This window comes from Xanthomonas sp. NCPPB 2250, assembly GCF_056725265.1.
Window position 1 is genome coordinate 983,872 of sequence record NZ_CM161520.1, and the last position, 55,851, is coordinate 1,039,722.

The following is a 55,851-nucleotide window of genomic DNA, read 5'->3' on the forward strand; positions in this document are numbered from 1 at the left end:
TGGGACCTGGCGCGGATCCTCGGCAGCCTGTTCGCGCCCTGTCCCGAGCGGGTGCTGTGCTACCTGCGCGAGACCGCGCAGCCGCTGGCGCCCGGCGACACCCGCAGCGACCGCAGCCACGAGTACGCGCTGATCTTCCAGCACCGCCGCCAGCCCATCGACCTGCCGGGTACGGCGCAGTTGCTGGAGGCGCTGCGCGCCGACGGTTTCGTCTTTGCGCTGTACGGCAGCTATCCGCGTTGGCTGGCGGATCCGGCGGCGGCACCGCGCCTGCCCGGCGACGCCGATCTGTTGCTGCCGCGCGATCTGGACGGGCTGCTGCGGCTGCTCGACTGGCTGCGCGCGCGTGGCTTCCTGCTGAGCCTGTGGGGCGAACCGCTGACGGTGCCGCCGACGCTGGAAGTGCTCGACGCCCATCATTACCTGCGTGCCGAACGCCGCGACCGCCACGGCGGCTTGCTGCGCGTGGACCTGGCGCTGGAACCCGCCGTCGCCTGACGCGGTGGCGGCGCAGACCGCCCATCTCGCTAACCGCGGGATGAGCGGCCGCGGTGGCGTCAAGGCCGCGCCGACGCGCTTGCGGCTATCCTTTGCCGCGGTTCCCTCTCTCCGGTCAACGGCCTATGTCCGCTCCCTCCAAGGTTCTCGCCATTCCCGCGCTCGCGCTGATCGCGATCGGCCTGAGCGGCTGCTTCGCCCGCAAGCAGGACGGCCTGGTGAAAGAGACCTTCAATTCCGACAACACCTATTCGCGCAACTACCCGGTGCAGCCGGCGCAGGCCTGCGAATCGGCGCGCCGGGCGCTGCTGAGCCAGGGCTACGTGGTCTCCAAGGCCACCGCCGATGCGGTGGAAGGCACCAAGAACTTCCAGCCCAGCGACGAGTTGCACGAGCAACTGGAACTGCGCGTGTCCTGCGTGGCGCACGGGCAGGACGAATCCTGGGTGTTCGTCAGTGCCTTGCAGGACCGCTATGCGCTGAAGAAGAGCCCGACCTCGGCCAGTGTCGGCGTCGGCGTGCTCGGCTCGGTGTCGCTGCCGATCGGCAGCAGCGACGATTCGATGGTGCGGGTGGCCAGCAGCACGGTGCAGGACGGCGACTTCTACAAGCGCTTCTTCCAGCTGATGAGCGAGTACCTGCCCAAGAACAAGCCGGCACCGGAGCCGCCTGCGCATCCGCCCGCGGCGGTGACGGCGCCGGCGCCGGCAGCGCCCGCACCTGTCCCTGCAGCGTCGACGGTGCCGACGCCGCCGCCCGCCGCAGCGCCCACGCCGCCGCCGGCACCCGCGGCCGCGGCCGCCACTGCGGCGCAGCCGCCCGTCGCGACCGCGCCGCCGAGCGGCGAGCCCGGCGGCGCCGACTGATTCAGGCGTTGCTACGCAAGCTGAATGCGGCCGATTTCGCTTCACGAACCATTCGCGAATCCGGTGAGAAGGTGGCGCCCGTCGAGAGCGCGGTGCTTGTGCATCGGCTCCGCCACCCAGGAGCAATCAGCATGAACACTCTCAAGTCCGCCTTGTGTCTTTCCGTCCTCGCCATCGCCACGGCCGCCGCGCCGCTGGCCGAGGCGCAGCGTCACTACGGTCCCGAGGACGCCGGCCGCCGCTTCAGCGACGGCACCCGCGTGCACTGCAAGAAGGTCGCGGTGCGCAAGAACAGCACCGATCCCGACCGCATCGGCGGCACCCTGGCGGGTGCGGCGATCGGCGGCCTGCTCGGCAACCAGATCGGCAAGGGCGATGGCCGCAAGCTGGCCACCGTCGGTGGCGCGGTTGCTGGCGGTGCGACCGGCCGCTACATCCAGGGCCAGCGTCAGCAGGCCAATGGCAACCGCGTGGTCGAGACCGTCTGCAAGCGGTATTGAGTCGCGCGACCGCATCGTGTCGGTCGGCGCCTGACGCCGACCCGGCAACCTGATGCAGCACGCCCCGGCGGAGGCCTCCGCCGGGGCGTTTTTTTAGGTGCTGGTTGCGACGTTGCGTGATTCGGCGCCGCGGCGGCTCAATCGGCGAGCAGATCGCGCAGCGCCGCGTCCAGTTCCGGATAACGAAACACATAACCCTCGCGTTGCGCACGTGCCGGCAGCACGCGTTGGCTGCCCAGCAACAGCTCGGCCATCTCGCCGAAGCCAAGGCGCAGCGCCGCCGCCGGCATCGGCAGCAGCGCCGGACGATGCAGGGTCGCGGCCAGTTGCTGCGCGAACGTCGCATTGGTCGCCGGCGCCGGCGCGGTGGCGTCGTAGGCGCCTTCGCCGCCCTGCTGCAGCAGCCACATCAGCAACCCGACCTGATCGTCGCGGTGGATCCAGCTCATCCACTGGCGGCCATCGCCCATGCGCCCGCCCATGCCGAAGCGGAACGGCAGCAGCATCCGCGCCAGCGCGCCGCCGTCGCGGCCCAGTACCACGCCGGTCCGGACCAGACTGGTGCGCACGCCCAGTGCCTGCGCGCGCAGCGCTTCCGCCTCCCAGTCGCGGCAGAGCTGGGCGGCAAAGTCGTCGCCCGGCGTGCTGTCCTCGTCCAGCACCTCGTCGCCGCGGTCGCCGTAGTAGCCGGTTGCCGAGCCGGAGATCAGGCAGCCCGGGCGCTGCGCGGCGTCGAGTCCGCTCATCCAGTCGATCAGGGCGCGGGTGGTGCCGATGCGCGAGGTGCGGAAGCGGCGCTTGCGGGTGGCGCTCCAACGGCCCTCGGTCAACGGTTCGCCGGCGAGATTGATCACCGCATCGGCCGGTGCGGCGCGCTGCAGATCGTCCAGCACCTGCACCGCCGGCAACAGGCGCGCCGCGCGTGCGGGGTCGCGGGTCAGCACGCTGACCCTGTGGCCGGCGTCGAGCAGGGCCGGGCACAGCGCGCGGCCGATGAATCCGGTGCCTCCGGTAACGAGCACGTGCATGCAGGGGATCGCTTGCGCCAAGGGAGCCGCAGTGTAGGTGCGCCGGGCATGGCGGAAGAGTGAACGCCGGGGGCGTAGGTGCCGCGGCGGCTGGCTTCGCGACGCCTGCACGGGGTGCAGGGCAGGCTGCGCAGGCGCCGCCTGCCGCGCGGCCACTGGAAACTGCTGCTCGCGATGCCCGCTCCATGATCCGACCACCCAGCTTCGCTCGCACGCCGCGTCTGCGCCGCGGTGTCGGCCTGTTGCTGGCCGCGCTGCTCGCCAGTGCCGCGGCGACGGCCGCACCGGCGCCGTCCGACCAGGCCAGCGCGGCCTGCCTGGCCGCACTGCTGGAGCGGCTCGGCTGGCGCATCGGCACAACCACCGCGGCGCAGCCGCAGATCGCCGCCGGCGCACCCTGCGAGCGCGGTTCGCTGGCCGAGGCGCAGGCGCACGGGGATCTGCGGGCGGCCTTGCCCGCGGCCTGGAACGACGCGCAACGGCGGCAGGCCTTGCGTGCCTTGCTGGACGCGCCGGCCACGCAATGCGGCTACTTCCTGCGACTGGGGGCGGCCACCACGCGCGCGGTCGCACGCCTGCAGGACAATCCCGGCTACCGTTTCTCGGCGCTGCAACTGGGCTGGATCGGCTTCGGCCTGCGCGGCGCGCAGGCGCAGGGCTGGGAGCGCTTCCGCAGCTTCGGCCGCGGCTATCGCCCGGCAGGCGGCAATGCGCAGGCGATCGAGGCGTTCTACAGCGGGCACGTGCGTTCGGAATGCGGCGTCGGCCGGCAGATCGCGCAATTGGCGACACAGCGCGAACTGTATGGCGACGCCGCGTTCGATCGTGCGTTCAGCGCCGACGAGTTGTCGATCGGCACCTTCCTCACCCTGCACGACACCGACAGCATCCTGCTCGGCGCCCACGCCGGCGATTTCTTCGCCGACGGCAAGGCGGCCAAGACCGCGCAGCGCGGCCGCGCCGCCTTCCTCGGTGCGCCCGGCTACATCGTGCACGTGTTCGAGCGCCGCTACCTGGACGACATCAACAACCAGGCCGAGAACTTCGTGGTCGCCGCGGTCAGCGCCGAGGCTGCCGCTGCGCTGCGCGCGCACGGCGGCTTCGCCTACTACGACGCCCAGAACCGGCGCATCTGGGAGCTGGCGCGGGCGTTGCGCGGCCCGGGCCGCGAACGCTTCGAGCGATTGCTGTACGCGCGCGACCCGGCGCTGCGCGCACGCCTGGATCCGACGCAGCAGGCGGTGCTCGCGCAACTCGACGCCTTGCTCGACGATCCGTTCTACCGTGGCTTCGTGGTCTACGTGCATCCCAAGGGCGTCAAGCCGATCGGCTATCACGTGGTGCGGCTGCTGGATCGCAATCCGCGCACGCCGTTCGCGATCGAGCTGACCCTGCATAACCTGCACACCACGCTGTACCGGCGCTGGCGCGACCTGCAGCTGCGCGACTGTGCGCAAACGCCGCCGCCGGCACCTGCCGCCGCATCGGCGCCTTAGCTGCGCGTCACGTCGGCAGCGCCGCTTCGTGAGACCCTAACCCTCCTTTTTTCGAACCGGGAACGACGCATGGAACTGGGACTTGTAGGCTTGGGCCGGATGGGCGCCAACATGGCCGAGCGGCTGGTGCGCGGCGGGCATCGCGTGGTCGGTTTCGACCTGGGCGAGGCCGCGCGCAGCGCGGCGCAGCAGCGCGGGGTTGAAGCGGTCGACAGCATGGCCGCGCTGATCGCGGCGCTGCCGGCACCGCGCGCGGTGTGGCTGATGGTGCCGGCCGGCAAGGTCGTCGACGACACCCTGGCCGCGTTGCTGCCGTTGCTCGGCAAGGGAGACGTGGTGATCGACGGCGGCAATTCCTACTACAAGGATTCGATGCGCCGCGCCGGCGAACTCGCTGCGCACGGCATCGCCTATGTCGACTGCGGCACCAGCGGCGGCGTGTGGGGCCTGCGCGAGGGCTACAGCCTGATGATCGGCGGCGATACCGCCGCGGTGCAGCGCCTGCACGACGTGTTCGCGACCCTGGCACCGGCCGCCGATGCCGGCTGGGGACACGTCGGCCCCAGCGGCGCCGGCCACTTCACCAAGATGGTCCACAACGGCATCGAGTACGGAATGATGCAGGCCTATGCCGAGGGCTTCGCGCTGATGGGGCGCAAGCAGGAATTCGCACTGGATCTGCATCAGGTGGCCGAGGTCTGGCGCCAGGGCAGCGTGGTGCGTTCGTGGCTGCTGGACCTGTGCGCGGATGCATTGGGCGACAATCCGACCCTGGCCGGGATCGCGCCGTTCGTCCAGGACTCCGGCGAGGGCCGCTGGACCGTGGCCGAGGCGATCGACCTGGACGTGCCGGCGCCGGTGATCACCCTCTCGCTGCTGGAACGGCTGCGCTCGCGCGACGACGATTCGTTCGCCGACAAGTTGCTGGCAGCGATGCGCAACCAGTTCGGCGGCCATGCGATCAAGCACGAGGGCGGCGACGCGCCCGCGCCGGGCGGTACGCGTCCGGCCTGAGGCCCGGCGCTCAGTCCAGCGTGACGCTGCAGCCGGAGGCGGCGCTGCGCACGCCTGCCTCCAGCAGCCGCATCACCGCCAGCGCCTGCGCCGCATCCACCGGCGCAGGCGCGCGCCCCGCGATCGCCTCGCGAAAGGCCGCATAGCAGTCGCGGTAATCGCCACGCGGCGCGGGCAGGGTCTGGACGGCGTGCGTGCCGTCGGCGCCGACCAGGCGCAACTGGCCGGGCAGGGGATCCTCGCCCCAGCCGGGCGCGCCCGGCGCGACGCCTGCGCGCAATTGCGCTTCCTGCGTATCCAGCCCGTGCTTGAGGTAGCTGCCGCCGCTGCCGTGGACCGCAAAGCGCAGGCCGTTGGCGGCCACCAGCGACCCGGCATGCAGCACCACGCGCAACCGCGGATAGCGCAGCACCGCATGCACGTAATCCACGGTCTGCGCGCCCGGGCGTTGCAGCGCCAGGTCGGCCTGCAGCGCCTGCGGCGGCCCGAACAGGTGCAGGGCCTGATCGAGCAGATGCGGCCCCAGGTCGAACCACAGCCCCGAGCCGGGGAGTGCGTGCTCGCGCCAGCGGTCGCCGACCTGTGGACGGTGGCGGTCGAAGTGCGAATGGAACTCGGCGATCTCGCCCAGCGTGCCCGCCTCCAGCAAGGCGCGCACGCCGAGGAAGTCGCCGTCCCAGCGCCGGTTCTGGAACACGCTGACGATGCGGCCGACGCGCTGGGCCTGGGCCAGCACCTGCTGCGCTTCGGCCACGTCGAGGGTGAACGGCTTGTCCACCAGCACGTGCTTGCCCTGCGCCAGCGCGGCCAGCGCCAGCGGTGCGTGGGTCTGGTTGGGCGTGGCGATCACCACCGCATCGATCTGCGGATCGGCGAAGGCCTGTGCCGCCTCGGCGACCACATGCGCCTGCGGCCAGGCCGCGTTCACGGCCTCGGCCTGGCGCGAAACCACGGTGTGCAGGTGCAGGCCGGGCGTCTGTGCGATCAGCGGCGCATGGAAGGTGCGGCCGACGTAGCCGAAGCCGAGCAGGGCGAGATTGAAGTCGGACATGGGCGCAGGGGGAAGCGGCGGGACGCCAGTATCGCGCGGCCTACGTGGGCGGATTGCGCATTCACGCTGCGGCGATTCTTCGGTCACGCCGCCTGTACGACGGCCTGGCGGAGACTGCGCGCACATTCAGCGGAGGAAGACACGATGAAGACGAACAATGCACGCACCCTGCTTGGCGCCACCCTGGTGGCCGGTTTCGCGTTCGGCGCGGGCCAGGCGTTCGCAGCCGGCCAGGCCACCAGCGCCAAGGACCACGGCACCATGGGCCAGCAGGACACGATGCAGCACGACACCACGGCCCATGACGCGAGCCGCCACGACTCCAAGGAGCCGGTCACCGACACCTGGATCACCACCAAGGTGAAGGCCGATCTGCTGGCCACCAAGAACGTGTCGGGCACCGAGATCAAGGTCGATACCGTCAACGGCACGGTCAAGCTGTCCGGCGCGGTCGCCACCAAGGCCGAGAAGGACAAGGCCGTGGCGGTCGCCAAGAAGATCGACGGGGTCAAGAAGGTGGATGCGGCCGACCTGAAGGTCAGCGCCGCCGCCAAGAAGTAAGCATTGCGATCCGCGGCCGCGGGTGGGGATGCGACGAGGCGCCCCACCCGCGACAGCCGGCCTGCGACGCACCCTGCGGGGTGCGTTTTTTTTGGGGGCGGCAAATTCGCGACGGCCATCGCATTTCGCGTCGCATTGACACCCGCTCAGACATCATTCCTTCATGTTCGTCAACGGATCACGCGCGATGTTGGAAACCCAACCCCACCCGGCTGCGGGGCACGCAGCCGCGGCTGCCGAAGCGCTGGGCGCCGCGTTGTCCGGCCATGGCGCGCAGCCGTCGCTGCTGCTGCCGGCGGTGCGCCGGCTGGAAGCGCAGTTGAGCATGCTGTTGACCACGTTTCACGACGACACCGGATTCTGGCCGGCGTTCTCCGCGCTGATGCAGGAACTGGATCAGGGCCTGAGCCAATCCGAGCGCCGGCGCCTGCGCAGCCATGCCGATTTCCTGCTGGTCCGCGCCGGCATGCCGGCCTGGACCCTGATCGGCGCCTCTGCCGGTTCCATTCCGCCCCAGGCGCGCCGGCCCTGAGCGCGGCGCACGCGTGGCGCTCCCGCGGGCGTCCGCAGGCCGCCCGTTTCGCCGTGCGTGCGGCCTGGGATAGAGTCCGTGCGGGTGCCGCGATCGGGGTATCGCGCTTCCGCTGAATAATTCATCTGCTGCCGGGGAAGATGGGCGACAATGCGCGCCCGCGATGGCCGCAGCCGTTCCTTCTTCTAACGCACCAGCTATGCAGACCATCGCCAAACACGATGCTTGGGACCGCTGGCGGCTGCCGTTGCTGGCGCTGGCCGTCGTCCTGATCGTCATCCTGCCCTCGCTGCTGCTGCGGCAGATGAATGCCAGCACCCTGCGTGCGGCCGACTGGGTCGGCCACAGCCAGGAAGTGACCGCCACCTTGAACGCGATGGAAGCGGACATGCGCGACATGGAGTCGGCGGCGATGGCGATGTCGCATGGCGCGCAGTCGCCGATCCTGACCGCGCGCTTCAAGGATGCGCGCGCGTCGTTGCAGCCGACCATCGCCCATCTGGCCGAGCTGACCCGCGACAATCCCGACCAGCAGATCCGCATCGGCCGCCTGCAGAGCACGCTGGAACGGCGTGCCCTGCTGGCCGAGCGCATCGCCCAGGCGCGCGATCCGGAGCGGATCCGCGCGCTGATTCAGGACATGACCGCCGACAATCCGGTGCGTGGCCTGATCGCCGAGCTGCAGCGGCGCGAGGACGAACTGCTGAGCGAGCGGACCGCCGACGCCGAGCAGCGCCGCATGCTCGCCTCGATGATGAGCTGGACCTCGCTGGTGGTGCAGCTGTTGTTGCTGGGCCTGGTGATCTGGCTGCTGCAACGGCAGATCGGCCGGCGCCTGGACGCCGAGCGCCACATGCTGCGCGCCAACGGCCGCGCCGCGGCGGTGCTGCAGACCGTGCGCGAGCCGATCGTGCTGCTCGACAACGGGCAGCGGATGCTGATGCACAACACCGCCTTCGCCGAACTGTACGGCATGGACCTGGCGGATCCGCCGAAGCTGCTCGCCGACGTCGGCGACGGCGTCTGGCAGGATCCGGTGATCGTGCAGCGATTGGCCGACGTGCTGCTGCGCGGACGCGAATTGTGGGATTTCGAGCACGAACAACTTGGCGCGGACGGCGTACCAAGGACCATGCTGCTGAATGCGCGGCGCATGCCGCTGCCGGACAGCGAGGACGAAGTGGTCTTGATGACGGTCAGCGACATCACCCTGCAGAAAACCGCGCAACAGCGCATCCAGGAGCTGAACCGGCAGCTGGAGGGCAAGGTCGAGCAGGTGTCCGAAGTCAATCGCGAACTGGAAGCGTTCAGTTACTCGGTCTCGCACGACCTGCGCGCGCCGCTGCGCCATGTGGCCGGCTTCGCCGACAAGCTGGCCCGCCATCTGGGCGAGGGCGCCGACGAGAAGAGCCGCCACTACCTGGAGGTGATCGGCACCTCGGCGCGGCGCATGGCCTCGCTGATCGACGACCTGCTGGTGTACTCGCGCCTGGGCCGCAGTGCGCTGCGCCTGCAGGCGGTGGACATGCAGTCGCTGGTGGCGGAGACGCGCTCGGTGCTCGATGCCAACTACCAGTCCGACCACGGCGACAGCGGGCATCGCATCGAGTGGAGCATCGCGCCGTTGCCGATCCTGGTCGCCGACGAGAACATGATGCGGCAGCTGTGGCTGAACCTGCTCGGCAACGCGGTCAAGTACAGCGCCAAGCGCGAGATCGCGCAGATCGAGGTCGGCTACCAGGTGCAGCCGGACGGCAGCCACCACTTCAGCGTGCGCGACAATGGCGCCGGCTTCGACATGACCTATGCGGCCAAGCTGTTCGGCGTGTTCCAGCGCCTGCACAAGGCCAGCGAATATTCCGGCACCGGCATCGGCCTGGCCAGCGTGCGCCGCGTGCTGACCCGCCATGGCGGCCATATCTGGGCCGAATCCGCCCCCGACCAGGGCGCCACCTTCCATTTCGTCTTGCCCCCGGCGCCTGAAGCGCCCACTACCGAGTTCATCGCATGACCGCCATCCGCACCATCCTGCTTGCCGAAGACAGCCCCGCCGATGCCGAAATGGCGGTGGATGCGTTGCGCGACGCGCGTCTGGCCAATCCCATCGTGCACGTCGAGGACGGCGTGGAAGCGATGGACTACCTGCTGCGCCGCGGCGCCTATGCCGACCGCGAGGAAGGCCTGCCGGCGGTGCTGCTGCTGGACATCAAGATGCCGCGCATGGACGGCCTGGAAGTGCTCAAGCTGGTGCGCAGCGACGAATCGCTCAAGCGCCTGCCGGTGGTGATCCTGTCGTCCTCGCGCGAGGAGAGCGACCTGGCCCGCAGCTGGGACCTGGGCGTGAACGCCTACGTGGTCAAGCCGGTGGACGTGGACCAGTTCTTCACCGCGGTGAAGACGCTGGGTACCTTCTGGGCGCTGATCAACCAGGCGCCGGACAAAGAGTAAGCGCGCATGCCCACCACCGGCCCCAGGCTTGGCCCGATCCGGATCCTCATGGTCGAGGATTCGCCGGAGGATGCCGAGCTGCTGTCCGACCAGTTGCTGGACGCCGGCCTGGAGGCGACGTTCCGCCGCGTGGAAAACGAGCCGACGCTGCGCGAGGCGCTGCGCGAGTTCGCGCCGGACATCGTGCTGTCGGACCTGAGCATGCCCGGTTTCTCCGGGCACGAAGCGCTGCGGGTGGTGCGCGAGGACGGCAATGCGGTGCCCTTCATCTTCGTCTCCGGCACCATCGGCGAGGAGACGGCGGTGGAGGCGCTGCGCGACGGCGCCAACGACTACATCATCAAGCACAACCCGACCCGCCTGCCGTCGGCGGTGGCGCGCGCGATCCGCGAGGCCCGTACCGAGCGCGAGCGGCAGCGGGTGGAACGCGAACTGATGCGCGCGCAGCGGCTGGAGAGCCTGGCTCTGCTCGCCGCCGGGCTCAGTCACGACCTGCGCAACATCCTGCAGCCGCTGCTGATCGTGCCGGAACTGATCGTCGGGCGCAGCGACGATCCGCAACTGCGGCACCTGGCCGACGTCATCGCCGAGTGCGGTCGGCGCGGCCACGAAATGGCCGAGTCGATGCTGTCGTTCGTGCGCGGCTCGCGCACGCCCAGCGAGCCGGTGCGCATCGCCGAGCTGTTCCAGGCGGTGCAGATGCTGCTCAAGAGCAGCCTGCCGGAACGGGTGACGCTGCAGGTGGACGTGGCCGATGCGGCGCTGTCGATCGAGGCCAACTACACCGAGCTGCAGCAGTGCCTGCTCAACCTCGGCCTCAATGCGATCCAGGCGATGCCCGACGGCGGCCAGCTGAGCTTCTCGGCGGCGCCGGCGATCGGTGCCGACGGCAGCGAGCAGGTGCGCATCCTGGTCCGCGACAGCGGCATGGGCATGGACGCGGAAACCCAGGCGCGGCTGTTCAGTCCCTTCTTCACAACCAAGCCGGACGGCACCGGCCTGGGTCTGATCTCGTGCAAGCGCATCGTCGAGAGCTACGGTGGCCGGATCGGCGTGGACAGCACGCCGGGCCAGGGCACCTGCTTCGAATTGCTGATCCCGCTGCGCGCGCCGGTGCCGTCGTTCGAGCCGGAGCCGTCGCTGCCGATGGGCAAGGGCCAGCGCGTGCTCCTCGTCGACGGCGAGGCCACGCGGCTGTCGCTGCTCGGCAATGCGCTGTCCAGCCAGGGCTACCGTCCGCAGTTGGCGTCCGATGGCGCCGCCGCGCTGCGCGACGTCGAAGAGCACGGCCTGCCGGACCTGGTGATCGTCGACAGCGACATCATCCTGCTGTCGGCGGTACGCCTGCTGCTGGCGCTGCAGGACCTGGGCTATCAGGGCCCGGCGATCGTGCTCGAGGACACCGGCACCAACCTGGAGCGCGACCACTTCCCCGCCGACATCGCCGTGCACGTCCTGCGCAAGCCGCTGGAAATGCAGCGCGTGTTCCGCGCGGTGGCGCATGCCCTTGAGAGTGGCTGAGGCGCTGGGATTCGGGAGTCGGGATTGGGGATTCGTTGTGAAGCGGGGATTGGGGAGTCGGGAGTCGGGATTCGCTTAGGGCAACAGCGACAGCTGCGGCCCCTTCGCGCGCGAAGCGCAGCGACGCTCTAAGCGCGTTGTATCAGCCACCCAGAAACCCGCTTTTGCGAATCCCCAATCCCGATTCCCCAATCCCAGCCCCTCACTGCTGCGCCGACTGGTCTTCCGGGTCGCGGCGGGCGGGGGAGCGGCGGGGGGGCAGGGGCGGCAGGGCGTCGCGCGATTCGGTGTCGTGGTCGGCGGACAGGGCCGGTTCCCAGGGGAAGCGCGGCAGGGTGCGCACGGCGTTCTCCAGCTTGCGCGACCAGGTGTCGTGGATCTCGGCGTACAGCGGGGTGTCCGCTTCCAGGCGCATGCGCTCGGTCACCCGCAGGTCGTTGCGGCGGATCAGCGCCACGTCGATCGGCATGCCCACCGACAGGTTGGAACGGATGGTCGAGTCCAGCGACACCAGTGCGGTGCGCGCGGCGTCTTCCAGTTGCATCTCCGAGCGGATGATGCGGTCCAGGATCGGCTTGCCGTACTTGGATTCGCCGATCTGCAGGTACGGCGTTTCCGGCGAGGTGGCGATGGCGTTGCCGAGCGGATAGATCATGTACAGCCCGGGCCGTTCGCCGGCGATCTGCCCGCCCAGGATCAGCGTCGACTGCACGTTGATGCCGCTGTGCTGCGATTGCTCGGACAGCTTGACCTGGCTGGAGGCCAGCACTTCGCCGACGTACTCGGCGACCTCGAACAGGTGCCGGAAGGTGCGCAGGCTGCGCGGCGCGTCCGGATCGTCGGCGTCGCGCTGCAGGCGCGAAAGGGTCAGCTGCGTGGTCGCCAGGTTGCCGGCCGACATCAGCGCGAACACCGCCTGGCCCGGATACTCGAACACGTGCAGCTTGCGGTGGACGCGGACGTCGTCCAGCGAGGCGTTGGTGCGGGTGTCAGCGGCGAAGACCAGGCCTTCGTCCACTTCGATGCCGACGCAATATGTCATGGCGCTGCCGAAAACCGGGTACGTCCCGATTCTATGGGGGCGGCTCGGGCTTGGCTAGCCGTTGACGCTCGCGGTCGCGGCATGCGCGAATAGCGCATGACCACCGTGCTTCTGAGCCTGGGCAGCAACCTGCGCCCGCATTACCATCTGGCCGCGGCGATCGCGGCGTTGCGCCGGCAGTTCGGTGCGGTCGCGGTGTCGCCGACCTATCGCACCGCGGCGGTCGGTTTCGACGGGCCGGCCTTCCTGAACAATGCGGTGGCGCTGCAGACCGACTGGGAGCTGGCGCCGCTGGACGACTGGCTGCATGCGCTGGAGGACGCGCATGGCCGCGACCGCAGCGGCCCGCGGTTCAGCGACCGCACCCTGGACATCGACGTGGTGTTCTACGGCGACCGCATCGTCGAAGGCCCCGGCCACCTGCGCATCCCGCGCCCCGAGCTGCGCCACGCCTTCGTGCTCAAGCCACTGGCCGACATCGCCGCCGACTTCGTCGACCCGGTCAGCGGCCAGCGCCTGGGCGCGCTGTGGCAGGCGCATGCGGAGCATGGCAAGGCGTTCGAGGTGGTCGAGCTGGATGAGTAGCGGGGATTGGGGAGTCGGGATTCGGGATTCGCTGTGAAGCAGGGATTCGGGATGCAGGGATTGGGGATTCGCTTCAGGCAGCAGCAACAGCGATAGCGCATCGGGTATCCGCTTTTGCGAATCCCCAATCCCGAATCCCCAATCCCCGCCTCACATCAGCCCGCGCCCGCCATCCAGCCGCAAGGTCTGCCCGGTGACGAAGCTGGCGTCGTCGAGCAGCCAGCGCACGGCCTCGGCGATTTCCTCGACCTGGCCGGTCCGCGCCAGCGGGGTGCGTGCCAGCAGCGCCTGTTGCGCGGCCGGGTCCTTGCCGGCGTCCGGCCACAGGATCGCGCCGGGGGCGATGGCGTTGACGCGGACTTGTGGCGCCAGTTCCAGCGCCAGCGAGCGGGTCAGCATCGCCAGGGCGGCCTTGGCCGCGCTGTACAGCGGATGCGCGCGCAGCGGCTGTTCGGCGTGCAGGTCGGTGAGGTTGACGATCGCGCCGCCGTGCTGGCGCAACTGCGCGGCGGCGGCCTGCGCCAGGAACAGCGGCGCGCGTGCGTTGACCGCGAACAGGTCGTCCCATTGCGCCGGCGTGGCCTCGTGCAGCGGCGTGGGATAGAAGTTGGAGGCGTTGTTGACCAGCGCATCGAGCCGGCCGAAGCGCGCCACGCACTGCGCCACCAGGTCGGGTAGCTGCGCGGTGTCGCGCAGATCGGCCTGCAGGGTCAGCGTGCTGCCGGCGCGCATGGCGTCCAGTTCCTGCGCCAGCGCGTGCAGCTCGGCCTGCGAGGTGTGCGCATGCAGGGCGACGGCGTAGCCGGCCGCGTGCAGGCGCCGGGCGATGCCGGCGCCGATGCGCCGCGCGCTGCCGGTGATCAGGGCGACTTTGGTCTGGGTCATGTACGGATTCCATGCTCGGCTATGCTGTGCATTGTCCACGCAATCCGGCACCGCATGCCCACCGACCTTCCTTTGCCCGATGCCACCGCGCTGGCCCACAGCGAGCGCCTGGCCGCGCATCTGCGCGCCGAGATCGCCGCCGCCGGCGGGGCCATTCCGTTCTCGCGCTTCATGGAGCTGGCGCTGTACGCGCCCGGCCTGGGCTACTACAGCGCCGGCAGCAGCAAGTTCGGCGAGGAGGGTGATTTCGTCACCGCGCCGGAACTGGGTCCGCTGTTCGCCGCCACCGTGTCCAATGCGTTGGCGCCGGTACTGCAGCAACTGGGGCCGCAGGCGCGCATGCTGGAAGTGGGCGGTGGCAGCGGCGCGTTCGCCGAGGTCATGCTCAAGCGCCTGCTGGCGCTGGATGCGCTGCCCGAGCGCTATGCGATTCTGGAGCCCAGCGCCGACCTGCGCGAACGCCAGCGCGAGCGCCTGGCGCGCACGTTGATCCCGCCGGTGTTTGAGTTGGTGGAGTGGCTGGACCGGCCGTTCGACGACGACTGGAACGGCGTGCTGTTCGCCAACGAGGTGATCGACGCCCTGCCGACGCCGCGCTTCGCGCTGCGCGACGGCGAGGTGTTCGAAGAGACGGTGACGCTGGATGGCGAGGGCCGCTTCCGCCGCGGCGAACAGCCGGCCGATCCGCTGCTGGCGGCCGCGGTGCGGCACATCGAGCGCTACCTGCAGGCGCCCTTCGCCGATGGCTACCGTTCCGAATTGCTGCCGCAGTTGCCGTACTGGATCCAGGCGGTGGCCGGCGGCCTGCGCAGCGGCGCGATGCTGTTCGTGGACTACGGCTATCCGCGCCGCGAGTTCTATCTGCCCGAGCGCGACGACGGCACCTTGCGCGCGTTCTACCGGCATCGCACGCATGCCGATCCGTACCGCTGGCCGGGCCTGCAGGACCTGACCGCGTCGGTGGACTTCACCGCGCTGGCCGAGGCCGGCACCGGGGCGGGCTTCGACCTGGCCGGTTACTGCAACCAGGCCAGTTTCCTGCTCGGCAACGGCCTGGACGCGCTGCTGGCCGAGGCCGAGGCGCGCAGCGACGCAGCCGCGCAACTGCGCCTGCGTCAGCAGGTGAAGCAGCTGACCCTGCCCAGCGAGATGGGCGAGCGCTTCCAGGTGATGGGCTTCGAGCGCGACGTGTCGCTGGCGCCGGCATTCCTGTCCGGCGACCTGACCTGGCGGCTGTGATGGCGGCAGTGCGCGCGTTCCGCTGGCCCTGGCTGTGGCTGGGGCTGTGGTGGCTGGGCATCGTGGTGCTGATCTACGTGTGCATGATGCCGCACCCGCCGCAGTTGTCCGACCTGCCCGACAGCGACAAGGCCGAGCATTTCATCGCCTACCTGCTGCTGGCCGCCGCGGCGGTGCAGGTCTATGCCGGTCCACGCGCCTGGACCTGGGCCGCGCTGGGCCTGCTGGCGCTGGGCGTGGGCATCGAATTCGCGCAGGGCGCCTGGACCACCACGCGTTCGGCCGATCCGCTGGATGCGCTGGCCGATGCCCTGGGCGTGGCTGCCGGCATGGCCACTGCGGCCACGCCGTGGCGCGATCTGCTGTGGCGGCTGGAGCGCGGCAGCCGCCGTTGAGCGACGTCACCGCGCGGTCTACGGCGTCGGCCAAGTTGTGGAATTCCCGGCCGCGCGCAAGGCGCGGCACGCGCACCGCGTCCTAGAGTGCCGGCGCCGGGCAGGTGCCCGGTCGCCGCGCGGCGACTCCGCGCGCCTGTGCAGGAGAACACGCATGCAAGCACGCTACTCCCCCCGTGCCGCGCGCGGCGCCGGCCTGTTGGTCGCGCTGTGCCTGGTGGCCAGTGCCGCCGCACCCGCCAATGCCGCCTGGAACGATGTCTGCAGCGGTACCGCCACCTACACCAGCTCCGGCTATTCCGGCGGCGCCCTGCTGCTGGATCCCATCGACCCCACCGCGACGATCACCGCGCTGAATCCGACGCAGCTCAATTACGGCGGAATCCAGGCGGCGCTGGCCGGTGCCTACCTGCAGGTGCAGGGACCGCGCGGCACGGTCACCGTGTACGTCACCGACCTGTATCCGGAAGGCGCCGACTGCGGGCTGGACCTGTCGCCCAATGCCTTCGCCGCGATCGGCGACACCAGCGCTGGGCGCATCCCGATCCGTTGGCAGGTGGTGGCCGCGCCGGTCACCGGCAACGTGGTGTACCGGATCAAGGAGGGCAGCTCGCAATACTGGGCGGCGATCCAGGTGCGCAACCACCGCTATCCGGTGGTGAAGTTCGAATACAAGAAGAACGGCGACTGGGTGAGCCTGCCGAAGACCGCGTACAACCATTTCGTCGGCGAGCAGATGGGCGCGCAGTTGCTGGAGATCCGCCTCACCGACATCCGCGGCCAGGTGGTCACCGATACGCTCGGCGCGTTGCCCAGCCAGGGCGACAAGGGCGTGTACTTCGCCGACGGGCACGTGCAGTTCCCGCGCTGAGGCGCGTTCGCGCATGTGCCGGCGGTCGCGCGCCGGCGCATGCGCTATCGGTGTACGCGCGCCTGCGCCACGGAGATGGCCCCGCAGCGCAGGCGCGGTGGTGCGCTCAGAACTTGAAGTGCAGCGTCGCCATGTAGCGACGGCCGTTGTGGTAGCGCCCGACCGGGTGGTCCTTGTCGCCCAGGTACTGCAGGTATTCCTCGTCCAGCAGGTTCTGTGCGTCCAGTTGCAGCGACCACTGCGCGGTGAACGCATAGCCCACGCTCGCGCCCAGGTCGGTGTAGGCGTCGACGCTGGCCGGCGCGGCGCCGGCGACGTAGCCGCCGGCCAGGTAGCTATCGCGCCAGTTCAGGCTGATCCGCGCGTTCCACGGTCCCTTCTCGTAGTAGGGGCTGAAGGCGACGCTGTTGCGCGACTGGTAGGGCAGCGGGTTGCCGCTGTTGTTCTCGCCGCTGGCATAGGTGTAGTTGGCGGAGAGGCCGAAGCCGCTGTCGCCGAACGGCTGCTGGTAGGCCAGGGTGAAACCCTTGACCTTGCCGTCGCCGGCGTTGCGCGGTCGCTGGATGCTGTAGTCGCAATAGCCGTCGGCGGTGCAGCCGTTGCTGCCGAGCATCTGCGCCCAGGTCTGCGGCGAGGTGTCGCGGATCGCGTTGTACTGGCGCTCGATGGTGGCTGAGGTGTCGATGTAGTTGTCGATCTTCTTGTAGAAGATGGACCACGCCACCACCGCCTGCGGCGCGAAGTAGTACTCGGCCGAGAGATTGAAGTTCCACGATTCGTAGGGCGAGAGCGCGGCGTTGCCGCCGCTGCCGGTCAGCGTGGTGTCGTTGAGGAAGGTGTTGTTGACCATCTGGTTGTACGGCGCCCAGGCGATCACCTTGCCGGCGCCGAAGCGGAACACCCAGTCGTTCTCGGTGTCGTAGGCCAGGTTCAGCGACGGCAGCAGGAAATGCTCGGTCTGCGTGCGGGTCTGCCACTTGCTGTCCAGGTCCTGCAGGGTCGGCGTGCCGCTGTAGACGAAGCCGCTGCCTTCGGTCTTGGAGCGCACGTAGCGCAGGCCCAGGTTGCCGCGCAGGCCGGCGTTGGAGAAGTTCAGCTGCACGTAGCCGGCGTTGTTGGTCTGCTGCAGCGCCCAGGTGTTGTTGAGGTAGCTGGACGGGTCCGGATTGGCGTAGTCGACCGGGCTGTTGCGGATCCAGTCGATCACGTTGCCGCGCCCGGCCTGCACGTGCTGGCCGTGGTCGGGGTAGAACCCGCGGATGTCGGTCAGGCCGATGGTGCCGATGTCGGCCAGCGTGGCCGGGGTGACGCCGCCGTACACGTTGAGCGCGAAGTCCTCGTCGTGCTTGCCCTGGCGCACGCCGACCAGCAACTGGTTGAACACGCCGTCGAACTGCAGGTCCAGATCGAGCTGGCCGTAGCGGTCCTTGCTCTGGGTGGAGAACACGCCGTTGTTGCCGATCCAGCCACCGGCCGAGCCCCAGTTGGCCGGATTACGCGCGGCCGCCGGATCGTCGAAGCGGATGCCGCGGTCCAGGTCCCAGCGGAAGCCGCCGTTGTAGAACGGCTCGATGAAGTACTGCGCCAGGTGGTCGTTGTCGGACTTGCTCTGGCCGACCTGGCCGCGCAGGGTCCAGCGTTCGCCGCGGTAGGCGCCGCGCAGGTCCAGGCCCTTGGTGGTCACCTGCGATTGGCGCACGTTGTTGTCGTAGATCACCGTGCCGCCGCCCGCATTGGCGTTGGCGCTGGAATGGCCGCTGTTGACCACGCCGTTGCGCACGTCGCCCAGCGCGTCGACCGCGGCCACGGTGCCCGGGTTCCAGGTGAGGAAGCTGTACATCGACTGGTTGTAGTTGTCGAAGTCTTCCTTGATGTACAGGCCGCTGAGGTTGAACTCCAGCGCGTCGCTGGGCTTGAGCTGCAGATTCACCACTGCGCTGTCGCGCTTGCGGTCCTGCTGGAACCACGCGGCATTGATCGAGTTGGGCACGTCGGCATCGGCGGGTACGCCGGTGGCGTTGGCGAAGGTGCCGGCCTTGGCGTAGCCGAACACCTCCAGACCCTGGCGGTCCACGCGTTCCTCGTAGTGCTGCGCGGACACCGCGACGCCGAAGGTCTCCTGCGGATTCTTCCAGCTGTACAGCAGCGACGCGTTGGGCTTGCCCTCGCTGGCTTGCTGGCTGTAGCTGTAGCCGACCGAGCCGGCGATCTCGTTGGCCTTCAGGTCCAGCGGCTGGCGGCTGTGCATCAGCACGGTGCCACCGAGGCTGCCTTCGGTCAGCCGCGCCTCGGTGGATTTGACGATCTCCGCGCGGCCCAGGATCTGTGGCGACAGCAGCGTGTAGTCGAAGCCGCGGTTGGGCTGCTCACCGTACAGCCAGATCGCCTGCGCCACCGGGTGGCCGTCCAGGAACGACAGGTTGAGGCTGGGATCGGTGCCGTCGATGCTGACCCGCTCGCCCTGGCCGAAGCGACGGTCGATGGTGACGCCGGGGATCTGCGCGAACGCTTCGGCGACGTTGGTGCTGGGGAACTTGCCGATGTCCTCGGCGGTGATCGCCTCGGACACGGTGACGTTGTTGCGCTTGGTGTCCAGCGACTTCTCCAGGCTGGCGCGGATGCCGACCACCTGGACCGCGTCCAGATCGGTGGCGGCGGAATCGGCCTGCTGCGCCTGCGCGGCGAAGGCGAGAACGCTGGCGGCGATGGCGGCCGACAGGACGGACGGGCGGTGACGCATGATGTCTCTCCTCATCATTCATGGATGGGCACCGTCGGTGTGGCCGACGGTGCGGGACGGAGTTGCGTGCTGCCTGGCGGCGCGGACCGATGCCGATTCCCCTGGAACCGCGGACGCCGTGTTTGTGCCGAATTCGTTGCGAAGCGTGCAGAACCTTTACGATCCGGTGACAACGATGTCAACGCGATGCTGCGGCAGGGCGGCCCGGTGGCGGGGCAAAACCGACCCGTGGTGTCTGGGATTGCGCTACGGCCTGTCGGGTCGCGTACCGGCCTTCACGTCGATGACTTGGGCCGATTTCCCGGGATTTACCGCGATCCGTGTTGTCGCAGGGGGCGGTGGTTCAGACCTCTGCCAGGCATCGCCGCGATTGGTCTTGTGGCTTGTAGACAAATTCGCACCCGCCGGTGACAACGATGCGGTTTGCGGCGCTGCACCCAAGCTCGCCGAAGAGCAGGTGCAGGCACATGATCCATCGGCGTCGGCCATGACAGCCGCCTGGACATGGGCGCCAGCGCTGGCGGGAATTGGCCGCTCGCCGTGCGCAGGGCGGGCCCGAGGCCAGGGGGGATGGGTGACTCGCCGCCGCGAACTGCAGGAGGACGCGCCACTGCGCTCTTGCCGTGGTCGGGTCGCGCTGTCGATCAGGGCCTGCGCCGCGTGCTGTGGGGCAACGTGCACGACCCTCTGATTGGTACTATATTGGACATAATGAATCCGTGCGGACTGGAGAGCGCGCCATGACCAAGCCCAAGCCGCAGGCCGATCCGCGCCTGCATGCGCTGGCCGTGGACCCGGACGCGCCGACGCCGCTGTATCTGCAACTGGCCAGCAAGCTGGTGGAGGCGATCAAGGGCGGGCAGTGGAAGCCGGGCGAGGCGCTGCCGGCCGAACGGCAGCTGTGCGAATACCTGCAGGTGTCGCGGGTGACGCTGCGTCAGGCCGTGGATGCGCTGGTCGAACAAGGTCTGGTGTCGCGCCGGCAGGGCGCCGGCACCTTCGTCACCTCGCACATCCAGCATCAGCTCAGCGGCCTGGCCAGCTTCAGCGAAACCCTGCGCATGAAGGGCCTGGAGCCGGGCACGCGCTGGCTGGAGCGGCGCACGCGCCCGGCGCATGGCGAGGAGATCCTGCGCCTGGGCCTGTCCCCGGACACGGTGGTCGCGGCGCTGACCCGCCTGCGCAGCGCCGACGGCCGGGTGATGGCCTACGAAAAGGCGGTGCTGCCGCAGCACGTGGTGCCCGATCCGCACGCCATCGCCGATTCGCTCTACAGCTACCTGGACGAGCGCGGCACCCCGGTGGTGCGGGCGCTGCAGTACTTCCGCGCCATCAACCTGCCGGCGCGGTTGGCCGGCCATCTCGGCATGAAGGAAGGCGAGGCGATCCTGCACGTGGTGCGGGTCGGCTACACCCGCGACGGCAGCGCGATCGAACTGACCGACACCTATTGCCACAACGACTACTACGACTTCGTCGCCGAACTGCGACGCTGACCGCCGATCCCCGCGCCCTCCCGGAGCACGCCGCCCATGACCACCGCACGGCCCGCCAGTCCCTACGCCTCCATCGCCATCGTCGGCCTGTTGTTCTTCATCATGGGCTTCTTTACCTGGATCAACGGGCCGTTGATCCTGTTCGCCAAGGTCGCCTTCAATGTCAGCGACACGTTCGCGTTTCTCATCCCGAGCGCGTTCTACATTTCCTACTTCTGCCTGGCATTGCCTTCTTCGTTCATCCTGAAGCTGACCGGGATGAAAAAGGGCCTGGCGCTGAGCCTGCTAATCATGGCGATCGGCGCCGCGATCTTCGGACAGTTCACCAATGCCCGTTCCTACGTGGGCGCGGTAAGCGGCATCTTCATCATCGGCGGCGGCCTGGCCTTGCTGCAGACCGCGGTCAATCCGTACATCAGCATTCTCGGGCCGATCGACGGCGCGGCGCGCCGTATCGCGCTGATGGGCATCTGCAACAAGGTGGCGGGCGCGCTGGCCACCTATGGACTGGCGAAAGTGGTCCTGCACGGCATGGAGGATTTTTCGACGCAGATCGAACAGGTGCTGCCGGCGCAGAAGGAACTGCTGTTGCAGGAGTTCGCTGGCCGCATCCACGGCCCTTACATGGCGATCGCCGGTATCCTGGCCGTGCTTTCCGTCGCCATCCTGTTCTCGCCCTTGCCCGAGATCAGCCCCGAGACGGCGAACGCGTCGGCCTCCGACGAGCGCAGCCGCGACAGCATCTTCGCGTTTCCGCACGTGTGGCTGGGCGCGTTGTGCATCTTCGTGTACGTCGGCGCCGAGGTGATGGCCGGCGATGCGATCGGCATCTACGGCAACAGCCTCGGTCTCTCGCTCGACTACGCGAAATATTTCACCATCGGCACGCTGGCCTGCATGTTGGCCGGCTACCTGCTCGGCCTGGTGCTGATCCCGAAGTACATCTCCCAGGAAAAGTACCTGTCCATTTCGGCCTGCCTCGGCATCGTGTTTTCGCTGTGCGCGATGGTGACCGGCGGCTATGTCTCGGTGGCGTTCGTGGCGGCGCTCGGATTCGCCAACGCCATCATGTGGCCGGCCATCTTCCCGCTGGCCATCAAGGGGCTGGGCAAGTTCACCGAAAAGGGCGCAGCGCTGTTGATCATGGGCATCGTCGGCGGCGCCGCGGTGCCGCAGCTGTTCGCCCATCTGAAGGAGTCCTTCGATTTCCAGGTGGTCTTCGCCGGCCTGATGATCGCCTGCTACCTGTACATCCTGTTCTTCGCGCTGCGCGGTCACCGCGTCGGCCAGGGCGCGCGGTGAGCTGACGCGCTTTTCTCCAACTCGGCAAACCTATCCAATGCGCAGACCCACCATCAAAGACGTCGCCGAACGGGCGCGGGTGTCGCTGAAGACCGTGTCGCGGGTCATCAACAACGAACCCTCGGTGATGCAGGCCACGCGCTCGCGCGTGCTGCACGCCATCGCCGAACTCGACTACGAGCCGGATCCGTCGGCGCGCAACCTGCGCAGCGGCACCCCGTTCGTGATCGGGCTGGTGTACGACAACCCCAACCCGTACCACATCATCGGCGTGCAGAACGGCGTGCTCGCCGCCTGCCGCGAGACCGGCTTCGGCTTGCAGATCCACCCCTGCGATTCCACCGCGCCGATGCTCGCCGAGGAACTGGCCGAGTGGACCCAGCGCTCGCGCCTGGCCGGGCTGGTGCTGACCGCGCCGATGTCCGAGCGCGCCGACCTGGTCGCGGCGCTGGCCGCGCGCGGCATCAAGACCGTGCGCATCATCGCCGCCACCGAGGATCCGCAGGACGGCCCTTGCGTCTACGTCGACGACCGCGACGCCGCCTACGAGATCACCGAACACCTGATCCAGCTCGGCCACCAGCGCATCGGCTTCCTGTGGGGCGGCACCTCGCACCGCTCCAGCGGCGAGCGCTATGCCGGCTACGAGGCGGCGCTGAAGGACTACGGCATCACCCTGGACAAGCACCTGGTGATCCCCGGCGACTACACCTTCGACGACGGCTTCCGCGGCGCCCGCCGGCTGCTGGCCCTGCGCGAACCACCGACCGCGATCTTCGGCTCCAACGACGAGATCGCCGCCGGCGTGCTGGCCGCGGCCAAGTCGGCGGGCATGAACGTGCCCTACGACCTGTCCATCGCCGGCTTCGAGGACAGCCCGTTCTCGCGCCAGTCGTGGCCGCCGCTGACCACGGCCAAGCAGGCCACCGAGGACATCGCCCGCCACGCCGCGCGGCTGCTGATCAGCCAGCTGCGCAGCGATGCCTACGAAGACCATCCGGCGCCGGTGCACAACCAGGGCTTCGTGCCGCAACTGGTGGTGCGCGGCTCGACCGCGCCCATGCAGCCGCATTCCCGCCGTTCCTCCTCCCCAGACCCCACGTGATCCTGCCCATGGCGCTGCCCTCCGAAACCGAAACCCTGATGTTCCGCGAAGCCGCGGAAGCCGCCGCGGTCGTCGCCGCGCAGTTCGAACGCAACCACGCCACCGTGGCCGCACTGGCCGCGTCGCTGCGCGCCGACCCGCCGCCGTTCGTGGTGACCTGTGCGCGCGGCAGCTCCGACCACGCCGCCACCTACGCCAAGTACCTGTTCGAGACCCAGCTCGGCGTGGTCACCGCCTCGGCCTCGCCGTCGGTGGGCTCGGTCTACGAGGCGCCGCTGCAGTTGCGCGGGGCGCTGTACCTGGTGATCTCGCAGTCGGGCAAGAGCCCGGACCTGCTGCGCAATGCGCAGGCCGCCAAGGACGCCGGTGCGCGCGTGGTGGCCCTGGTCAACGTCGAGGATTCGCCGCTGGCGCAGCTGGCCGACACGGTGATCCCGCTCGGCGCGGGCCCGGAGAAGAGCGTGGCCGCGACCAAGAGCTACCTGGCGTCGCTGGCGGCGATCCTGCAGCTCGGCGCGCACTGGAAGAACGACCCGGCGCTGCTGGGCGCGCTGCAGACCCTGCCGCAGGCGCTGCACGCGGCCTGGCAGGCCGACTGGCGCTCGCTCACCGACGGCCTGGTCGAGGCCCACAACCTGTTCGTGCTCGACCGTGGCCTGGGCCTGGCGGCGGCGCAGGAAGCGGCGCTGAAGTTCAAGGAGACCTGCGGCCTGCATGCCGAGGCCTACAGCTCGGCGGAAGTGAAGCACGGGCCGATGGCCCTGGTCGGCCCGGGTTTCCCGGTGCTGGCGTTCGACCAGCCGGACGAAGCCGGCGAGGGCACCCGGCGCCTGGCCGAGGAGTTCCGCGGCCGCGGCGCACAGGTGTGGCTGGCCAGCGCCGGCGGCGACCTGCCGCTGGTCGCCGCGCCGCACCCGGCGTGCGCGCCGCTGCTGGCGATCCAGAGCTTCTACCGCGCGATCAACGCCCTGGCCCTGCGCCGCGGCTACAACCCGGACCTGCCGCCGCATCTGAACAAAGTGACGGAGACCGTCTGATGACCACGGTGGCGCTGCGCAACGCGCGCGTGCTCGGCGAGGACGGTTTCCTCGACGGCGTCAGCGTGCTGCTGGAGGGCGGGCGCATCCTCGCCCTGCTCGACGACGCCGACCCGCGCGTGGCGGCAGCGCCGGTGCAGCACGACCTGGGCGGCGGCAGTCTGCTGCCGGGCTTCATCGACCTGCAGGTCAACGGCGGCGGCGGGGTGCTGTTCAACAACCGCACCGACGTCGAGGCGCTGCGCCGCATCGGCCAGGGCCATCGCCGCTACGGCACCACCGGCTACCTGCCGACGCTGATCAGCGACGACGTGGAGGTGATGCGCGCTGCGATCGCCGCCACGCGCCAGGCCATCGCAGAAGGCGTGCCGGGCGTGCTCGGCATCCACCTGGAAGGGCCGTACCTGGCGCCGGCGCGCAAGGGCACCCACAACGCCGACAAGTTCCGCGTGCCCGACGCCGACGAACTGGCCATGGTCACTTCGCTGGACAACGGCGTCACCCTGATCACCCTGGCACCGGAACGCGTGCCGGCGGCCAGCATCCGCACCCTGGCCGCGGCCGGTGCGCGCGTGTTCGCCGGCCACACCGCCGCCAGCTACGAAGAGACCCGTGCCGGGCTGGACGCCGGTATCTGCGGCTTCACCCATCTGTACAACGCCATGACACCGCTGCAGGGACGCGATCCCGGCGTGGTCGGCGCCGCGCTCGAAGACCGCCACGCGTGGTGCGGGGTGATCGTCGACGGCGTGCACGTGCATCCGGCCAGCCTGCGCGTGGCGTTGGCGGCCAAGCCACGCGGTACCGTGTTCCTGGTCACCGATGCGATGCCGATGGTCGGCGCCGACAGCCCCGCGTTCGACCTGTACGGCGAAACCATCACCGCCATCGACGGCGTGGTGCGCAATGCCGCCGGCGCCCTGGCGGGTTCGGCGCTGGACATGGCCAGCGCGGTGCGCAACAGCTTGCAGTGGTTGGGCGTGCCGCTGGAAGAGGCCGCGCGCATGGCCTCGCTGTACCCGGCGCAATGCGTGGGCCTGGATCACCGCTACGGGCACATCGCGCCCGGCTACCAGGCCGACCTGGTGTTGCTGGACGAGGCGTTGCAGGTCCGGCATACCTGGATCGCGGGAGTGATGGAGTAGCCGGCGGCGCTCCGGCTGCGCGCGCGGTCGGCTGGTCGGGACCGCGCGCGTGCTGCCGTGCGTGTTGTACAGTGGGGGGCGCTGACAACGCAGGCGGTGATGCATGGAACCGAGCCGCTATCTCGACGAGCCGATGGACGCGGCCTGCCTCTTCACCGGGATATCGGTGTCAGGCGCCGGCGAGCATGTGATTCCGCGCTGGCTGGCGCAACGCCATCAAGCTGCGGGCCGGGTGTTGCTCGGCGATGCCGGCAGCTTCGCCAGGCTCTGCGATTTCAAGGCGCCTGCCGATCCGCAGGCCAACGCCCAGTTCGGACGGCTGGAACAGCGCCTGTCGGAGGACTGGTCCGCGGTCGCGGACGATGAAGCGCATCTGTGGTTGATGAAGCTGTCGGCGGGAATGATGTTGCTGCACCGGCGATTTGCCGAAAATTCCCGGCATCCGGCCGCACCTGCCGGGTTCAACCCGCATGTCGCCGGCGTGCTCCTGAAGGCGTTTTGTGCCGGTTTCGCGGCGTGGAAGAACGGCGCCTACGTCAGGAAAGGAAGCCTCGTGCGGTTGCCATGGGAGAGCGGTCGGCTCGTGATCGCGCATCTGTTCGGGGCCAGCGAGATGGGCCTGCCCGAGGAAAATGGGCGTGCCATGTACATGTTCGCCCCCTATGGCCTGATGGCGGTCGGGCAACCTGGGGTCGGCATGTTGGTCGCCACCTTCTTCGAGCCCTCGCGAGATTTCGAGAAGCACCTGGCGGCGGCCAGCGCCATCCCCGCCGATGTCTCCGATCTGGCGTGTCGCGCAGCGTTGTCCCGCGCGTTCGCCACCGCGGTGCTGGGTCCGCTGATCGCGCGCTTGAGCGGCACCGCCGTCGACGACGCTGAGGTACTCGCGCTTGCCGCCAAGGGCCTGCGGGTGGAGTTCGCCGACCCGGCCGCGATCGATTCGGGATTCCGCGAGCTGCGGGCGCACGAACCTTGATGGTGGCAGCAGAACACTAGCCCGCGTGGGTTGCCGACGGCCGCGCCGCGGCGATCGCCGCGATCCGCGCCTTGGCCAGTGCCTCGCCGATCTGCGGGCCGCTCAGCCCCTGCGCGGCCAGGTCGCGCGCGTTGACCGCCAGCGCCGCCGCATGCAGGCGCTGCAGCGTGCGGCCCTGCGGGTAATCGGCGTCCTCGCTGCCGAGGCGGCCGCGCTTGTCGGCCTCGCACACCGTGGCCAACTGCGCGATGCGCTCGGGCTTGCGGAAGCCATCGCAGCGCTGCAGCAGTTCGTGCACGGTGCGGTCGCGCAGTTCGGCCAGGCGATGCACGTTCAAATGCTCGCGGCAGGCGATCTCGGCCAGTTGCCGGTGCTCCTGCGGCAGCTTCAGACGTTCGCTCAGCGCGCGCAGCGGTGCCAGGCCGCGTTGTTCGTGCATCAGGTGGCGCGGCCACTCCTCCGGCGGTGTCAGCGCCTTGCCCAGGTCGTGGGTCAGCGCGGCGAAGCCGATCAGCGCGTCGCCCGGCGCCAGCCGCGCGGCCATGTCGCTGACCAGTTCCTGGTGGCGGCCGGTATCGATCTCGGGGTGGTACTCGGCGCGTTGCGGCACCCCGTACAGCGCGTCCAGCTCGGGCAGGACCCAGCGCAGCGCCTCGGCCTCGCGCAGGGTGCGCAGGAACGCCGAGGGCTGCGCCGAGGCCAGGCTGCGCCGCAGTTCCTGCCAGACACGTTCGGGCACCAGCGTTTCCAGTTCGCCGCCGGCGGCCATCGTGCGCATCAGGTCCATGGTCTCGGGCGCGACGACGAATCCCAGCGGCGCCAGCCGCGCCATGAACCGCGCCGCGCGCAGCACCCGCAGCGGATCCTCGGCGAAGGCCGGGCCGACATGGCGCAGCACGCGCTGCTCGAGATCGCGCGCGCCGCCATAGGGGTCGACCAGGCGCCCGTCGGCCTCGTCGCGGGCGATGGCGTTGATGGTGAAGTCGCGCCGCTGCAGGTCCTCTTCCAGCGTCACCGAGGGGTCGGCCTGCACCACGAAGCCGTGGTAGCCGCGCCCGGCCTTGCGCTCGGTGCGCGCCAGGGCGTACTCCTCGCCGCTGCGCGGATGCAGGAACACCGGGAAGTCGCGGCCAACCTGCTTGTAGCCCAGCTCCAGCATCTGCTGCGCGGTGGCGCCGACCACGACCCAGTCGCGATCGCCGGGCGGCTGCCCGAGCAGGGCGTCGCGGACGGCGCCGCCGACTAGGTAGATGTGCATGGGGCTGGGATTCGGGAGTGGGGATTCGGGATTGGTCAGAGCGACATCGCGCGAGCGGATGCCGCTGTGGCCTGTTCCAGGAATGCTAACCGCATACGGATGCGTGCGCTTTTACCAATCCCGACTCCCTAATCCCGACTCCCCGCCTCACACACAAACTTCTTCCGCGGCGCGTCCAGCTTGCCGAGCATGCGCTCGGTGACCGGCAGGGCGTCGCCGTTGAGGCGCCAGTCGTAGATCACGCTGAAGGCCAGGATGCGCGCCACGTACTCGCGGGTTTCCTTGTAGCTGACGGTCTCGATCCAGAAATCGGCATCGTGGCCCGGGCGCTGGCTCTGCCAGCGCGCGGCCGGGCCGGGGCCGGCGTTGTAGGCGGCGATGGTCAGGTAGGGCAGGCCGTAGGTGTTGAGCAACTGGCGCAGGTAGGCGGTGCCGATGGCGATGTTGGTGTCCGGGTCGTACAGGCTGGCGGCGCCGCCGTAGCCGGCCAGGCCGAGGGTGCGGGCGACGCTGGCGCCGGTGGCCGGTACCACCTGCATCAGGCCCATCGCGTTGGCCGGCGAGCGTGCGTTGGGGTTGAACACGCTCTCGGCGCGGATTTCGGCGGCGACCCAGGCCGGGTCGATCGCGTTCTTGCCGGCTTCGCGGCGGATGGTCTCGGCGTGATGCAGCGGGAAGCGCAGCGTGTACAGGCGCTGCTCCTCCGGGCGCTTGCCGAGCCCGAACACCGCGCGGTCGAACCAGCCATTGTTGCTGGCCACTTCCACCGCCAAGCGCCGCTGAGTGTCGTCGAAACGGCTCAGCGCATCGTTCCACTCGGCCACGGCCCAGCCGGCGCGGTCGATCTTGAACAGCTCCAGCGCGCGCACCAGCGCCGGATCGCGCGCCACCGCCGCCTGCGCCTGCGCGCTGTCGTTCGGTTCCCACGGGCACAGCGCGTAGGGCTGCTTGAGCCGGTCGGCGGCCAGGAAGCCGTGGAAGGTGGCGGAGCTGGCGGCCGCGCGATACAGCCGCTGCGCCTCGCTGGCGTTGCCGGTCTTTTCCGCCAGCCGCGCCTCGAAGTACTGCCAGCGCGAATCGCTGCGCTGCGCCGGCGGCATCTTGCGGATCGCGGCCAGTGCCGCCGGCCAGTCGCCGCGCGCCATCGCCTCGCGGGCGCGCCACTCGTGCAGTCGTTCGTCGTACGCGGACTCGGGCACCGCGTTGAGCCGGCGCGCCGAATCGGGGCCGTACGAGGCCACCGTCCACAGCGCGATCTGGTACAGCACCGTGCCGCGCTGCGCCTCGCTGAACTGCAGTGCCTGGGCGAACTGCGGCAGTTGCCGTTCGGCGGCATCAGGATCGGTCTTGGCCAGCTTCGCCAGCCCATCCACCGCCACCTTGCGGCTGCGCTCGGTCTTGGGCCAGGTCAGCGCGCGCATATGCACCGCGTCCAGGAACGCGGCGTAGTCGTTGGCCAACGCCAGGTCGGCGGCGGGCAGGCCACGTGCGGCGGCGCGCATCACCGCCGGCTGCTGTGCGTCCGCGGCCGCTTCCACCCGCGCCCAGCGCAGCGCATCGGTCATGCCGCCACGCGCCTGCAGTACCGCGAACACCGGATCGCAGGCGTCGGGCAGCGACTTGCCGGCGTTGCGCCACAGCGCCTGCGCTTCGTCCACCCACTGCGCGTCGGCGCGGCCGGTGGCCTGGCGCGCGTTGAGCTGGGCGCAGCGCAGGCCGAGATTCTCGGTGGGTTTCCAGTTCGCCAGCAGCGCCGGCCAGTCCTCGCGCCGCGCCAGCGCCGGCAGCCACAGCGCACGGAAGCTCTCGGCCACCGGCTGCCCGGCGTAGCGCTTGAGGAAGTCCTGCGCCTGCGCATCGGACACCTTGTCGATGTTGCGGCGCAGGTTGGCGTACTCCAGCCAGCCGTACAGCGGATGTTGCTTGAACGCGGCCGCGCGGACCGGATCGAACCGGCCCTGCTCGGCATCGTCGATCGCCGAGCGGATCGCCGGGCGCTGGGCATCCAGGGACTGGGCGAGGGCGGAAACAGGGCCGCACAACGCGGCGGCGAACAGCAGGAGAGACGTGCGCAGGATCATGCGCGGGACTATACCGAACGCGGATGAATCGCCGTTTCAACTGGCGATGGTGGACGCTGTCATCGCTTCCGCAGGCGTGGTTGCGACGATGGGGAGCCGTGTCGTCCAGGCGGGCCGGTGAGTGCGCTGGGTGTATCGAGGTCATCGTGGCAACCGGCGGAGCCATGGCACGTCGTGTCGGTGCCGTGCCCTGCAGCGTTTGCAGATCGGCATCGCGCGCCGGGCTGTCCGGTGCCCCGGTATGGGCGGGTGAGGCGCGGGTGCAGCTTCGTACGCCTGAAATCCGCGAGTCGCTTCGCGCCGTACCCTCACCCCAACCCCTCTCCCGGCGGGAGAGGGGCTTGGCGTTTCCCTTCTCCCATCGGGACCATGGCCCCCTTTTCGGGGGAAGGTGCCCCGCAGGGGCGGATGAGGGTACGGGCGAAGCCTCTGATCGCCAGATCGCGCGGGCGCTTCGCGCGCCGTACCCTCACCCCAACCCCTCTCCCGAGGGGAGAGGGGCTTAGGCCTGCGCCGTTTGACGATGCCTTGCGCATCCCGTGTCTACCAGATCGACCAGTCATCGCGATGGCCCGCGCTTTGCCTGCCGGACGCTTGCACGGCGTTTACGATTTGTTTACAAAGAATTCCACGCCGTCGCGGTGCAGGGGGTCGCAGCGGCCGACCCACATCCTTTCTGGAGAGAGAGACGGATGAATTTCCTGCACCGCCATCCTTTGGTCTTTGCGGTATCCCTGGCCCTGCTCGGCGGCGTCCCCGCCATCGCCGGTGCCCAGCAACAGACGCCCCCGGCCGCTCCCGGTACGGCCACCACCCTGGACAGCGTGCAGGTCACCGGCACTCGCATCCGCCGTGCCGAAGTGGAGGGCCAGGTGCCGGTGCAGACCCTGAGCCGCGCCGACATCGAACGCACCGGCCTGACCTCCATCGGCGATGTGCTGCAGGAACTCACCGCCTCCGGCTCGGCCTTGAACGCGAAGTTCAATTCCTCCGGCAATTTCGGCTTCCCGCCGGACGGCAGCGGCGTCGGTGCCGGTTCGGCGCAGGTGGATCTGCGCCATCTGGGCGCCAAGCGCGTGCTGGTGCTGGTCGACGGCATGCGCTGGGTCAACGAGTCCTCGGCCTCGGGCGTGGGCGCGGCCACCGACCTCAACACCATTCCGCTGGCCATCGTCGAGCGCGTCGAGGTGCTGGAAGACGGGGCGTCCTCGCTGTACGGCTCCGATGCCATCGCCGGCGTGGTCAACATCATCACCCGGCGCAACTTCGAGGGCGGCCAGGTCACCCTGAACTACGGCGAGTACGACAAGGGCGATGGTGCCAGCAAGGGCCTGGACCTGGCCTGGGGCCACAGCACCGAACGCACCAGCCTGTTCCTCGGCGCCAGCTACAGCAAGCAGGATCCGATCTACGCGCGCGACCGCGCACAGTCGCTGTATCCGATTCCCGGCACCGGCCTGAGCTTCGGCAGCTCGGCCACCCCGGACGGGCGTTTCATCTTCGTCGATCCCAACACCGGTGCCGAGCAGAACCTGACCCCGAACAGCGGTGCGCGCACGCCGCGTTACGACGGCACCGGCGGCTGCACCCGCAGCGACGACTACCACTGCTTCACCACCGCCGACCGCTACAACTTCGCCGCGTCCAACCTGCTGCTGACCCCGTCCGAACGCAAGGGCGTGTTCGGCCAGTTCCGCTTCTTCTTCAACGACGACGTGCAGTGGTACCTGAAGCTGCTCGGCAATCGCCGCGAATCGACCAACCAGGCCGCGCCGGAACCGATCTTCCTCGGCCCCGATGCCGGCACCGGCAATCCGCTGGCCGACAACATCGTCATCTCCGCCGCCAACCCGTACAACCCGTTCGGCTTCGCGCTGGATTCGGGCAGCAACCTGATCATGATCGGGCGCCGCCCGGTGGAAGGCGGCGCGCGCGTGTTCGAACAACGCGTGGATACCCAGTATGTCGGCACCGGCTTCATCGGCAGCTTCGAGGGCGCCGACCGCACCTGGTTCTGGGACGTCAACGGCGCCTACAGCAAGAACAAGGCCGAGCAGACCAACTACGGCAGCTACAACATCTACAACATCAACCTGGCGCTGGGCGATCCGGCGGCGTGCGCGGCGGTGGCCGGCTGCGTGCCGCTGAACATCTTCGGCGGTGCCGGCAGCATCACCCCGGACATGCTGCGCTGGATCCAGCCGGTGGTGCACGATCGCAGCCAGAACGAGCTGACCCAGTTCACCGCCAACCTCAGCAGCGACCTGTTCCGGCTGCCGGCCGGCGCGGTGTCCTTCGCCACCGGCGTGGAATACCGCAAGTACGAGGGCTTCTATCGCCCGGATCCGCTGACCGTGATCGGCCACTACAACGGCGTGCCGTCGCTGCCGACGCAGGGCAGCTACGACGTCAAGGAGGCCTACCTCGAACTGAGCGTGCCGATCTTCGCCGACTCGCCGCTGGGCGACAAACTCGACCTGAGCCTGGCCGGGCGCTACTCCGACTACTCCACCTTCGGCGGCAAGTTCACCCCGAAGTACGGCCTGCGCTGGCAGGTGGCGCCGGACTTCGTGCTGCGCGCCAGCTACGCCGAAGGTTTCCGCGCGCCCAGCATCGGCGAACTGTACGGCTCGGCCGCGCGCGCCGACCTGACCCTGTCCGACCCGTGCTCGATCGGCCTGGGCGGCACCGCGCCGCGCGGCAGCGCCAGCAACTGCGCCACGCTCGGCGTGCCGGCCGGCTACCAGCAGGCCAACTCGCAGATCTCGGTGACCACCGGCGGCAACCGCGCGCTGGAGCCGGAGAAGGCGCGTAGCTTCAGCGCCGGCTTCGTCTGGAGCCCGTGGTTCGCCAGCAACGTGCCGTGGTCGGACCGCTTCGACGTGGAGGTGACCTTCTACCGCCACGACATCGACGGCGCGATCCAGGCGATCAACGCGCAGACCCAGCTCGACCTGTGCGTGGACACGCTGTCGCCGACCTATTGCGACGGCATCACCCGCGCCTCCACCGGCGGCATCAACGGCTTCAACAACCGCCTGACCAACCTCGGCTCGATCAAGACCGACGGCTGGGACGTGGACCTGTTCTGGAACTCGCCGGAGACCGCGGCGGGCCGCTTCAAGATCGGCTGGCAGAACACCTTCGTCACCCGTTACGTCGCCACCGGCGCCGCCGGCCAGGTGCAGCCGCAGCGCCCGGGCGTGGAAGTGGTGGACAGCTCGATTCCCGAGTGGACCAGCAACCTGAGCCTGGACTGGTCGCGCGGCCGCTGGAATGCGTCGTGGACGCTGCGGCACATCTCCGAGCTGACCGAGCAGTGCGGCGATGCGGTCGCGTTCCCGGTGTGCAGCAACCCGGTGGCCGGCACCAACACGCTGGACGCGATCACCTACCACGACCTGCAGGTCGGCTACCGCTTCGACTGGCTCAAGGGCCTGACCCTCAGCGGCGGCGTCAACAACGTCTTCGACAAGGACCCGTCGATTTGCCTGTCGTGCTCGCTCAACGGCTACGACGCCTCCACCTATGGCATTCCCGGTGGGCGTTATCTGTACGTGCGGGCGGATCTGAAGTTCTAGCGGTGTGACGGACGTTGCGGCGCGTATCCCGCGCCGCGCGGTAATCCCTCATGCCGGCCCACGCAGCATGAACCCCGGTGGCGGAGACCAGGACATCCTGGCTCCGCTGTTGCATGCGCGGTCGTCGTTCGTCCTGTCGCGGAGATTGTCGGTCATCGTTGCCACGCAGGACCGATCCGTACAGCGCCTCCGCTGGCCGTGGCCGCGGTGACGAGGCGCATGCGCCGGGCCGATGGCACGGGCGGATAAGCTCGCTGCCTCCCCGCGACGTCTCGCGCTTTTCGCACGCCGATGTCGTCCGTCGCCTGGGCGGCTCACACCTCTTGCAGCGTCCGAAACGCGTACATGTCCTGAAGGGTGCAGAAGTGGAAGCGCGGCACGGTGATCGGTCCGGCCGCGGCGAGCCGCGCCAGCCAGTCGCGTACCGCCTTCCGATAGGCGGCATGTTCGACGTCATCGAGCGTGTCGCACAGATAGGCCAGCGAGATGTGGAACCGGTAGTCGACGTAGTCCGGGCGCTGCAGGCGAATAAGTGCCATCAGGCCGCGGCGTGCTGCGTCCAGCCGCAGCGCGGTCGCTGCGTCCGCGGGCCGCAACGGGATCAGCAGATTGTCATTGTGGCCGGTCTTCGCTGCCGCAGGATCGATCAGGAACCGGCACGCGCCCAGCGGCGCGACATCGCGCTGCTGCAGCCGTGCCAGGAAGGTCGCATGGATGTTGCTCAGCGGTACGTCGCGCGCCATGTCGCTGGGCCATGGCCCACCAGCGCGGTCGATTTCGTTGACCCCACCCAGCAATGTCACGTGATAGCTGCTCGGTGGCAGCAAGGCGAACTTGTCGGCGAAGCGGTGCTCGGAGAATTCGCGATAGACGTCCAGCACGCGGTCGAAGCTCTGGTAGCCATCGCCCTGCTGTTGCAGATGGCCCAGGAACGTATTGCCGAGGAACGGCAGCGGGCTTCGTGAGCGGAGGAACTTGCGTCCCACATCCGGCGGCTGTGGCGAGATGGTCTGCGCCGGCAGCGCCGACGCCACGACCGTCGCGCCGGCCGCGGCGAGCAGCTGGCGACGGCTGATGCTGGTATCGAAAAGCGACGACATGTGGTTTGCCTCAGAGTTTGACGTTGAGGCCGACCATCACGGTCGGCGCCATCTTCCAGGCCGATTGCACGTATTCCTGCTGGCGGCCGATGCGGTACTCGTAGCCCTGCCCGGTCAGGTTCAGCACGTCCAGGCTCAGCGCCACGGAGGGCGATACCTCCCAGCCCAGCTTCAGGTCGACGCGGTCCAACGCCTGCTGGTATCGGTTGCGATAGAACTCCAGCTGGTTGGTGTAGTTGGGGTAACGGTCGTCCCACAGCACACCGGTGTGGTTCCAGGCCAGCGAGGCGCTCAGCGGACCCCGCGCATAGTTGAGCGCCAGATTCCACAGCTGCTTGGGCTGCTGCGGCAGCACCGACAGCGTCGTACGGCTGCCGTCGCCCAGTACCACCGGGTAGTCCACGTCCAGCAACGTGACATTGGTGCTCACCGACAGGCCGTTCAGCGCGGGCAGCCAGGGCCCGAGTTCCTTGATCGCGCTCAGTTCGAGGCCGCGCAGCCGTACTGGCCGGTCCACGTTGCGGGGCTGCGTGACCAGCACCTGCTGGCCGTCGAGGGACTGCAGCTGGCCGTAGCGGAAGATTTCATCGTGGATGGTCTTGTGGAACAGCGCGATCGACAGCAGGCTGCCGCCATCGTCGAAGGTCCAGTCGTGGCCGAGATCCAGATTCAGTGCGCGACGCGGTTGCAGGTCAGGGTTGCCCTGGTTGAGCGTGGGCGGCGTGCTGCTGAGTGTCAGCACGCCGCCGTTCAGCGCCATCTGGTCCAGGCGCGGGCGCCCGATCGAGCGCGAGACGCCGAAGCGCAGGGTGCCGTTGGCGCTGGTCTGCCACTGGCCGGCGAGCGACGGCAACCAGTTGCGATAGCGGCGCAAGGCACCGACCGGGCTCCATGTCGATCCGCTCAGTTGCAGTCCGTCGCTGCCGAAACGGGTCTGTTCCAAGCGCACGCCGCCGGCCAGGCGCCAGCGCTCGCCACGCCATTGCGCCTGGGCGAAGCCGGCGCGCACCTGTTCGTCCACGGCGTAGCTGCCGCTGTTCTGCGCGGCGGTGTCCACCACGCCACGTGCCTGGCCGGCGACGGCATCCCAGCGTGCGTCGGCAAGGGCCGGATCGATGGTCGGCATCGGCGTATTGCAGCCCAGCCCGCAGGTCGAATCGCCCAGCACGTCCGCCAGGGTGTAGGGTAGCCCGCTCCAGGTGGTGCGCTGGAAGGACGTGCGCATGTGCGTACGCACCTGTCGCATGCCCCATGCCACGCCTAATCCACGACTGTCCTCGTCCATGTTGCGGCGCAATTCCAATTGCAGATCGCTGACCCGCTCGGCGTAGCGGGTGCGTTCCTGCTGGTGATAGAGGTTGGCGTAGCGCGTCGGGTCGTCGGCCAGCGCCGGATTCAGTGCGGTGAACGCGAGCAGGCTGTCGCTCCAATCGAACGCGTAGCCCAAGCGGTTTTGTTGGAAACGGTCCCAGGTCTGCGGGTTGTCCACCGTGGCGCGCGAGGTGCTGGCGCGCAGTGCGCCGCGCCACTGCGCCGGCAGTTCGGCCAGCAGTTCGCCGTTGAGCCCGGTCAGTCCGCGCTTCCAGCGCAATTGGCCCAGTTCGACAAGCTGATTGAGATTGTCCAGTGTTCCGCTGTCGGTGCCGGTGCGAACCAGGCGCGCGCTGTTCTGCACCTGCGCGACCTCGGCGTCGCGGTCGGAGGTCTCGCGCTGACGGAAGCGATAGCCGGCGAGATGGCCGCTGAGCGGGCCATCCGGTTGCCAATCCAGGCGCATGGTCAGTCCGCGGCGCTCGCGGGTGTTGTCGTAGTTGTACCAACGCCGCTCGCTGGGCACTGCGGTGCCGACGCCGCCATAGGCCATGGCGGAGCGCGTACCGTCGGCGTTGTACCAGTTCAGGCCGCTTCCGTTTTCCTCCTGTGGTACCGAGATCACGCGGCGCCAGACGCTGGCCGCGCCCAGGAACGCGAATTCGTCGTTGCGACCGAAGCGCTTGCTCCACTTCAGTTCGCTTTCGCCGGCCGGCGTGCGCCCGCCGTAGCGCTGTCCCATGAGGTTGACGCCCCCCTTGGCCGCGGCGGTGAGCAATCCATCGGGCCGCTCGAAGCCGCTTTCGGTGACCAGATCGGTGACGCCGCCGATCGCGCCGCCGTCGTTTTCCGGCAATAGCGATTTCACCACGTCGATGCGATCGACGAAATTGGCCGGCAGCACGTCCATCAGCGCCTGGCGGCTGCCGATATCGTTGCTGGCGAACGCGAAGCCGTCGATCAACATGCTGTTGTAGTTGCCGTTGAGACCGCGCACCGTCACATAGCGCGGTTCGCCCTGGTACTCCACCGTGCTCACGCCGGCGACCCGGCGCAGCGCGTCGCCGACGTTGAAGTCCGGCAACTGCCCGATGCTGTCGGCGGCGATCGAATCCACGATGGTGGAAGCCCCCTGCTTGGTAGCGATGGCGCGCGTGTTCTGCGATTGGAACGAGGTGCGGACCTGCACTGCATCCATGGTCTTCGCATCCTCGTCGGCCTGCAGCGCATCGGCGTACGCTGGCGATGCCAACGGCAGGACGCCGGCCAGCGCCAGGCGAAGTGCCAGCGACAGAACCGACGGAGAGGAGGCGTCGGGCGAGCGGAAGACGCAAAGGGGATGAGGCGGCGGCAGACGCATGGCACGATCCAGTCTTGGGCGGCCCCAGAGTGGTGGCCGAAGATGTATTAAATTAAGTTGGTTAATTAAAAGAAATATGACAAAGCCCCCGCTGTCGCTTCGCGTGTCTGGCTTCTTCGCCAACGCCGCTGTCCGTCCGCAGTACCGCCGCCGCAGCGACGGCAACGTCGCCGGGACCAGCGAGCGCATGCTGCTGGACTTGGTCCGCCGCGCGGGGCAGCTTGAGCGTGCCGATCTGCCCCGCGCCAGCGGACTCAGCGTGCCGGGGACTAAGGGCATCCTTGATCCGTTGGTCGCGCACGGCCTGCTGCAACTGGGTCCATCGCTGCGTCGCGGTCGTGGCCAGCCGAGTCGCCTGGTGCGTTTGGTGCCGGATTACGCGTACAGCGTCGGCGTGTCGTTGACGGTCGATGGCATCGCGGTGCTGTTGATCGACTTCGCCGGGCAGATCCGTGGGATGCGTCAGTTCACTGCATTCCCGCTCACGTTGGCTGACGTGCGCATGCAGTTGCCGGCGATGGTGGAGGAACTGCTACAGGCCGCTGCTGTGGACCGACAGCGCCTGTTCGGCGTTGGTCTGAGCATGACCGGACCGCGCATCGGCGAGGGCGCGCGCGTCAACCCACCGCTGTCGCTGGCATCGGATTGGGTAGAGGTCGAACTGGACCGGCTCGTCGCCGATTGCCTGCAGTTGCCGGTCTGGATGGACAACGACGCCCATTGCGCGGCTCTGGCGGAGGCGGTGTATGGGATCGGCCGTCGAACGCCGGACCTGGTCTATCTGTACATCGGCGACGGATTCGCCGCGGGCGTGATCGCCGACGGCGGCGTGTGCCGCGGCGCGCACGGCAATGCTGGCGAACTGGGTCGTATTTCGGCCACCACCGGCATGGCACGGCCGACGCTGGAGAGCCTGCGCGAGGCGCTGGTCGCCGACGGTCACGCGCTGCCGGACCTGCATGCGATGCTGCAGCAGTACGACCCGGCGTGGCCGCAGATCGACGCTTGGCTGGATGCCGTGCAATCGACGGTGACGCTGGCGGTGGCGGCAACCATTGCGCTGATCGATCCGCCGGTGATCGTGTTCGGTGCGCGCCTGCCTGCCGATCTTGCGCGAAGGCTGATCGCCCGCATTGCGTTCGAGTCGGCTCCGCGGCGTGGCATCGCATCGCCGTATCCCACACTGCTGGTCGGCGAAGTCCAAGCGCATGCCACGGTACTGGGCGCGGCGATGCTGCCGTTCAAGGAGACGCTGTTCTAGGGTGTGTCATCCATCCCCGCGCAACCGCGGCCCTTCGGGTTGGGCCTGGCAGGCATGCTGCCGCTGCTGACGGTTTCGCGTCGCGGAGCGGACTGTGGCGCGTTGGCGCCTCAGCGCAACAAGTGCTGCGGCACTTCGATCTCGGTGGCCACGGCGAGGTGGTCGGAGAAGGCGGCGGGCACCGCGCGCTGTTCGTTGCAGCGCAGGCCGTCGCTGACCAGGATGTGGTCGATGGCGCGCTGCGGGCGCCAGCTGGGGAAGGTCGGCACCACGCAGCCCGGCGGTTGCAGCCGGGTGCGCTGGTACAGGAACTGCATTTCCGGGCGGTCGGCGACGCAGTTGAAGTCGCCCATCAACACCACGTTGGGATGATCGGACAGCAACTCGGCGATGAAGGCCAGCTGCGCCGCGCGCGAGTTGGCGCCCAGCGACAGATGCGCCACCGCCACCGCCAGGCCTTCGGCGCCGTTGCCGAACTTGGCCAGCAACACGCCGCGCCCGCCGAGCCGGCCGGGCAGGGCGTGGTCCTGCACTTCCACCGGCTCCAGCCGGCTGAGCAGGCCGTTGGCGCTGGAGGCCACGCCGCCCACGCGGCGGTTCGGCTGGTGGCTCCAGTAGTTGAAGCCGGCGCGCTCGGCCAGGTAGTGGGTCTGGTTGGTGAAGCCCGAGCGCAGGCTGCCGGGGTCTGCTTCCTGCAGGCCGACGATGTCGTGGTCGCTGGCCAACTGCGCGATCGCGTCCAGGCTGCTGCGCTTGCGCCCGGCCGGCAGCGCGTGCGACCAGCTGCGGGTCACGTAGTCGCTGTAGCGGCGCGTGCTGGAACCGGCCTGGATGTTGGCGGTCAGCACGCGCAGGGTGCGGGTGGCGGGAGCGGTCACGGCGGTGCGGCCCGGGGCGGACGGCTTACTTGGCCATCGCCGCGCGCTCGCGCGCGATCAGGTGATCGGCCACGCGCAGCATGTCGTCGTAGCTCTTGCCCTTGACCAGGTACTTGCCGTTGATGATCAGCGACGGCGTGCCGGTGATGCCGCTGCGGGTGGCGAACTGCTTGGCGCGGTTGGTCTTGGTGGCCACCGCGAAGCTGCCCATGGTGTCGGCGAACTGCTTCGGGTCCACACCGTACTTGGCGTAGAAGTTGGCGATGTCCTGCACCGAGTCGCGGCCGCGCTCGCCCTTCAGGGTCTCGTCGACGTGGATCGCCTTGTACAGCGCCTCGTGGGTCTTCTCCTGCACGCCCAGCGCCTCGGCGGCGTAGAACGCGCGGGCGTAGTCGTCCCAGGTACCGCCGAACATCGCCGGCACATAGACGAAGCGCACGTCCGACGGCAGGCCGGCCTTCCACGGGCCGATCAGCGGCTGGAAGCGCGCGCAGGCCGGGCAGACGTAGCCGAAAATCTCGGCCACCTCGATCTTGCCGTTGGTCGGCTGGAACGGCTGGCCGCCCGCGATGTCGACGTAGTCGGTGCCGGCGACCGGCTCGGGGCCGTTCGGGGTCTTGGCGGCGACCGGCTTGGCGGCGGCGTTGTCGGCTTCCGTGGCGGCAGGCTGTGCAGCGGCATCGGCGGTGGTGGCCGCGGGCGCGGCCGGCGTCTCGGCAGGCGCAGCGGCGGCATCGTTGCCGGCGGCGGGCGCGGCAGCCGGGGCGGCAGCGGTGCCGGAGGCAGGGGCGACGGTGTCGGCAGTGCCGTCCTGGGCCTTGCATGCCACCAGGATCGGCAGCAGGGCCATCAGGGTCAGGGCGAAGCGGGTCTTCATCGGCGACATCTCCAGCAGGATGGGGACAAATGCCGGACGCGCCGCAAGCGCGGTCCGGCCACCCCGTCATGATGCCATGGCGCGGATGAAGCGCCGTACGCCGATTACTTGCCTGCGCGCTCGCGGGCGATCAACGCGTCGGCGATGCGCAGCATGTCCTCGAAGTTCTTGCCCTTGACCAGGTACTTGCCGTTGACGATCAGTGCCGGGGTGCCGGAGATGTCGGCGCGCACGGCGAAATCGCGCGCGGCCTTCACCTGCGCGGCGACCTGCGGACTCTGGTAGGCGGCGATGAAGGCCTGCGGCGTGACCCCGAAGCCGGCGTAGAACGTGGCCAGTTCCTCCGGCGCCACGTTCTGCACCGGCACGCTGCGCTTGTCGTGGATGGCCTCGAACATGGCGCGGTGGCTGCGGCTCTGCACGCCCAACTGCTGCGCGGCGTAGAAGGCGCTGGCGAAGTTGTCCCAGTAGCCGCCGAATGCCGCCGGCACCAGGGTCAGGCGCACGTCCTTGGCCTGCTTGCCCGCCCATTCTTCCAGCAGCGGCTCGAAGTGCGCGCAATGCGGGCAGGTATAGCCGAACACTTCCACCACCTCGATCTTGCCGGCCAGCGGCGCGAACGGCTTGGGATTGGCGATCAGCGTGTAGTCCTCCCCTTCCACCGCGGTGGCGGACTTGGGTTGCGCGCAGGCGCTCAACGGCAGCAGGGCGAGCAGGCACAACAGCAGGCGGGGCAGACGGTTCATGCGATCTCCAATGGCAAAAACGAACGCCGGTCGTCGGGACCGGCGCGAGGGGGAACGGGCCGGCGCCGCCGCGGCGGCGCTCGGTCAGGATTGTTGCGGTGGCGCCGGCTGCTGTGGCGTCGCCGCGGCCGGGGCCGCCTGCGCGGCGGCCGCGTCGTCGGCACGGTCGTGCAGGCCCTGCAGGTAGCTGCCCAGCGCCTTGATCTCCTGGTCGGTCAGCGGCTTGGCCACCTGCGCCATGATCTTGAACATCGTCGGATCGCGCTCCTGGGTGGTGCCGGCCTGGTATTCCTGCAGGCGCCGCGCCACGTAATCGGCGTGCTGGCCGCCCAGATGCGGATAGGCCGGACCCGGGTTGCCGGCGCCGGCCGGGCCGTGGCAGGCCATGCACGCGGGAATGCCGCGGGTCGCGTCGCCGCCGCGATACAGCTGCTGGCCGACCTCGTAGAACTTCATGCCCGCGTAGGGACCGTCGGCGATCACCGCGTCGTCGGCGATGCCGGCGCCGGCCTTCTGCGTGGCGAAATAGGCGCCGATGTCGCGCATGTCCTGCGCGCTCAGTGGCTGCACGAATGGCACCATCGCCGCGACCGCGCCGCTGGTGCGCTCGCCGTGGGCGATCAGCGCCATCTGCCGCGCGCTGTAGCGCTCCACCTGGCCGGCGATGCGCGGATACATGGCGATCGCGGGGTTGCCGTCCGCGCCGTGGCAGGCGGCGCAGGCCGCGGCCTTGGCCTGGCCGGCCTTGGGGTCGCCCCAGGCGGCCTTGCCGATGTCGCCCTCCAGCGGCGTGGTGCGCACCGGCGCGTGGTCGGGAATAGGAACCACCGAGGTCTGCGCGAACGCGACCGCGGCGGCGACGGAAACCGCTAGACCGGCAAAGGCAAGAACGCGAGCGTGGCGCATTGCTGAAGCTCCGTATGACCCGACCCCGCGGCTGCCGGACGGCGACCGCACTCGCGCGATTATCGGCATGCCGCGGCCCGGCGGTCAACGAAGCCCGCCCGGGGCCCTGGACGTGCGATCCTAGGGGGATGTCGCTGATCCTAGAACGTGCCCACTATCTGTTGTCCGCCCACAATGCCCGCCAGTTGCCGGACGACGGCGGCTGGGAAGTGGCGTTCGCCGGCCGCTCCAACGCAGGCAAGTCCAGCGCGCTGAACGCGCTGACCCGGCAGAACGCGCTGGCCCGCGTGTCCAAGACGCCCGGCCGCACCCAGCAGCTGGTGTTCTTCCAGGTCCAGCCCGAGCGCTACCTGGTGGACCTGCCCGGTTACGGCTACGCCAAGGTGCCGCAGGAACTGCAGGCGCACTGGCAGAAGTTCATCGACACTTATTTCCGTACCCGCGAAGCCCTGCGCGGGCTGGTGGTGGTGATGGACATCCGTCATCCGCTGAAGGACTACGACCGGCAGATGCTGGGCTACGCCGCCCAGCGCGGGCTGCCCGCGCACGCGCTGCTGACCAAGGCCGACAAGCTCGGCCGTGGTCAGCAGGCGCAGGTGCTGCAGCAGGTGCGCAAGGAGCTGACCAGCGCGTTCGGCGATACGGTCAGTGTGCAGACCTTTTCCGGCGAGACCCGCCAGGGCGTGGACGAAGCACGCGGCATCGTCGGCCGCTGGCTGGGGCTGGAGACGGAGCCGACTGCCGCGGAGTGAGCGCGGCGGTGCTGGCAGCCAAACTCCGCGAGACGCTTCGCGCCGTACCCTCACCCCAACTCCTCTCCCGGTGGGAGAGGGGCTAACAGCTGTTCCTTCTCCCATCGGGACCATGGCCCCCTTTTCGGGGGAAGGTGCCCCGAAGGGGCGGATGAGGGTACGGGCGGAGCCTAGTGCACTCAAACTCCGCGAGACGCTTCGCGCCTGACCCTCACCCCAACCCCTCTCCCGGCGGGAGAGGGGCTAGTGGCCGTTCTTCGCTCCAAAGTTAGAAAACCGGCCTCAAGGCGCGGCCGGCAACGGCGAGAATTCGGTCGGCACCCAGGCGAACGCCTCACCCTCGCGCCGCACGTGGCCCAGTCCCGGGAACGGCAGGTGCGCGCCGGCCACCCACCAGCCGTGGTCCGCAGCCTGCGCCAGCATGTGCTTGCGCGCGGCGATCGCCGCATCGCGGTCGCTGTCGGACTCGAACGACGCCTGCGGCTGCGCGAACTGCACCGCGTGGTAGTGCACCAGATCGCCCCACACCAGCAGTTGCTGCCCCGCACCACCGTCGAAGCGGTACGACACGTGCCCGGGCGTGTGGCCGTGGGTATCCAGCGCCACCGCGCCGCCGGGCAGCGCGTCGCCGGGGCGGAAACGGCGCAGCCGCTGCGCAGCCTGGTATGGCGCCACCGCCGCACGCGCCAGCGGGAAGGCGAAGCGCAGTGCCTGCGGCGCCCCGGCCTCGCTGACCGGGTCCAGCCAGTACGCCGCGTCGGCGGCGCTCAGCCACACCGTCGCCTTGGGATAGGCGGGCTGGCCCTGCGCGTCCAGCAGGCCGCACAGGTGATCGGGATGGGCGTGGGTGAGCAGCACGTCGTCGACCTGCTCGGGCGCGTAGCCGGCCGCGCGCAGGTTGGCCAGCACCTGGCCGAGGCCGGGGCCGAAACAGGTCGCGGTGCCGGTATCGACCAGGGTCAGGTGCGTGCCGTCCTGGATCAGATAGGCGTTGACCGCGGTCTGCAGGCCCTTGTCGTTCTCCGGCACATAGCGGTGGTCGAGCAGGCGTGCGATTGCCTCCGGCGGAATGTTCGCCAGCTCCGCGCGCGACAGCGCCACGGTGCCGTCGAACAGGGCGGTGACGCGCAAGCGGCCGATCGCCTGGCGATAGACGCCGGGCACCTGCGTCTGGGCGCTGGCCGGCGCGGCGGCGTGGGCGGAGGACGGCAGCGCCAGCGCCGCGCTGGCGCTCAGGGCCAGCGCGCACAGCGCGCGCAACGGGAACACGGACATGGGGATTTCCTGGCAGAGCGGCGTGCGCCGCGGTAACGGCATGCTGCGCCGGCGCCGCTGCGCGATTCGCTCATTCCGCTGCGCGCGGCGCTCAATGCCCGGCGTGTATCAGTTGCCGATGCTGGCAGGATCCAGGCCATAGCGCTGCTGGAAGCGTTGGCTGAAACTGCGCACCGAGCGGTAACCGGCGTGCGCGGCGACCGTCTTCAACGGCCAGCGCGTGGTGTACAGCAGTTGCATCGCGTGCGCCAGGCGCGCATCGGTGAGCAGCTCGCGCAACGAGGTGCGTTCGCCGGCCAGGTGCCGGCGCAGGGTCGCGCCGCTGAGGCCCAGACGCTCCTCGATGTCGCGCGAACGCCAGTCGCGTTGCGGCTGCGCGGCGATCAGGTCGCGCACCTGCGCGGCCACGCTCGGCGCCGGCGGCAGCAGCAGGCCGCCGTGGCCGCGCCGGCACAGCGCCAGCACCAGGGTCGCCAGCGCCAGCCGCGCCTCGGTGTAGCGGCCGTCCTGCAGCGCCTGCCGCCATTGCAGCAGGGTGCTGCCGAACTCCTCGGCGCGCAGGCGTGCGAGCTCCGCGCCGGCGACGGGCAGCGGTTCGTTCCACAGCACGCGCGCCGCGCTCAGCGCTTCCTCGCACAGCGGCACCAGCACGCTCAGGTACAGGCCGCTGTGCGGATCCGGGATGTTGACCACATCGATGCGGCAGCGCCGCGTCACCAGGAACAGGTCGCCCGGCACGAAGTCCAGGGTCTGTGTCGCGGTGCGCACCTGCTTGCGTCCCTGCAGCAGGATCGCCAGGTGCGGCTGCGGGATCTCCACGGAGCGCGCGCCGTGCTCGCGGCGCGCGGTGATGCAGGCGTAGCCCTCGGCCTGCGTGCAGTCGGCCAGGCTGGCCAGGCGCGCCAGCAGCAAGGCGTCGGGGGAAGTGGTGTCGGCCATGGCCGTGATGCTAGCGCAGCGCGGTGCGCGTGCGCTTAGAGTAAGCGCCGGGCCGCTCCGTCGCAGCCGGCAGGACCAGCACGACGATGCTGGTGCCGGCCCGCAAACTGCCGGTCTCGGCGCGACGCAGGCCGCTTCCCCGCGGGTTGGCCGTCCGCGCCGCGGACAGCGACGCATATCGCCTCAAAGTGCATTACACACTTTAGCCAGCGGCGATCGAGAGAACCGGAGCGCCCGACGCCATGCCGGATGAGACTTTGGACTGGCTAACAAAAGGTCGCGAGCAGTCGCCATGCCGGCGCAAGTGGTACACGAGGATTCCGAGTACTGCACGCGCCCGGCTGGCGGCTGCGCAGTCGTTGTGTCAGCCACTCTTACCCGGGAGGTTGCATGACCTCGATGGTGATCCCGTCGGGTCCGCTGACATAGGCAACGACGGTTCCCACGCGTGGCCCGGCCTCGATAGGCCGCGGCGATCCTTTCAAGTGCCATCCCTGCGCCTGGATCCTGGCGACAGCCATGTCGATATCCGTCACGGTGACGGCGAGATGGGCCGCGCCGATCGCGCCAGCGCTTGCGGGTGTCTTGCCCAACGTGCGGGCTGTCGAGTATTCCAGCAGCTCGATGGGAAAGCCGGCAGGGGATACCACCAGCGCCATGCGGCAACGAGGATCGTCGACGCCCGTTACCTCGCGCAGGAAATCGCCGCCCATTTCGCCTGTGCGGACAAGTTCGAAGCCCATGGCCTCAGTCCAGAACGCGATCGCCTCCTCCAGCGATGAAACGGAAAATCCCACGTGGTCGACGACGAAGGTGCCAGTGTTGATTTTCAGTACTCCAGGTCAGGTTGCGTTCTGAACGACGGGCGTGCGCTTGCCTTGCATTTCGGGGAAAACGCTGCCGGCCATGCCGGCCATGCCGGTGATGCTATCAGTACGGGGCGCGCCCGCTCAGACATGCACGCCGAACACATGCCCGATCGCACCGCTGGCGAGCATCGCCGCCGCGCCCCAGAACACCACCCGCACCGCGCCGCGCAGGCCTGAGGCGCCGCCGGCACGCGCGGCCAGCGCGCCGGTCAGCGACAGACCGATCAGGGTCGCCGCGCCGGTCACCCACAATTGCCGGCCGTCCGGCGCCAGCCAGGCGGCCACGATCGGCAGCGCCGCGCCGGTGCAGAAAGCGGCCGCCGATGCGGCCGCCGCCTGCAGCGGGCGCGCACGCAGGCTCTCGGTGATGCCGAGTTCGTCGCGCGCGTGCGCGCCCAGCGCATCGTGCGCGGTCAACTGCTCGGCGACCTGGCGGGCGAGGCCGGGTTCTAGTCCGCGCTGACGATAGATCGCGGTGAGTTCGTCCAGTTCGCTCTGCGGATCCTCGTGCAGCTCGCGGCGTTCCAGCGCCAGGTCGGCGCGCTCGGTGTCGGCCTGCGATTGCACCGACACGTATTCGCCGGCGGCCATCGACATCGCGCCGGCGACCAGGCCGGCGATGCCGGTGGTCAGCACCGTGGCCGCCGACGCGCCGCTGCTGGCGACGCCGACCACCAGGCCGGCCACGGACAGGATGCCGTCGTTGGCGCCGAGCACGGCCGCGCGCAGCCAGCCGGCGCGGTCGGTGCGATGGCGTTCGGAGTGGGTCGGGCGCATGGCGCTGCCTGCGGCGGAGCGGGAAGGAGACCGCAGCCTAGCCGAGCCGGCGCCGCGATCGCTTGCTGCGTCTCACTCTCGACGCCGTCAGCGGCGCGGCCATGGAATGCTGCAGTGCCGCCGGTAGCGACGCGGGCCCCGCCCCCGGCACGCTATAGTGCGGGCCTTGCGATGGCAGGGGATGGTCCCCACATCGCCTCACCCGCCGTGCGAGTCCTGCCCTTGTCGAGCCCCAGCCACGTTGCCGAGACGCCGATCACCGACCGCGCCGAACTGGTCGAGGTGCTTGCCTCCGGAGAAAAACCCGAAGCGCAGTGGCGCATCGGCACCGAGCACGAGAAGTTCGGCTTCCGGCTGGACGACCTGCGGCCGCCGACCTTCGACGGCGAGCGCGGCATCGAGGCGCTGCTGCTGGGCCTGACCCGCTTCGGCTGGGAGCCGGTGCGCGAAGCCGGGCACACCATCGCCCTGCTGCGCGATGGCGCCTCGGTGACGCTGGAGCCGGCCGGTCAGCTGGAACTGTCCGGCGCGCCGCTGCCGACCATCCACGACACCTGCGTCGAAGTGGGCAGCCACCTCAACGAGGTCAAACAGGTCGCCGACGAACTGGGCCTGGGTTTCCTGGGCATGGGCTTCCAGCCGAAGTGGCGCCGCGACGAGATGCCGTGGATGCCCAAGGGCCGCTACCAGATCATGAAGCACTACATGCCAAAGGTCGGTTCGCTCGGCCTGGACATGATGACGCGCACCTGCACGGTGCAGGTCAACCTGGATTACGCCAGCGAAGCGGACATGATCCGGAAGTTCCGCGTGTCGCTGGCGCTGCAGCCGATCGCCACCGCGCTGTTCGCCGACTCGCCGTTCGCCGAGGGCAAGCCCAACGGCTACCTCAGCTACCGCTCGCATATCTGGACCGACACCGACGCCGACCGCACCGGCATGCTCGACTTCGTGTTCGAGGACGGCTTCGGCTACGAGCGCTACGTCGATTACCTGCTCGACGTGCCGATGTACTTCTCCTACCGCGACGGCACCTACATCGACGCCAGCGGGCAGAGCTTCCGCGACTTCCTGCAGGGCAAGTTGCCGGCCTTGCCCGGTGCGTTGCCGACGCTGCGCGACTGGTCCGACCACATGACCACCGCGTTCCCGGAAGTGCGCCTGAAGAAGTACCTGGAAATGCGCGGTGCCGATGCCGGTCCGTGGGGCCGGTTGTGCGCGCTGTCGGCGTTCTGGGTCGGCCTGCTGTATGACGACGCGGCGCTGGACGCTGCCTGGGACCTGGTCAAGGATTTCAGTCTGGTCGAACGCCACGCGCTGCGCGACGGCGTGCCGAAGCAGGCGCTGAAGCTGCCGTTCCGCAACGGCACCGTGCAGGATCTGGCTGCCGAGGCGGTGAAGATCGCCCTGTCCGGCCTGCGCCGGCGCGCGCGCCTGAACCGCGACGGCCAGGACGAATCGCGCTTCCTCGAACCGCTGGTGGAAATCCTGCATGGCGGCGAGACCGCGGCCGAGCGCAAGCTGGCGCTGTACCACGGCGCCTGGCAGGGTGACATCGACCACGTGTTCCGCGAGTTCGCGTACTGAGCGAAGCGCCGCGCGCCCGCAGGCCAGCAGGACGATGACCGCGATCGAGGACATGGCGGGCCTGTTCCAGGATGAGCCGCCCACATGGGGCGGCCGTGGCGATCCGTATCTTTGGGAGGAGATGGCGTCGACCCTGGCCGGCGTGCCGCTGCCGGCGACATCCGTGCAGTGCGAGGCGCTGCTCACCGACACCTTCGCGCGCCTGGTCGGCACGGCGCTGGACGACGCCTCTGTCGAGTCCGTCTTCGTGCCGCGCCTCAGCCATGGCGGCATGTCCTCGGGATACGTCAGCCTGGTGTTCTGGCGGGCGACCGCGCTGCCGCTGTTGCTGGCGCGTCATGCCGAGGCTGTGGCGCAGCGACATGCGGTTGCCATAGCGCCGCAAACGCCGCCATGGTGGCGACGGTTATGGCCTTCGCGCTAGACCTTGCTGCCGCCCATCCGCGCCCTGGTCACGTCCCAGGCCGGGCAGCCACGCGTCGATGGAGCGCTGCTGTACGCCGTCACTGACCTGGCCGAACGCCATGCGACCTTCGAGGTCGCGCGCTGCCTGCCGGGCCATGTGCTGATCGGCGACGACAGCGGCGGCCAGGGCGTGCTGGTTGCGTTGGCCGGACCTGCGTATCCCGTCTTTCTCTGCGATCTGGGCGCCCTGGCGAGGCAGAGCGCGCGCCGCTTGCGGCGTCGTTGCAGGACTGGGTGGCGGCGGGAAGCCCGCTTTTGTCGTAGTCGGCCGGCCGGTTGCGCAATGTAAGCTGGTATCGCGCGCACTATGCGTGGTGGGGGAATGCCGTCGCTATTGCGATCCGAGCGAGAGGCGCTTGTGGTGCCGGGGAGGTCGTCATTGGGGGGATGCATGAAACTGAAGATCGTTGGTGTGGTGTTGCTCGTTGCCTTTGCCGTTTCCGCCTGCGGTCTGCAGAAGCAGGCCGATGCCAAGTTCGGCGACCAGCATTTCAAGACGGTGGTGTCGTTGGTTGAACTGTACAAGCTGCGTACCGGGTCTTATCCCGCGTCGTTGGCCGACCTCACCTTCACCGGTGATTGGGATCAGATCGCCATTGCGTCGGTCCAGTACCGGAAGCTGGACGAGGGCTACGAACTCGATCTTGTGCGGGGATGGGTGGGGCGCCCGGATCTGCACTATCCGCCGGCATTCTGGAAAGGGCTTGGCCTGCGCAAATCCAACCTCCAGCACGCGCCGTAATGGCACCAGGCACGTCTTCGCGAGCGGTCGTAAAGCGCACAAGCGTTCGACGGCGTCTTTTCGAACGCATTGCGCTCGTGATGGCGGCGCTCGGCTGCATGGCATCCGCCCATGCGACCAGCCAATGCCCCGCCGACTTCGGTCCCAAGGATCCGCTCATCGATCTGCTCGGATGGGCGGTGGTCGCCAGCGGCGTGGTGCTGGGCGGCTGGCTGTGCGTGCACGTGGTGCGGCGCTCGCGCGGGCTGCGCCGATGGCGGCGGGTGGCGGTCGTGCTGGCCGGCGTCGTGGCGATGCTGCTGCTGTGGGGCGGCGGCCTGGTGCTGGCGATTGCGTGGTTCTTCATGCGGTGCTAACACTGCCGGCCTCGGTGCGTGCGCGCCGGGTCCGCGGTCCGCGGAGCCACGGACCACGCCAGCAGGGGACACCGATGACCGATCCGTACAATTCCTCGCCGCCGCGTGCGGCGGTCTCGCCACTGAACGATGCGATGGTGACCACCGCGCTGGAGCTTCCCGGCCACCGGATCGTGCGCAATCTGGGCATCGTGCGCGGCATCACCGTGCGCTCGCGCTCCATCGTCGGCAATTTCCTGGGCGGGCTGCAGACGCTGTTCGGCGGCAACATCACCATCTATACCGAGCTGTGCGAGCAGGCGCGCCTGGAGACCTACCGGGACATGCTGCAGCACGCGCGGCAGATGGGCGGCAATGCCATCGTCGCGGTGCGCTACGACGCCACCGAGCTGATGGCCGGCCTGACCGAGGTGCTGTGTTACGGCACGGCCGTGGTCGTCGAGCCGAACCAGCGCTGAGTCGATCGACGTGCGGCGGTACGGCGGCGCGCCCGGCTCAGCCGCCGACCGCCTGGCACGGCAGCCGCACGCTGACCCGCAGGCCGCCCTCGGCGCGGTTGTCCAGGGCGATCTGGCCGCCATGCGCCAGCACGATGCTGTGCGCCACCGACAGGCCCAGGCCGATGCCGCCGGTGTCGCGGTTGCGCGAGTTCTCGCCGCGGAAGAACGGCAGGAACAGCTTCTCGCGCTGTGCGGGATCGATGCCGGGGCCGTCGTCGTCGATCCACAGCACGCATTCGCCGGCCTCGTGACGCAGCTGCAGGCGTGCGCGCTTGCCGTATTTCAGCGCGTTCTCCACCAGGTTCATCACCATGCGCCGCAGCGACAGCGGGTCGCCGTCGAGGGTGATGGCGTCGCCGAGCAGCAGCACCACGTCGGCGCCGGTGTCGCTGGCGTCGTCGACCACGCTTTCCACCAGCAGGCGGAAATCCAGCGGCGAGCGGGTGCCGCGGCGGCTGTCGTTGTGGATGAAGTCCAGCGCCGCGGAGATCATCGCCTTCATCTCGTCGATGTCGGCCATGGTCTTCTCGCGCAGCGGCGGCTGCAGGGTCTCCAGGCGGAACGCCAGCCGCGCCAACGGCGTGCGCAGGTCGTGGGCGATCGCCGCGACCATGTGCGTGCGCTCGTTGATCAGCCGGTTCAGGCGCGCCTGCATCGCATTGAACGAATCGGCCGCCTGCACGATCTCGCTGGGGCCGCTGCGCCGCAGCGGCTGCGCGTCGGGATTGCGGCCGAGCTGGTCGGCGGCCTCGGCGAAGCGCCGGATCGGCGCAGACAGCGCCCGCGAGAACCACCAGGCCAGCGGCAGCATCGCCAGCATGCCGACCAGGAACAGCATCACCACCTGGGTCTTGAATTCGTTGGAGAACCGGCGTGGCGGCGACATCACGCTGCGCCAGTGCCCGTCGGGCTGGCGCAGTGCCGCGGTGAAGCCGTCCAGCAGCGGTACTGCCGGGGCGAAGCCGCGTTCGCGCCACCCCACGGCGCGCATGGTCGCGCCGAAGGCGCCATTGCGCGGTGCCTCGCCCGGCGCGGGCGGCGGCTCCAGCGGCGGCGGTTGCTGCGCGGTGGCTGGGGGTGACATCTCCGCGGGTGCGGGGACGTCGTCGTCGGCGGCCATGGCATGCGGCGGCGGCGGCGGGCGTTCGCCCAGGCGCAGGCGCAGGCGTTCCAGGCGGCCGTCGCTGTTGCGGTAGAAGCGCACCTGGTCCGGCGCGACTTCCAGCCAGTGCGCCATCAACCGTTCCACGTTGCGGTCGCGCACCTGGTCGCGCGCCGGCAGCGGCGCATGGGCGGTGTCCTGCACCTTGAGTGTCTGGGTGCCGGCCGGCATGCGCGTGCTGAGCAGGGCGATCACCTCCGGCGGGTGCACCGGCATCTCGTAGACCGGCGTGCGCAGCACCAGGGCGATGCCGATCAGCTGCGCGGTGAGCAGCGCCACCACCAGCAGCAGGAAGGCGCGGGCGAAGATCGGCACGCCGCGGCGGGCGCGCGAGGGCCCGCTCACAGGCGGGCGACGCTCGGCAGCAGCATGTAGCCCTCGTTGCGCACGGTGCGGATCAGTTCGGTCTGCACGCGCTCGTTGATCTTGCGGCGCAGGCGGCTGATCTGGCTGTCGATGGCGCGGTCGTAGACCTCGGTATCGCGTCCGCGCGCGTAGTCGAGCAGCTGGTCGCGGCTGAGCACGCGCTGCGGATGCTCGACGAAGGTGCGCAGCAGCGCGAATTCGCCGTCCGAGAGATTGATGAAGATGCCGGTGGGATCGCGCAGGTCGCGGCGGATCACGTCCAGCCGCCAGCCGGCGAACTCGTAGACGTTGCCGCGCGCTTCCGGCGGCAGCGTCGCCGCCTGGCTGCGCCGCAGCAGGGCGCGCACCCGCGCCAGCAGCTCGCGCGGGTTGCACGGCTTGGCCAGGTAGTCGTCGGCGCCCACTTCCAGGCCGATGATGCGGTCGGTATCGCTGCCCAGCGCGCTGAGCATGATCACCGCCGGCGCGCCGCGCTCGCTGGCGAGCTGGCGGGCGGCGCTGAGGCCGTCCTCGCCGGGCATCATCACGTCCAGGATCACCAGGTCCGGCTGGCGCTCGGCCATCCGCAGGCGCATCTCCGCCACGGTCTCGGCGGTGTCCACCTGATAGCCGTGGTCGCTCAGGAACTCGCTGATGAGTCGGCGCAGATCCGGATCGTCGTCGACGACCAGAATGAAGGATTTCATGTCCACGATCTTGAAGGGCGGCCACACGGGAATTCGCCCAGTCTAGACGTGGCCGCGGCTGCCTGGAACTGGGGGCGGGCAGGGACGTGGCCACCGGCACCGGGGCCCGCGCATGAACGCATGGCCATCATAGGCAGCGGCGGCGGCGCGAACATGGCGGTTTCGTGTCCTTGGCCGACACGCATTGCCATGCGCCGGCACCCGCGCGGCGGGGGCGTCCGGCCGCAGCCGGGCCGGCCAGGATGGGGGCGTAGCGGCGCGGGCGTTTTCTTTTTTCGAAGGCAGGAATACTATCCCCCAGTATAGTTCCCGAGCGCCCGCCACATGCCGCACGCCCCGCACGAAAAGAAGCGCGTCCTCGCCCGCATCCGCCGCCTGCGCGGTCAGACCGAAGCGTTGGAACGCGCGCTGGAGGAGGGGACCGACTGCGCTGCTGTGCTGCAGCAAATCGCCGCCATCCGCGGCGCGGTCAACGGCCTGATGTCGGAAGTGATGCAGGCGCACGTCCGCGAGGAATTCGGCCATGCCGCCACCTCCGAGGCGCAGCGCGCCGCGCGCGTGCGCGAGATGGCGATGCTGGTCCGCTCCTACCTCAAATGATCCCTACCCCACGCCCATTCCGTCAGCCAGGAGAAATCGCATGAAGTCCCGAGCCGCCGTCGCTTTCGAAGCAGGCAAACCGCTGCAGATCGTGGAGATCGATGTCGAACCGCCGCGCCAGGGCGAAGTGCTGGTGCGCATCACCCATACCGGCGTGTGCCATACCGACGCGTTCACGCTGTCCGGCGACGATCCGGAAGGCATTTTCCCGGCGGTGCTCGGCCATGAAGGCGGCGGCATCGTCGAGGCGGTGGGCGAGGGCGTGACCAGCGTCAAGGTCGGTGACCACGTGATCCCGCTGTACACGGCCGAGTGCCGCAAGTGCAAGTTCTGCCTGTCCGGCAAGACCAACCTGTGCCAGGCGGTGCGCGCCACCCAGGGCAAGGGCCTGATGCCCGACGGCACCACCCGTTTCTCCTACAACGGCCAGCCGATCTACCACTACATGGGCTGCAGCACCTTCAGCGAGTACACGGTGGTGCCGGAGATCTCGCTGGCCGTGGTCAACCCCGAGGCGCCGCTGGAGAAGGTATGCCTGCTCGGCTGCGGCGTCACCACCGGCATCGGTGCGGTGCACAATACGGCCAAGGTGAAGGAAGGCGACAGCGTCGCGGTGTTCGGCCTCGGCGGCATCGGCCTGGCGGTGATCCAGGGCGCGGTGCAGGCCAAGGCCGGGCGCATCCTGGCCATCGACACCAATCCGGGCAAGTTCGAGCTGGCGCGCAGCATGGGCGCCACCGACTGCATCAACCCGAAGGATTACACCAAGCCGATCCAGGAAGTCATCGTCGAGCTGACCGATGGCGGCGTCGACTTCAGTTTCGAGTGCATCGGCAACGTGCACGTGATGCGCTCGGCGCTGGAGTGCTGCCACAAGGGCTGGGGCGAGAGCGTCATCATCGGCGTGGCCGGCGCCGGCCAGGAAATCAGCACGCGTCCGTTCCAGCTGGTCACCGGCCGCGTCTGGCGCGGCAGCGCCTTCGGCGGGGTCAAGGGCCGCACCCAGCTGCCGGGCATGGTCGAGCAGGCGATGCACGGCGAGATCGACCTCGACCCGTTCATCACCCACACCCTGCCGCTGGACGAGATCAACGAAGCCTTCCACCTGATGCACGAGGGCAAGTCGATCCGCACCGTCATCCACTTCTGACCGCAGGTCAGTCCGGCGCGCGGCCGTTTCCGCGCATTGCAGCGACGCAACGAACCCGGGAGGGGGCAAGATGAGTACTGTGACGATTCATCCGTCGGTGGATGCCGGCGTGCGTGCCGGCGCGGAGCAGTTCCAGGGCGGTACCCTGGAATGCCATTGCGCCAGCGACAAGGTGGTGGTGGAAGTGGGTGCGCAGACCGCGCACAACCACGCCTGCGGCTGTACCAAGTGCTGGAAGCCGAAAGGCGCGACCTTCTCGGTGGTGGCGGTGGTGGCGCGCGACAAGGTCAAGGTGACGGCGCACGAGGAGAAGCTGAAGGTGGTGGACGAGAGTGCGACCATCCGCCGTCACGCCTGCACCGGCTGCGGCGTGCATATGTACGGCCGCATCGAGAACACCGAGCATCCGTTCTACGGCCTGGATTTCGTGCATACGGAACTGTCGCCGCAGCAGGGCTGGTCGGCGCCCGGGTTCGCCGCCTTCGTGTCTTCGATCATCGAGAGCGGCACGCGTCCGGAGGCGATGGACGGGGTGCGCAACCGCCTGCGCGAACTGAAGCTGGAACCGTACGACTGCCTGTCGCCGCCGCTGATGGACGCGATCTCCACCCACGTGGCGCGCAAGAACGGCGTGCTGCACTGAAGCCCGCTGCCGCGCGCGTCGCCGGTCGACGCGTCGCGGCACCCCGCCTGCGGCCGGTCGCGGCCGCAGGCCCTCTTCCCGGAACTGCCCATGGAACGTATCGAACACCACGCCTGCTGCGGCGGCTGGCAGGACGTCTATCGCCACGACTCGGCTGTGCTCGGCTGCCCCATGCAGGTGGCCGTGTACCTGCCGCCGCAGGCCGAGCACACTAAGCTGCCGGTGCTGTACTGGCTCAGCGGCCTGACCTGCACCGAGCAGAACTTCATCACCAAGGCCGGCGCGCAGCGCTATGCGGCCGAGCATGGCGTGATCCTGGTCGCGCCGGACACCAGCCCGCGCGGCGAGCACGTCGCCGACGCCGAGGGCTACGACCTGGGCAAGGGCGCCGGCTTCTACGTCAACGCCACCCAGGCGCCGTGGGACGCGCACTACCGCATGTACGACTACGTGGTGCAGGAACTGCCTGCGCTGATCGAGGCGCAGTTCCCGCACAACGGCCGGCGTGCGATCAGCGGGCATTCGATGGGCGGCCACGGTGCCCTGGTGATCGCGCTGAAGAATCCGGGCCGCTACCGCAGCGTGTCGGCGTTCTCGCCGATCGTGGCGCCGACCCAGGTGCCGTGGGGCGAGAAGGCGTTCACCGCCTACCTGGGCGAGGACCGCACGCAATGGCAGGCCTACGACGCCAGCGTGCTGATCGGCAGTGCCAGCGAGCGTCTGCCGCTGCTGATCGACCAGGGCGGCGGCGACGAGTTCCTCGAGAAGCAGTTGCGCCCGCAGTTGCTGCAGGCCGCCGCCGAAGCCGCCGGCTATCCGCTGACCCTGCGCGTGCAGCCCGGCTACGACCACAGCTACTACTTCATTGGCAGCTTCATCGGCGAGCACATCGCCTTCCACGCGCGCGCCCTGCAGGGCTGAGCGCGCTCCACCGGCGGCCGCGCGACGCGGCCCGCCGGGCAGGGGGCCGCGCGCTGCGGTGCCGGTCGCAGCGTTCCCGCCTTGTCGTCCGTGGCCGTTCCGCGCGGTGGCAGGGCGGCCACAGGCGCGCGATGCATGCGAGGCTCGCCGAGCCCACACATGACAGCCCGGTGACCGCCGCGGCCGCGGCGTGGCCGGTCTCGTAAACAAACAGGGGCGCCGCAGCGCCCGACATGCGGTTGTGCGATCGCGTTCGCGCCTGCTGAGACCGGCGCTGGCTAGATTCCGCAGGGTTCGCCCTCGCCACGTCCCTGGATCGGAGCCGCGCCATGTCTTGCCGTCGCATCCTGCTGCTGCCCTGGCAGCGTT

The 55,851-nt window shown here is 69.4% G+C and carries 50 protein-coding genes and 3 pseudogenes (2 of these 53 cut by a window edge); 33 read left to right on the forward strand and 20 right to left on the reverse strand.

Annotated features, from left to right (window positions below):
• The 3 genes from AC1PMG_RS04100 to AC1PMG_RS04110 all read left to right on the forward strand — a co-directional run.
• On the forward strand, positions 1-498 hold the end of the coding sequence (locus AC1PMG_RS04100) for a DNA methyltransferase (protein WP_481110753.1). It extends 552 nt beyond the left edge of the window; 498 of the gene's 1,050 nt are visible here — the last part of the coding sequence; the start codon falls outside the window, past its left edge; the stop codon is at positions 496-498.
• Positions 499-623: 125 nt separating this feature from the next.
• Positions 624-1,364 carry a DUF2242 domain-containing protein gene (locus tag AC1PMG_RS04105; protein ID WP_481110754.1) on the forward strand — a complete coding sequence of 247 codons (741 nt, stop codon included), beginning with the start codon at positions 624-626 and terminating at the stop codon, positions 1,362-1,364.
• A gap of 131 nt (positions 1,365-1,495) precedes the next feature.
• Entirely contained in the window at positions 1,496-1,864 is a 369-nt protein-coding gene (locus tag AC1PMG_RS04110; protein ID WP_026143726.1) for a glycine zipper 2TM domain-containing protein, read from the forward strand.
• A 137-nt stretch (positions 1,865-2,001) separates the two neighbouring features.
• Here the strand turns inward: AC1PMG_RS04110 and AC1PMG_RS04115 are convergent, their stop codons facing one another.
• Positions 2,002-2,892, reverse strand: a complete 891-nt coding sequence (locus tag AC1PMG_RS04115; protein ID WP_481110755.1) for a TIGR01777 family oxidoreductase — start codon at positions 2,890-2,892, stop codon at positions 2,002-2,004.
• Between the two features lie 185 nt (positions 2,893-3,077).
• On the opposite strand from AC1PMG_RS04115, the gene AC1PMG_RS04120 reads away from it, so the two are divergent.
• Both AC1PMG_RS04120 and gnd read left to right on the forward strand, forming a co-directional pair.
• On the forward strand, positions 3,078-4,388 hold the full coding sequence (locus tag AC1PMG_RS04120; protein ID WP_481110756.1) for a hypothetical protein: 1,311 nt from the start codon (positions 3,078-3,080) through the stop codon (positions 4,386-4,388).
• A 69-nt stretch (positions 4,389-4,457) separates the two neighbouring features.
• Positions 4,458-5,402 (forward strand): phosphogluconate dehydrogenase (NAD(+)-dependent, decarboxylating), encoded by a 945-nt coding sequence (gnd, locus tag AC1PMG_RS04125; RefSeq protein ID WP_150409640.1) that lies wholly within the window; start codon positions 4,458-4,460, stop codon positions 5,400-5,402.
• A 10-nt stretch (positions 5,403-5,412) separates the two neighbouring features.
• Here gnd and AC1PMG_RS04130 read toward each other — a convergent pair whose 3' ends face one another.
• Complete coding sequence (locus AC1PMG_RS04130) at positions 5,413-6,453, reverse strand: oxidoreductase (RefSeq protein ID WP_481110757.1); 1,041 nt, start codon at positions 6,451-6,453, stop codon at positions 5,413-5,415.
• 144 nt (positions 6,454-6,597) lie between these two features.
• Between AC1PMG_RS04130 and AC1PMG_RS04135 the strand changes: the two genes are divergently transcribed.
• The 5 genes from AC1PMG_RS04135 (at position 6,598) to AC1PMG_RS04155 (ending at position 11,515) form a co-directional block, all read left to right on the forward strand.
• Positions 6,598-7,014: a BON domain-containing protein gene (locus AC1PMG_RS04135; RefSeq protein ID WP_481110758.1), complete on the forward strand. Its 417-nt coding sequence runs from the start codon at positions 6,598-6,600 to the stop codon at positions 7,012-7,014.
• A 187-nt stretch (positions 7,015-7,201) separates the two neighbouring features.
• Positions 7,202-7,546 carry a hypothetical protein gene (locus AC1PMG_RS04140; RefSeq protein ID WP_481110759.1) on the forward strand — a complete coding sequence of 115 codons (345 nt, stop codon included), beginning with the start codon at positions 7,202-7,204 and terminating at the stop codon, positions 7,544-7,546.
• 199 nt (positions 7,547-7,745) lie between these two features.
• Positions 7,746-9,557 carry a sensor histidine kinase gene (locus tag AC1PMG_RS04145; protein WP_342072955.1) on the forward strand — a complete coding sequence of 604 codons (1,812 nt, stop codon included), beginning with the start codon at positions 7,746-7,748 and terminating at the stop codon, positions 9,555-9,557.
• Complete coding sequence (locus AC1PMG_RS04150) at positions 9,554-9,994, forward strand: response regulator (protein ID WP_019797077.1); 441 nt, start codon at positions 9,554-9,556, stop codon at positions 9,992-9,994. Before AC1PMG_RS04145 ends, AC1PMG_RS04150 begins: the two co-directional genes overlap by 4 nt.
• Positions 9,995-10,000: 6 nt before the next feature.
• On the forward strand, positions 10,001-11,515 hold the full coding sequence (locus AC1PMG_RS04155) for an ATP-binding response regulator (RefSeq protein WP_481110760.1): 1,515 nt from the start codon (positions 10,001-10,003) through the stop codon (positions 11,513-11,515).
• A gap of 202 nt (positions 11,516-11,717) precedes the next feature.
• On the opposite strand, the gene AC1PMG_RS04160 is transcribed toward AC1PMG_RS04155, so the two are convergent.
• A complete protein-coding gene (locus tag AC1PMG_RS04160) occupies positions 11,718-12,557 on the reverse strand; it encodes a proteasome-type protease (RefSeq protein WP_342072953.1) in 840 nt (279 codons plus the stop codon).
• Positions 12,558-12,653: 96 nt separating this feature from the next.
• Here AC1PMG_RS04160 and folK point away from each other — a divergent pair, with 96 nt between their 5' ends.
• Complete coding sequence (gene folK / locus AC1PMG_RS04165) at positions 12,654-13,142, forward strand: 2-amino-4-hydroxy-6-hydroxymethyldihydropteridine diphosphokinase (RefSeq protein WP_481110761.1); 489 nt, start codon at positions 12,654-12,656, stop codon at positions 13,140-13,142.
• 150 nt (positions 13,143-13,292) lie between these two features.
• Here the strand turns inward: folK and AC1PMG_RS04170 are convergent, their stop codons facing one another.
• On the reverse strand, positions 13,293-14,027 hold the full coding sequence (locus AC1PMG_RS04170; RefSeq protein ID WP_481110762.1) for a pteridine reductase: 735 nt from the start codon (positions 14,025-14,027) through the stop codon (positions 13,293-13,295).
• A 54-nt stretch (positions 14,028-14,081) separates the two neighbouring features.
• Here AC1PMG_RS04170 and AC1PMG_RS04175 point away from each other — a divergent pair, with 54 nt between their 5' ends.
• From AC1PMG_RS04175 to AC1PMG_RS04185, 3 genes and pseudogenes are all read left to right on the forward strand, one after another.
• Entirely contained in the window at positions 14,082-15,266 is a 1,185-nt protein-coding gene (locus AC1PMG_RS04175) for a class I SAM-dependent methyltransferase (protein WP_481110763.1), read from the forward strand.
• Positions 15,266-15,661 carry a VanZ family protein gene (locus AC1PMG_RS04180; protein WP_481110764.1) on the forward strand — a complete coding sequence of 132 codons (396 nt, stop codon included), beginning with the start codon at positions 15,266-15,268 and terminating at the stop codon, positions 15,659-15,661. The genes AC1PMG_RS04175 and AC1PMG_RS04180 overlap by 1 nt, the downstream gene beginning before the upstream one ends.
• 112 nt (positions 15,662-15,773) lie before the next feature.
• Positions 15,774-16,532: pseudogene (locus tag AC1PMG_RS04185) on the forward strand (expansin EXLX1 family cellulose-binding protein); the annotation flags it as partial.
• A 106-nt stretch (positions 16,533-16,638) separates the two neighbouring features.
• On the opposite strand, the gene AC1PMG_RS04190 reads toward AC1PMG_RS04185, so the two are convergent.
• Entirely contained in the window at positions 16,639-19,272 is a 2,634-nt protein-coding gene (locus AC1PMG_RS04190) for a TonB-dependent receptor (protein ID WP_481110765.1), read from the reverse strand.
• A gap of 740 nt (positions 19,273-20,012) precedes the next feature.
• Between AC1PMG_RS04190 and AC1PMG_RS04195 the strand changes: the two genes are divergently transcribed.
• The 6 genes from AC1PMG_RS04195 to AC1PMG_RS04220 all read left to right on the forward strand — a co-directional run bounded on the left by AC1PMG_RS04195 (position 20,013) and on the right by AC1PMG_RS04220 (position 26,333).
• Positions 20,013-20,768, forward strand: a complete 756-nt coding sequence (locus AC1PMG_RS04195; protein ID WP_010343151.1) for a GntR family transcriptional regulator — start codon at positions 20,013-20,015, stop codon at positions 20,766-20,768.
• Positions 20,769-20,804: 36 nt separating this feature from the next.
• Complete coding sequence (locus AC1PMG_RS04200; RefSeq protein ID WP_152237548.1) at positions 20,805-22,070, forward strand: sugar MFS transporter; 1,266 nt, start codon at positions 20,805-20,807, stop codon at positions 22,068-22,070.
• Between the two features lie 37 nt (positions 22,071-22,107).
• Complete coding sequence (locus AC1PMG_RS04205; RefSeq protein ID WP_010343153.1) at positions 22,108-23,175, forward strand: LacI family DNA-binding transcriptional regulator; 1,068 nt, start codon at positions 22,108-22,110, stop codon at positions 23,173-23,175.
• An 8-nt stretch (positions 23,176-23,183) separates the two neighbouring features.
• The gene (locus AC1PMG_RS04210; RefSeq protein WP_481110766.1) at positions 23,184-24,212 is read left to right on the forward strand and encodes an SIS domain-containing protein; all 1,029 of its coding nucleotides are present in this window, start codon (positions 23,184-23,186) and stop codon (positions 24,210-24,212) included.
• Entirely contained in the window at positions 24,212-25,357 is a 1,146-nt protein-coding gene (gene nagA, locus AC1PMG_RS04215) for an N-acetylglucosamine-6-phosphate deacetylase (RefSeq protein WP_481110767.1), read from the forward strand. The genes AC1PMG_RS04210 and nagA overlap by 1 nt, the downstream gene beginning before the upstream one ends.
• Before the next feature lie 103 nt (positions 25,358-25,460).
• Positions 25,461-26,333 (forward strand): hypothetical protein, encoded by an 873-nt coding sequence (locus tag AC1PMG_RS04220; protein ID WP_481110768.1) that lies wholly within the window; start codon positions 25,461-25,463, stop codon positions 26,331-26,333.
• Between the two features lie 16 nt (positions 26,334-26,349).
• Here the strand turns inward: AC1PMG_RS04220 and AC1PMG_RS04225 are convergent, their stop codons facing one another.
• Both AC1PMG_RS04225 and AC1PMG_RS04230 read right to left on the reverse strand, forming a co-directional pair.
• Positions 26,350-27,591 carry a multifunctional CCA addition/repair protein gene (locus AC1PMG_RS04225; protein ID WP_481110769.1) on the reverse strand — a complete coding sequence of 414 codons (1,242 nt, stop codon included), beginning with the start codon at positions 27,589-27,591 and terminating at the stop codon, positions 26,350-26,352.
• A gap of 128 nt (positions 27,592-27,719) precedes the next feature.
• Positions 27,720-29,672 carry a transglycosylase SLT domain-containing protein gene (locus AC1PMG_RS04230; RefSeq protein WP_481110770.1) on the reverse strand — a complete coding sequence of 651 codons (1,953 nt, stop codon included), beginning with the start codon at positions 29,670-29,672 and terminating at the stop codon, positions 27,720-27,722.
• 692 nt (positions 29,673-30,364) lie between these two features.
• On the opposite strand from AC1PMG_RS04230, the gene AC1PMG_RS04235 reads away from it, so the two are divergent.
• The gene (locus AC1PMG_RS04235) at positions 30,365-33,253 is read left to right on the forward strand and encodes a TonB-dependent receptor (RefSeq protein WP_481110771.1); all 2,889 of its coding nucleotides are present in this window, start codon (positions 30,365-30,367) and stop codon (positions 33,251-33,253) included.
• Between the two features lie 314 nt (positions 33,254-33,567).
• On the opposite strand, the gene AC1PMG_RS04240 is transcribed toward AC1PMG_RS04235, so the two are convergent.
• A complete protein-coding gene (locus tag AC1PMG_RS04240; protein WP_481110772.1) occupies positions 33,568-34,353 on the reverse strand; it encodes a DUF1868 domain-containing protein in 786 nt (261 codons plus the stop codon).
• A 10-nt stretch (positions 34,354-34,363) separates the two neighbouring features.
• Entirely contained in the window at positions 34,364-37,024 is a 2,661-nt protein-coding gene (locus AC1PMG_RS04245; protein WP_481110773.1) for a TonB-dependent receptor, read from the reverse strand.
• A gap of 103 nt (positions 37,025-37,127) precedes the next feature.
• On the opposite strand from AC1PMG_RS04245, the gene AC1PMG_RS04250 reads away from it, so the two are divergent.
• On the forward strand, positions 37,128-38,285 hold the full coding sequence (locus tag AC1PMG_RS04250; RefSeq protein ID WP_481111606.1) for an ROK family protein: 1,158 nt from the start codon (positions 37,128-37,130) through the stop codon (positions 38,283-38,285).
• 110 nt (positions 38,286-38,395) lie between these two features.
• Here AC1PMG_RS04250 and AC1PMG_RS04255 read toward each other — a convergent pair whose 3' ends face one another.
• From AC1PMG_RS04255 to AC1PMG_RS04270, 4 genes are all read right to left on the reverse strand, one after another.
• Positions 38,396-39,163, reverse strand: a complete 768-nt coding sequence (locus AC1PMG_RS04255) for an endonuclease/exonuclease/phosphatase family protein (RefSeq protein ID WP_160961706.1) — start codon at positions 39,161-39,163, stop codon at positions 38,396-38,398.
• Positions 39,164-39,188: 25 nt separating this feature from the next.
• Positions 39,189-40,040: a thiol:disulfide interchange protein DsbA/DsbL gene (locus AC1PMG_RS04260; RefSeq protein ID WP_481110774.1), complete on the reverse strand. Its 852-nt coding sequence runs from the start codon at positions 40,038-40,040 to the stop codon at positions 39,189-39,191.
• Between the two features lie 104 nt (positions 40,041-40,144).
• Positions 40,145-40,786 carry a thiol:disulfide interchange protein DsbA/DsbL gene (locus tag AC1PMG_RS04265; RefSeq protein WP_481110775.1) on the reverse strand — a complete coding sequence of 214 codons (642 nt, stop codon included), beginning with the start codon at positions 40,784-40,786 and terminating at the stop codon, positions 40,145-40,147.
• 84 nt (positions 40,787-40,870) lie between these two features.
• Entirely contained in the window at positions 40,871-41,692 is an 822-nt protein-coding gene (locus AC1PMG_RS04270) for a c-type cytochrome (protein WP_342072936.1), read from the reverse strand.
• A 128-nt stretch (positions 41,693-41,820) separates the two neighbouring features.
• Here AC1PMG_RS04270 and yihA point away from each other — a divergent pair, with 128 nt between their 5' ends.
• Positions 41,821-42,444: a ribosome biogenesis GTP-binding protein YihA/YsxC gene (gene yihA, locus AC1PMG_RS04275; protein ID WP_342072935.1), complete on the forward strand. Its 624-nt coding sequence runs from the start codon at positions 41,821-41,823 to the stop codon at positions 42,442-42,444.
• Between the two features lie 282 nt (positions 42,445-42,726).
• Here the strand turns inward: yihA and AC1PMG_RS04280 are convergent, their stop codons facing one another.
• The 4 genes from AC1PMG_RS04280 to AC1PMG_RS04295 all read right to left on the reverse strand — a co-directional run bounded on the left by AC1PMG_RS04280 (position 42,727) and on the right by AC1PMG_RS04295 (position 46,304).
• Entirely contained in the window at positions 42,727-43,719 is a 993-nt protein-coding gene (locus AC1PMG_RS04280; RefSeq protein ID WP_481110776.1) for an MBL fold metallo-hydrolase, read from the reverse strand.
• A 108-nt stretch (positions 43,720-43,827) separates the two neighbouring features.
• Entirely contained in the window at positions 43,828-44,658 is an 831-nt protein-coding gene (locus AC1PMG_RS04285) for a helix-turn-helix transcriptional regulator (protein ID WP_481110777.1), read from the reverse strand.
• Between the two features lie 374 nt (positions 44,659-45,032).
• Complete coding sequence (locus AC1PMG_RS04290) at positions 45,033-45,491, reverse strand: VOC family protein (RefSeq protein WP_284468795.1); 459 nt, start codon at positions 45,489-45,491, stop codon at positions 45,033-45,035.
• A 117-nt stretch (positions 45,492-45,608) separates the two neighbouring features.
• A complete protein-coding gene (locus AC1PMG_RS04295; protein WP_152239622.1) occupies positions 45,609-46,304 on the reverse strand; it encodes a VIT1/CCC1 transporter family protein in 696 nt (231 codons plus the stop codon).
• Positions 46,305-46,526: 222 nt separating this feature from the next.
• On the opposite strand from AC1PMG_RS04295, the gene AC1PMG_RS04300 reads away from it, so the two are divergent.
• From AC1PMG_RS04300 to AC1PMG_RS04320, 5 genes are all read left to right on the forward strand, one after another.
• The gene (locus AC1PMG_RS04300) at positions 46,527-47,891 is read left to right on the forward strand and encodes a glutamate--cysteine ligase (RefSeq protein ID WP_481110778.1); all 1,365 of its coding nucleotides are present in this window, start codon (positions 46,527-46,529) and stop codon (positions 47,889-47,891) included.
• A gap of 34 nt (positions 47,892-47,925) precedes the next feature.
• The gene (locus AC1PMG_RS04305) at positions 47,926-48,315 is read left to right on the forward strand and encodes a hypothetical protein (RefSeq protein ID WP_481110779.1); all 390 of its coding nucleotides are present in this window, start codon (positions 47,926-47,928) and stop codon (positions 48,313-48,315) included.
• A 432-nt stretch (positions 48,316-48,747) separates the two neighbouring features.
• On the forward strand, positions 48,748-49,098 hold the full coding sequence (locus AC1PMG_RS04310) for a hypothetical protein (RefSeq protein WP_481110780.1): 351 nt from the start codon (positions 48,748-48,750) through the stop codon (positions 49,096-49,098).
• Positions 49,099-49,196: 98 nt separating this feature from the next.
• Positions 49,197-49,454: a hypothetical protein gene (locus AC1PMG_RS04315; RefSeq protein WP_481110781.1), complete on the forward strand. Its 258-nt coding sequence runs from the start codon at positions 49,197-49,199 to the stop codon at positions 49,452-49,454.
• A 74-nt stretch (positions 49,455-49,528) separates the two neighbouring features.
• Entirely contained in the window at positions 49,529-49,912 is a 384-nt protein-coding gene (locus tag AC1PMG_RS04320) for a YbjQ family protein (RefSeq protein WP_017912004.1), read from the forward strand.
• A 37-nt stretch (positions 49,913-49,949) separates the two neighbouring features.
• Here AC1PMG_RS04320 and AC1PMG_RS04325 read toward each other — a convergent pair.
• From AC1PMG_RS04325 to AC1PMG_RS04335, 3 genes and pseudogenes are all read right to left on the reverse strand, one after another.
• Positions 49,950-50,909: pseudogene (locus AC1PMG_RS04325) on the reverse strand (ATP-binding protein); the annotation flags it as partial.
• Positions 50,910-51,133: 224 nt separating this feature from the next.
• Positions 51,134-51,461, reverse strand: a pseudogene (locus AC1PMG_RS04330) (two-component sensor histidine kinase); the annotation flags it as partial.
• Complete coding sequence (locus tag AC1PMG_RS04335; RefSeq protein WP_153750682.1) at positions 51,458-52,168, reverse strand: response regulator; 711 nt, start codon at positions 52,166-52,168, stop codon at positions 51,458-51,460. The pseudogene AC1PMG_RS04330 and the gene AC1PMG_RS04335, both read right to left, overlap by 4 nt.
• A 324-nt stretch (positions 52,169-52,492) precedes the next feature.
• Between AC1PMG_RS04335 and AC1PMG_RS04340 the strand changes: the two genes are divergently transcribed.
• From AC1PMG_RS04340 to AC1PMG_RS04360, 5 genes are all read left to right on the forward strand, one after another.
• Entirely contained in the window at positions 52,493-52,768 is a 276-nt protein-coding gene (locus tag AC1PMG_RS04340) for a metal/formaldehyde-sensitive transcriptional repressor (RefSeq protein ID WP_342072923.1), read from the forward strand.
• Positions 52,769-52,808: 40 nt separating this feature from the next.
• The gene (locus tag AC1PMG_RS04345; RefSeq protein ID WP_017908004.1) at positions 52,809-53,918 is read left to right on the forward strand and encodes an S-(hydroxymethyl)glutathione dehydrogenase/class III alcohol dehydrogenase; all 1,110 of its coding nucleotides are present in this window, start codon (positions 52,809-52,811) and stop codon (positions 53,916-53,918) included.
• Positions 53,919-53,988: 70 nt separating this feature from the next.
• On the forward strand, positions 53,989-54,561 hold the full coding sequence (gene gfa, locus AC1PMG_RS04350) for an S-(hydroxymethyl)glutathione synthase (protein WP_043090701.1): 573 nt from the start codon (positions 53,989-53,991) through the stop codon (positions 54,559-54,561).
• A gap of 90 nt (positions 54,562-54,651) precedes the next feature.
• Complete coding sequence (fghA, locus tag AC1PMG_RS04355; protein ID WP_481110782.1) at positions 54,652-55,482, forward strand: S-formylglutathione hydrolase; 831 nt, start codon at positions 54,652-54,654, stop codon at positions 55,480-55,482.
• Positions 55,483-55,811: 329 nt separating this feature from the next.
• On the forward strand, positions 55,812-55,851 hold the beginning of the coding sequence (locus AC1PMG_RS04360) for a hypothetical protein (RefSeq protein ID WP_342072921.1). The gene runs 89 nt beyond the window's last position; 40 of the gene's 129 nt are visible here — the first part of the coding sequence; it begins with the start codon at positions 55,812-55,814; its stop codon lies beyond the right edge, outside the window.

Bases quoted from the DNA above. Each gene is read 5' to 3' on its own strand.
- AC1PMG_RS04160 (WP_342072953.1), bottom strand. From the start codon at position 12,557: ATGACATATTGCGTCGGCATCGAAGTGGACGAAGGCCTGGTCTTCGCC.
- AC1PMG_RS04155 (WP_481110760.1), top strand. From the start codon at position 10,001: ATGCCCACCACCGGCCCCAGGCTTGGCCCGATCCGGATCCTCATGGTC.
- AC1PMG_RS04110 (WP_026143726.1), top strand. From the start codon at position 1,496: ATGAACACTCTCAAGTCCGCCTTGTGTCTTTCCGTCCTCGCCATCGCC.
- AC1PMG_RS04105 (WP_481110754.1), top strand. From the start codon at position 624: ATGTCCGCTCCCTCCAAGGTTCTCGCCATTCCCGCGCTCGCGCTGATC.
- gnd (WP_150409640.1), top strand. From the start codon at position 4,458: ATGGAACTGGGACTTGTAGGCTTGGGCCGGATGGGCGCCAACATGGCC.
- AC1PMG_RS04220 (WP_481110768.1), top strand. From the start codon at position 25,461: ATGGAACCGAGCCGCTATCTCGACGAGCCGATGGACGCGGCCTGCCTC.
- AC1PMG_RS04265 (WP_481110775.1), bottom strand. From the start codon at position 40,786: ATGAACCGTCTGCCCCGCCTGCTGTTGTGCCTGCTCGCCCTGCTGCCG.
- AC1PMG_RS04200 (WP_152237548.1), top strand. From the start codon at position 20,805: ATGACCACCGCACGGCCCGCCAGTCCCTACGCCTCCATCGCCATCGTC.
- AC1PMG_RS04305 (WP_481110779.1), top strand. From the start codon at position 47,926: ATGACCGCGATCGAGGACATGGCGGGCCTGTTCCAGGATGAGCCGCCC.
- AC1PMG_RS04295 (WP_152239622.1), bottom strand. From the start codon at position 46,304: ATGCGCCCGACCCACTCCGAACGCCATCGCACCGACCGCGCCGGCTGG.
- AC1PMG_RS04210 (WP_481110766.1), top strand. From the start codon at position 23,184: ATGGCGCTGCCCTCCGAAACCGAAACCCTGATGTTCCGCGAAGCCGCG.
- AC1PMG_RS04240 (WP_481110772.1), bottom strand. From the start codon at position 34,353: ATGTCGTCGCTTTTCGATACCAGCATCAGCCGTCGCCAGCTGCTCGCC.
- AC1PMG_RS04135 (WP_481110758.1), top strand. From the start codon at position 6,598: ATGAAGACGAACAATGCACGCACCCTGCTTGGCGCCACCCTGGTGGCC.
- AC1PMG_RS04315 (WP_481110781.1), top strand. From the start codon at position 49,197: ATGGCATCCGCCCATGCGACCAGCCAATGCCCCGCCGACTTCGGTCCC.
- AC1PMG_RS04170 (WP_481110762.1), bottom strand. From the start codon at position 14,027: ATGACCCAGACCAAAGTCGCCCTGATCACCGGCAGCGCGCGGCGCATC.
- AC1PMG_RS04115 (WP_481110755.1), bottom strand. From the start codon at position 2,892: ATGCACGTGCTCGTTACCGGAGGCACCGGATTCATCGGCCGCGCGCTG.
- nagA (WP_481110767.1), top strand. From the start codon at position 24,212: ATGACCACGGTGGCGCTGCGCAACGCGCGCGTGCTCGGCGAGGACGGT.
- AC1PMG_RS04230 (WP_481110770.1), bottom strand. From the start codon at position 29,672: ATGATCCTGCGCACGTCTCTCCTGCTGTTCGCCGCCGCGTTGTGCGGC.
- AC1PMG_RS04280 (WP_481110776.1), bottom strand. From the start codon at position 43,719: ATGTCCGTGTTCCCGTTGCGCGCGCTGTGCGCGCTGGCCCTGAGCGCC.
- AC1PMG_RS04320 (WP_017912004.1), top strand. From the start codon at position 49,529: ATGACCGATCCGTACAATTCCTCGCCGCCGCGTGCGGCGGTCTCGCCA.
- AC1PMG_RS04130 (WP_481110757.1), bottom strand. From the start codon at position 6,453: ATGTCCGACTTCAATCTCGCCCTGCTCGGCTTCGGCTACGTCGGCCGC.
- yihA (WP_342072935.1), top strand. From the start codon at position 41,821: ATGTCGCTGATCCTAGAACGTGCCCACTATCTGTTGTCCGCCCACAAT.
- AC1PMG_RS04120 (WP_481110756.1), top strand. From the start codon at position 3,078: ATGATCCGACCACCCAGCTTCGCTCGCACGCCGCGTCTGCGCCGCGGT.
- fghA (WP_481110782.1), top strand. From the start codon at position 54,652: ATGGAACGTATCGAACACCACGCCTGCTGCGGCGGCTGGCAGGACGTC.
- gfa (WP_043090701.1), top strand. From the start codon at position 53,989: ATGAGTACTGTGACGATTCATCCGTCGGTGGATGCCGGCGTGCGTGCC.
- AC1PMG_RS04150 (WP_019797077.1), top strand. From the start codon at position 9,554: ATGACCGCCATCCGCACCATCCTGCTTGCCGAAGACAGCCCCGCCGAT.
- AC1PMG_RS04205 (WP_010343153.1), top strand. From the start codon at position 22,108: ATGCGCAGACCCACCATCAAAGACGTCGCCGAACGGGCGCGGGTGTCG.
- AC1PMG_RS04270 (WP_342072936.1), bottom strand. From the start codon at position 41,692: ATGCGCCACGCTCGCGTTCTTGCCTTTGCCGGTCTAGCGGTTTCCGTC.
- AC1PMG_RS04260 (WP_481110774.1), bottom strand. From the start codon at position 40,040: ATGAAGACCCGCTTCGCCCTGACCCTGATGGCCCTGCTGCCGATCCTG.
- AC1PMG_RS04340 (WP_342072923.1), top strand. From the start codon at position 52,493: ATGCCGCACGCCCCGCACGAAAAGAAGCGCGTCCTCGCCCGCATCCGC.
- folK (WP_481110761.1), top strand. From the start codon at position 12,654: ATGACCACCGTGCTTCTGAGCCTGGGCAGCAACCTGCGCCCGCATTAC.
- AC1PMG_RS04335 (WP_153750682.1), bottom strand. From the start codon at position 52,168: ATGAAATCCTTCATTCTGGTCGTCGACGACGATCCGGATCTGCGCCGA.
- AC1PMG_RS04195 (WP_010343151.1), top strand. From the start codon at position 20,013: ATGACCAAGCCCAAGCCGCAGGCCGATCCGCGCCTGCATGCGCTGGCC.
- AC1PMG_RS04140 (WP_481110759.1), top strand. From the start codon at position 7,202: ATGTTGGAAACCCAACCCCACCCGGCTGCGGGGCACGCAGCCGCGGCT.
- AC1PMG_RS04345 (WP_017908004.1), top strand. From the start codon at position 52,809: ATGAAGTCCCGAGCCGCCGTCGCTTTCGAAGCAGGCAAACCGCTGCAG.
- AC1PMG_RS04180 (WP_481110764.1), top strand. From the start codon at position 15,266: ATGGCGGCAGTGCGCGCGTTCCGCTGGCCCTGGCTGTGGCTGGGGCTG.
- AC1PMG_RS04245 (WP_481110773.1), bottom strand. From the start codon at position 37,024: ATGCGTCTGCCGCCGCCTCATCCCCTTTGCGTCTTCCGCTCGCCCGAC.
- AC1PMG_RS04190 (WP_481110765.1), bottom strand. From the start codon at position 19,272: ATGCGTCACCGCCCGTCCGTCCTGTCGGCCGCCATCGCCGCCAGCGTT.
- AC1PMG_RS04310 (WP_481110780.1), top strand. From the start codon at position 48,748: ATGAAACTGAAGATCGTTGGTGTGGTGTTGCTCGTTGCCTTTGCCGTT.
- AC1PMG_RS04175 (WP_481110763.1), top strand. From the start codon at position 14,082: ATGCCCACCGACCTTCCTTTGCCCGATGCCACCGCGCTGGCCCACAGC.
- AC1PMG_RS04145 (WP_342072955.1), top strand. From the start codon at position 7,746: ATGCAGACCATCGCCAAACACGATGCTTGGGACCGCTGGCGGCTGCCG.
- AC1PMG_RS04235 (WP_481110771.1), top strand. From the start codon at position 30,365: ATGAATTTCCTGCACCGCCATCCTTTGGTCTTTGCGGTATCCCTGGCC.
- AC1PMG_RS04225 (WP_481110769.1), bottom strand. From the start codon at position 27,591: ATGCACATCTACCTAGTCGGCGGCGCCGTCCGCGACGCCCTGCTCGGG.
- AC1PMG_RS04285 (WP_481110777.1), bottom strand. From the start codon at position 44,658: ATGGCCGACACCACTTCCCCCGACGCCTTGCTGCTGGCGCGCCTGGCC.